This window comes from Pseudomonas botevensis, from assembly GCF_019145475.1.
Taxonomy (GTDB): Bacteria; Pseudomonadota; Gammaproteobacteria; order Pseudomonadales; family Pseudomonadaceae; genus Aquipseudomonas; species Aquipseudomonas botevensis.
Genome location: NZ_JAHTKI010000008.1, coordinates 166,099 through 212,620, shown reverse-complemented (window position 1 = coordinate 212,620; position 46,522 = coordinate 166,099). Strand labels below are relative to the sequence as shown.

Sequence of the window (46,522 nt, the reverse complement as noted above, 5' to 3'; positions counted from 1 at the left end):
TTGCCCGCGAAGGCGGCCTTCGGGCCGACCGGGTTCTGGTGGGTGTACGCATTCTTCACTGCCACCTCGGTCAGTTCCCTCTCCCTCCGGGCGGTCCGACGTTTCGGGAGGGCTAGGCGGGCGGCGTTCCGATGAGGGGCTTTTGATCTTGGTTTTTCAGGTGCTGAGTCTTTTCAAACCGCAATAAAAAAGGCGCGATCCCCACGGATCGCGCCTTTTTCATTGCGGGGGTCTATCAGCTGCCCAATGCCTTGGACGCCAGCCAGAACAGCCCGGCAGACAATGCCACGGTCGCCGGCAGGGTCAGGACCCAGGCCAGCAGGATGGTGCGCACGGTGCCGCCTTGCAGGCCGCTTTTGTTGGCGACCATGGTGCCGGCCACGCCCGAGGAGAGGACGTGGGTTGTGGAGACTGGCAGGCTGAAGATGTTGGCCATGCCGATCAGGCTCGCCGTGGTGATCTGCGCCGACATGCCCTGGGAGTAGGTCATGCCTTGCTTGCCGATTTTCTCGCCGATGGTCAGTACCACGCGTTTCCAGCCGACCATGGTGCCCAGGCCCAGGGCCAGGGCGACCGCCAGAATCACCCAGAACGGGGCGTATTCGGTGGTGGTGGTCAGGTCTTTGCGCAGTTTGTCCAGGTCAGCCTTTTCACGGGCTGCGAGGCCTGGCAGCTTGCTGACTTTCTTCGCGGTGTCGTCCAGGCAGAGCAGGTAGCGACGCACTTCGATACGGCTTTCCGACGACAGCGAATGGTAGTCCGCAACGCCTTTGAGGGTGTCGAGCAGGGCGGTGATGGTCGGTTCGGTCTGTTGCGGGTTGCAACGGAATTTCTCCGGCAGATCACCTTCCACGCTTTTGCCCAGTGCCAGGAACTCGCCCAGGGTATCGGCGTTGCGCTTGTAGAACTGGCTCAGGTGCAGGGTCGCGTCGCGGGTGCGTTCGATCTGGTAAGTCGTGCTGTTCAGGTCGAGTACGAACTGTGCAGGGACGATACCGATCAGCACCAGCATGATCAGGCCGATGCCTTTCTGGCCGTCGTTGGAGCCGTGTACGAAGCTCACGGCCATGGCCGAGATCACCAGGACCAGACGGTTCCAGAAAGGTGGGTGCTTCTTGTCGTCGATCTTGCGGCGCTGCTCCGGCGTCTTGTGCATCTTCGACAGCGGGCGCCACCATTTCAGGCCGATCAGGATCAGCGCGGCGATCAGGAAACCGGCCATGGGCGAGAACACCAGCGAGGCACCGATATCGATCGCTTTCTGCCAGTTGACCCCGTCGGCCAACGGAATGTCGTTGATCAGGGCGTTGGCCAGGCCGACACCGAGGATCGAACCGATCAGCGTGTGGGAACTGGAGGCCGGGATACCGAAGTACCAGGTGCCCAGGTTCCAGGCGATTGCCGCTGCGAGCAACGAGAACACCATCGCCAGACCATGGCCGGTGTTCACATTGATCAGCAGTTCCACCGGCAGCAAGTGAACGATGGCATACGCCACGCCAACGCCGCCCAGCAGTACGCCGAGGAAGTTGAACACACCGGAAAAGAACACCGCCAGGTGAGGCGGCATGGCTTTGGTGTAGATAACAGTGGCTACCGCGTTAGCGGTGTCATGAAATCCATTGATGAACTCGAAAGCGAGGACAAACGTCAGGGCGAGCAAGAGGCTCACAAGCACCCAAGCATCCAGTCCGCTGAATAAATCGATCATGAAGGTTTTCTGGCCCGGTCATAAGGGGGCGCGATTATGCCAGAAAAGAGTGGAAATCGATGCCCTACCTGCTCATCGGTAACACTCTTCAACGAAATAATTTGTGGCAAGCCGTAACCCCCGAGTGTTTTGCTGGGTTTTACAAGCTGTTGATTTGTCTGAAAAAATAGACAAGCGGTCAGGGTTTTTCCAGCCGTGCGGGTTGCTCAAACGGCTGTGTGAAATATCTCTGAAACTTGTCAGACCAGTACCAATTCCACGTAGGAAGGTAGAGCTGGCCGCTGCCCGCGGGTAGCGGGCGCGCAAGGCATCGTCACCGCACCGTGCTTTTAACCGGTGTGGACGTCAACCCTCGAAAAACTCAAGGCTTCAAGCTCATGGCTCTTCGGCTTTGAGTTCCTTTTCCATTTTTTGCAGTTCTTGCTGGAAGACCTGATCCTGAACGGTGGCGCGTTTACGCCATGGCTTGCGTTCCGGTTCGGGTTGGGCGGCGTAGGTGGTGACTTCTCCGCCGTAAACTTCCTTGTAACGTTGTTCCTGGCGCTCAAGTTCCGCGCGCAGTTCGTCTTTCGTCACAGTGATACCTGTTTGAGTTGAGGTAAATGTCTGGTGAAACGCACGGCAACGAATCAACGAGCGCATCTGTCGACCACGGATGCCTGAATTGGCACCGGGTTATCGGCAGAGCGATCAAGACTTCCATGTTGCAGGCGGCTACGGCACCAGATTAAAACTGACGCAGCATCAGTTTCCTGTTTCAGCGAGCGCGCTGGCGGTGCATGGGTAATGAGCATCAGGCGCTTGCCGGGGCCGGCGGCGATGAATATCGCGTCGGCGGGTGGCACCGTCGGCAAGTAAGAAAATGCGGCGCCACTGAGGTGCATTATAGCCATCGAATCGAGAATGACTATCTTTGAAAATTCAAAAGCAGTTCTGAATGTGTGATTGTTTTGTTACTCGCATGTTTTACCCGTAGTTGCAGTCCGAGTGATCCTTTTGTTGAAGAGTGCTGTGTTTCTGACGTCATTTAGTCGATCAACTTAGACAGGCTTTCGAGCGTTCACCAAGTTGGCGGATACAAGCTTGCGGCGCGTTGCGGGCGATTGCGATTATCGGTCGGCGGTTCGATAATCGCCCAATGTTGGCGGTCCGGCGCTTGTGCAAGTGCTCGCGAGCCGCTTGTATAGCTCGCTGATTCGCGCCGGAAAAAAGGACCCGCCATGAACGATCAAATGCGCAACTCTTTCACCTCTGTGGCGCCGCCGATCGTCGCCTCGCCCGCCAAGCGGATCCAGGCGCTGACCGGCGATCCGGATTTCATGACCTCCCTGGCCCGTGGCCTGGCGGTGGTGCAAGCCTTTCAGGAGCGTAAGCGTCACCTGACCATCGCCCAGATCAGCCACCGCACGGAAATCCCTCGCGCGGCGGTGCGCCGTTGCCTGCACACGCTGATCAAACTCGGCTACGCCACCACCGACGGCCGTACTTATTCGCTGTTGCCGAAAGTGCTGACCCTCGGCCACGCCTATCTGTCCTCGACGCCGTTGGCGGTGTCGGCCCAGCCGTATCTCGATCGCATGAGCGAGCAATTGCACGAAGCCTGCAACATGGCCACGCTCGAAGGCGACGACATTCTCTACATCGCCCGTTCGGCCACCACGCAACGGCTGATCTCGGTGGACCTCTCGGTCGGCGGTCGCCTGCCGGCGTATTGCACGTCCATGGGCCGAATTCTCCTGGCGGCGCTGGATGACACATCACTGGGCGAATACCTCGACCACGCGGAACTGGTCGCCAAGACCAGCCGCACGATCCACACCCCCGAGGCCTTGCTTGAATGTCTGCAGCAAGTGCGACAGCAGGGCTGGTGCATCGTCGACCAGGAACTGGAGCAGGGCCTGCGTTCGATTGCGGTGCCGGTGTATGACGCTTCCGGTCAGGTGGTGGCGGCGCTCAACGTCAGCACCCATGCCGGTCGGGTCAGCCGCAGCGAGCTGGAACAACGCTTTTTGCCGGGCATGCTGAGCGCCAGTCGCGACCTCAGCGCGCAGTTGTTTGCGTAAGGAAGCTGTTCGATAAACGCACAGAGTTGCGTTTATCGAATTGACGCTAAAACCCCCGGATCATTAATGTCGCGGCAGCGTCATCCGGCGCTGGCCAAGCAAGGTCAGGCCGGTTCGGCGACTCCCATAATAATGACAAGAGGCAACTTCTCATGCGCATGTCCCCCGACTGTCGCCACTCCCGCCCGTGTTGTCGCTAACGGGCAACGCCTGACTCAAGCCTTCTATTCTTGTGACCGTGCCGCTTCCTGGCCGGCCGCCGTTCGACTGCGTTTTTTTGCGTGGAATAAAAATAATGAACCAGCCTCAGTCCGCCGTAGGTAACTGCCTGGACGTGCAGTCCTTCATCAACGCCCAACCGATCTCGCGCTATCAGTGGCGGGTGGTGATCCTGTGTTTCCTGATTGTGTTCCTCGATGGCCTCGACACGGCGGCCATGGGGTTTATTGCGCCGGCGCTGTCCCAGGACTGGGGCATCGACCGCGCCAGCCTCGGCCCGGTGATGAGCGCCGCGCTGATCGGCATGGTCTTCGGCGCACTGGGTTCCGGGCCATTGGCTGACCGCTTCGGGCGAAAAGTCGTACTGGTCGGCGCTGTGCTGCTGTTCGGTGCCTTCAGCCTGGCATCGGCCTACAGCAGCAATGTCGAGCAATTGCTGGTGCTGCGTTTCCTCACGGGCCTTGGCTTGGGCGCCGGCATGCCGAACGCCACCACGCTGCTGTCGGAATACACCCCGGAGCGCAAGAAATCGCTGCTGGTGACCAGCATGTTCTGTGGTTTCAATCTGGGCATGGCCGGCGGCGGGTTCATCTCGGCCAAACTGATCCCGGCGTTCGGCTGGCACAGCCTGCTGCTGATCGGCGGAATCCTGCCGTTGATCCTCGCCGTGGTGTTGCTGCTCTGGCTGCCGGAGTCGGCGCGTTATCTGGTGGTGCGCAACCGTGGCACCGACAAGGTTCGCCAGACCCTCGCGCCGATCGACCCGGCCATCGTCGCCCAAGCCTCGAGTTTCAGCGTGCCGGAACAGAAAACCGTCAAGGCGCGCAACGTGTTCGCGGTGATTTTCTCCGGCACCTACAGCGCCGGCACCCTGTTGCTGTGGCTGACTTACTTCATGGGCCTGGTGATCGTGTACCTGCTGACCAGTTGGCTGCCGACACTGATGCGTGACAGTGGCGCGAGCATGGAACAGTCGGCGTTTATCGGCGCGCTGTTCCAGTTCGGCGGGGTGTTGAGTGCGGTCGGCGTAGGCTGGGCGATGGACCGGTTCAATCCGCACAAGGTCATCGGCACTTTCTACCTGTTGGCCGGGGTGTTTGCCTACGCGGTGGGGCAGAGCCTGGGCAGCATGACATTACTGGCGACGCTGGTGCTGCTGGCCGGCATGTGCGTCAACGGCGCGCAATCGGCAATGCCTTCGCTGGCGGCGCGGTTCTACCCGACCCAGGGCCGGGCGACCGGTGTTTCGTGGATGCTGGGGATTGGCCGCTTCGGCGCGATTCTCGGGGCGTGGATGGGTGCGACCTTGCTGGGGCTGGGCTGGAACTTCGAGCAAGTGCTGACGGCATTGGTGATTCCGGCGGCACTGGCCACCACTGCCGTGGTGATCAAGGGTCTGGTCAGCCATGCGGATGCGACTTGAGTTCAGTCTTCTGAATCTTCGCTGAAGGTTCTGGCCTTTTCGCGGGCAAGCTCTCTGCCACGGAATCTCCGTCGTTTCTGTGGCAGAGGGCTTGCCCGCGAAGCATTTGAGGCTGATTGTTAGCTGGATAACAATCTGTTCGATAAACGAACACTCAGTCGATTATCGGATTGTTTGGCGATTTTCAGCGGCTTAATCTGCAGTGACTCCGGCGCAGAACCTCGCGCCTTTTTATCACTGGCGATCCACTACAAAATCGGGAGCCGCTCCATGGCTGAGATCCTTTCGCTGCACGACGCGGTGAAGCAATTCGTCAACGACGGTGACACCGTCGCGCTCGAAGGCTTCACTCATCTGATCCCTACGGCGGCGGGTCACGAAATCATTCGTCAGGGCAAGAAAGATCTGACCCTGGTGCGGATGACGCCTGACCTGATCTACGACCAACTGATCGGCGCCGGCTGTGCGCGCAAGCTGATTTTTTCCTGGGGCGGCAATCCGGGCGTGGGTTCGCTGCACCGTCTGCGCGACGCGGTCGAGAAACAATGGCCACATGCTCTGGAAATCGAAGAACACAGCCACGCCGACCTGGCGAATGCCTACGTCGCCGGCGCTTCCGGCCTGCCGTTCGCGGTGCTGCGTGCCTACGCCGGTTCCGATCTGCCGAAGGTCAATCCGTTGATCAAGTCGGTCACGTGCCCGTTTACCGGTGAAGTGCTGGCGGCGGTGCCGTCGGTGCGTCCGGACGTGACGGTGATCCATGCGCAGAAGGCCGACCGCAAGGGCAACGTGCTGTTGTGGGGCATCCTCGGCGTGCAGAAAGAAGCCGCGCTGGCCGCCAAGCGTTGCATCGTCACCGTCGAAGAAATCGTCGATGACCTCAAGGCGCCAATGAACGCCTGCGTCCTGCCGACCTGGGCCTTGAGCGCGGTGTGCCATGTGCCCGGTGGCGCGCATCCGTCCTACGCCCACGGTTACACCGAGCGGGACAATCGTTTCTATCAGGCGTGGGACCCGATCGCCCGCGACCGTGAGACGTTTACCGCGTGGATCAACGAATACATCCATGGCTGCGCTGACTTCAGCGCGTTCCAGGCCAAGTTGGCCGCTGCTTCGGAGGCCAAGTAATGACTTACACCACCAATGAAATGATGACCGTCGCGGCGGCCCGTCGCCTGAAGAACGGCTCGGTGTGCTTCGTCGGCATCGGCCTGCCGTCGAAAGCGGCCAACCTGGCGCGTCTGACCTCGTCGCCGGACGTGGTGCTGATCTACGAATCCGGCCCGATCGGTGCCAAACCGAGCGTGCTGCCGCTGTCCATCGGTGACGGTGAGTTGGCGGAAACCGCCGACACTGTCGTCCCTACCGGTGAGATTTTTCGCTACTGGCTGCAGGGCGGACGCATCGACGTCGGTTTTCTCGGCGCGGCTCAGGTCGACCGCTTCGGCAACATCAACACCACCGTCGTCGGCAGTTATCAGCAGCCGAAAGTGCGTCTGCCGGGTGCCGGTGGTGCGCCGGAAATCGCCGGTTCGGCGAAAAGTGTGCTGATCATCCTTAAACAGTCGGCACGTTCGTTTGTCGACAAACTCGACTTCATCACCTCGGTCGGTCACGGCGAGGGTGGCGATTCGCGCAAACGCCTGGGCCTGCCGGGCGCCGGGCCGGTCGGCATCATCACTGACCTGTGCATCATGGAGCCGGAAGCCGGCACCCATGAGTTCGTGGTCACCGCGCTGCATCCGGGGGTGACCCGCGAGCAGGTGATCGCAGCCACCGGGTGGCCGATCCGGTTTGCCGACAGCGTTGCAATCACCGCTGAACCGACCGAGGTCGAACTGACCGCGCTGCGCGATCTCGAAGCCCGCACCGCAGCCGCCCACGGTCAGGCACCGGGAGAAGCATGATGCGCGACGTTTATATCTGTGATGCGATTCGTACCCCCATCGGCCGTTTTGGCGGTGGTCTGGCGGCGGTGCGCGCCGACGATCTGGCTGCTGTGCCGATCAAGGCGTTGATCGAACGCAACCCGAGCGTGGACTGGAACGCCATCGACGAGGTGTTCCTCGGCTGCGCCAACCAGGCCGGTGAAGACAACCGCAACGTGGCGCGCATGGCGCTGCTGCTGGCGGGCCTGCCGGAAACCGTGCCCGGCGTGACCCTCAACCGTCTCTGCGCTTCGGGCATGGACGCCATCGGCACCGCGTTCCGCGCCATCGCCAGTGGCGAAATGGAGCTGGCGATTGCCGGCGGCGTCGAGTCGATGTCCCGCGCGCCGTTCGTGATGGGCAAGGCCGACGCGGCGTTCTCGCGCAACATGAAACTGGAAGACACCACCATCGGCTGGCGCTTCATCAATCCGTTGATGAAGGCTCAGTACGGCGTTGATGCAATGCCGCAGACCGCCGACAACGTCGCCGACGACTACGAAATTTCCCGCGAGGATCAGGACGCTTTCGCGCTGCGCAGTCAGCAACGGACTGCCGCTGCGCAAGCTTCGGGCTACTTTGCCGAGGAAATCGTCGAAGTACGGATCGCCCACAAGAAGGGTGAAACCGTGGTCAGCCAGGACGAACATCCCCGCGCCGACACCACCCTCGAAGCCCTGACCAAACTGAAACCAGTCAACGGTCCGGACAAAACTGTCACCGCCGGCAACGCTTCCGGTGTGAATGACGGGGCGGCGGCCCTGATTCTGGCCTCAGCTGACGCGGTGAAAAAACACGGCCTGACCGCTCGCGCCAAAGTGCTGGGCATGGCCAGTGCCGGGGTTGCACCACGGGTGATGGGCATCGGCCCGGTGCCGGCGGTGCGCAAACTCACCGAGCGTCTGGGCGTGGCGGTCAGCGATTTCGATGTGATCGAACTCAACGAAGCCTTTGCCAGCCAGGGCCTGGCGGTATTGCGCGAACTGGGGCTGGCGGACGACGCGGCCCAGGTCAACCCGAACGGTGGCGCGATTGCCTTGGGTCACCCGTTGGGCATGAGCGGCGCGCGTCTGGTGTTGACCGCCCTGCATCAACTGGAAAAGACCGGTGGCAAGAAAGGTCTGGCGACCATGTGCGTCGGCGTCGGCCAGGGTCTGGCCCTGGCAATCGAACGCGTCTGACGCCTTGGCGTGACGAATAAGAACAGAGGAAAGCGAAATGACTGACAAGCCTGGTTACCGTCGCCCACAGGAAGGCACCCAGCCGCCGTACCTGCATCCGACGTATCAATCCACCAATCTGCGCTCGCCGTCCAAGCCGTTGGTGTTTCTGCCCCATTCGCTGTCGGAAATCACTGGCCCGACTATCGGTGCCGAGCGGGTTGCCGACACCGATAACGACCTGACCGCCCAGCATGCTGGCGAGCCGTTGGGCGAGCGGATCATCATCCATGGCCGTGTGCTTGATGAGGACGGTCTGCCGGTGCCGGGGATTCTGGTAGAGATCTGGCAGGCCAACGCCGCCGGTCGCTACAACCATGCCCGCGACCTGCACGACGCGCCGCTGGACCCGAACTTCACCGGCACCGGCCGCACCGTGACCGACGCCGACGGCTGGTATCAGTTCCAGACCATCAAGCCCGGCGCTTACCCGTGGGGCAACCACCACAACGCCTGGCGTCCGGCGCATGTGCACTTTTCGCTGTTCGGGCCAAGCATCCTGACGCGCCTGGTCACCCAGATGTACTTCCCGGGCGATCCGCTGCTGGCGTATGACCCGATCTACAACTGCGTGCCGGACACCCGCGCCAAGGAGCGCCTGATCGCCGCTTTCGATCTGGAAAAAACCATTCCGTCCTACGCCCTCGCTTATCGCTGGGACATCGTGCTGCGCGGCCGCGAAGCCACGCCGATGGAGAAATGAGATGACCCTGACCGCGACCACTTCCCACACTGTCGGGCCGTATTACCACATCGGCCTGACCTGGCTGAACCGCGAGAACCTCGCCACTGAACTGACCCTCGGCGAACGCGTGGCGATCACCGGGCAAGTCATCGACGGCAATGGCGATGTCGTCAACGACGCCATGCTGGAAGTCTGGCAGGCCAACGCTGCCGGCAAGTACGACCACCCGGAAGACGAGCAGGACAAACCGCTGGACCCGAACTTCGAAGGCTTCGGCCGCGTGCCGGTGGATGCCGAGGGGCGTTTCCGTTTCACCACGATCAAACCGGGCACGGTCGAGGGACTGAAAGGCTCGACCCAGGCGCCACATCTGGTGGTGCTGGTGTTTGCCCGGGGTCTGGTCAAGCACCTGCTGACCCGGATCTATTTCGAAGGCGACCCGGCCAACGTCGATGATCCGTTGCTCGAATGTGTGCCGGCCGAGCGCCGCGCGACGCTGCTGGCCAAGCCGAATGCCGCTGGGGTTTATCAGTGGAATGTGATTCTGCAGGGCACTGAGGCGGAGACGGTGTTCTTCGATTATTGAGTTCGCCGCGATCCCCGTGGGAGCGGGCAAGCCCGCTCCCACGGGGATCGCAACGCCTGATGTATCTGTGGAACGGGACTGTTGCAAAGTGTGTCTAGACTCTCAAGTGTCCCCAAAGAGTAAATAACAATGACAACCCTGACCTCCCACTACACCGGCGAAGAGCGCAGCAAGCGCATCTTCGCCATTGTCGGCGCCTCGTCCGGCAACCTGGTCGAATGGTTCGACTTCTACGTCTACGCCTTTTGCGCGATCTATTTCGCCCCGGCGTTTTTCCCCTCCGACAACCCCACGGTGCAACTGGTCAACACGGCCGGGGTGTTCGCCGCCGGGTTCCTGATGCGGCCGATCGGCGGCTGGATTTTCGGCCGGGTGGCGGACAAGCACGGGCGCAAGAATTCGATGATGATTTCGGTGCTGATGATGTGCTTCGGCTCGTTGCTCATCGCCTGTCTGCCGACCTACGCCAGCATCGGGGTCTGGGCGCCGGTGCTGCTGTTGTTCGCGCGGCTGCTGCAAGGTCTGTCGGTGGGCGGCGAGTACGGCACCACCGCCACTTACATGAGTGAAGTGGCGCTCAAGGGCCAGCGCGGTTTCTTCGCCTCGTTCCAGTACGTGACCCTGATTGGCGGGCAACTGCTGGCGGTGCTGCTGGTGGTGATCCTGCAACAGTTCCTCAGCGAAGATGAACTGCGTGCCTACGGCTGGCGGATTCCATTTGTGGTCGGGGCGGTGGCGGCGCTGATTTCGCTGTTCCTGCGCCGCACCCTGAAAGAAACCACCAGCAAGGAAATGCGCGAGAACAAGGACGCCGGCAGCATTCGTGCGTTGTTCCGCGACCACAAGGCTGCGTTCATCACCGTCCTCGGTTACACCGCCGGTGGTTCGCTGATTTTCTACACCTTCACCACGTACATGCAGAAATACCTGGTGAACACCGCCGGCATGCACGCCAAGACCGCCAGTTACATCATGACCGGCGCGCTGTTCCTTTATATGTGCATGCAGCCGCTGTTCGGCATGCTCGCCGACAAGATCGGCCGCCGTAACTCGATGCTTTGGTTCGGCGCGCTCGGCACACTGTTCACCGTGCCGATCCTGTTAAGCCTGAAAAGCGTCAGCAGTCCGTTCCTGGCCTTCGTGCTGATTACCGTGGCGCTGGCGATCGTCAGTTTCTACACCTCGATCAGCGGTCTGGTGAAAGCCGAAATGTTTCCGCCGGAAGTCCGCGCCCTTGGTGTCGGCCTGGCTTACGCGGTGGCGAATGCGATCTTCGGTGGCTCGGCGGAATACGTAGCCCTGAGCCTTAAATCGGCGGGCATGGAAAACTCCTTCTACTGGTACGTCACGGTGATGATGGCGGTGGCGTTCCTGTTCAGCTTGCGTCTGCCCAGACAGGCGGCGTATTTACATCACGACCTCTAAACCGATGTGCGCGGGCCGTCATGCACGGCCCGCGCCGGCAAGGATTCTTATGACTCAGCGACCGGGCAATCAATTGTTCGATGCCTATTTCACTGCCCGCGATATGCGTGAGGTGTTCTGCGATCACGGCCGGGTGCAGGCGATGCTCGATGTCGAAGCGGCGCTGGCCCGGGCCGAAGCGCGGGTCGGGTTGATTCCGGCGACGGCCGTCGGGCCGATCGAAAACGCCTGCGATGCCAGTCTGTACGACTTCGCGGCACTGGGCGAGGCCATTGCCACGGCGGGCAACTCGGCGATTCCGCTGGTCAAGGCGTTGGGCAGGCAAATCGCGGCGGCAGATGCCGAAGCCGAACGCTACGTGCATCTGGGCGCGACCAGTCAGGACGTGATGGATTCCGGGCTGGTGCTGCAATTGCGTCAGGCGCTGACGCTGATTGAAAACGATCTGGCGCAGCTGGCCGATTCGTTGGCGACGCAAGCGCAGCGTCATGCGGCAACCCCGTTGGCCGGGCGTACCTGGCTGCAACACGCCACCCCGGTCACCCTCGGCATGAAGATCGCCGGTTGGCTCGGCGCCGTGACCCGCAGCCGCCAGCGTCTGCGCGAACTCAAGCCGCGTCTGTTGGTGCTGCAATTCGGCGGCGCGTCCGGCACCCTCGCGGCGCTGGGCGAGCAGGCTTTGCCGATTGCCCGGGCACTGGCCGAAGAGCTGCAACTGAGCCTGCCGGAGCAACCGTGGCACACCCAGCGTGATCGCATCGTCGAGTTCGGTGCCGTGCTCGGCCTGATTGCGGGCAGCCTCGGCAAGCTCGGGCGCGACATCAGTCTGTTGATGCAAACCGAAGCGGCCGAGGTGTTCGAACCTTCGGCGCCGGGCAAGGGCGGTTCCTCGACCATGCCGCACAAACGCAACCCGGTGGGCGCGGCGGTGCTGATCGGTGCGGCCACGCGGGTGCCGGGACTGGTGTCGACGCTGTTCAGCGCCATGCCCCAGGAACACGAGCGCAGCCTCGGGCTATGGCATGCCGAATGGGAAACCCTGCCGGAGATTTGCGGTTTGGTTTCGGGGGCATTGCAACAGGCGCGGCTGCTGGCCGACGGTCTTGAAGTCGACGCCGCACGCATGGCGCGCAACCTGGAGCTGACCCAGGGCCTGGTGCTGGCCGAAGCGGTGAGCATCGTCCTGGCGCAAAGGGTCGGGCGCGACAAGGCCCATCATCTGCTCGAACAATGTTGCAAACGCGCGGTGGCCGAGCAGCGTCATTTGCGCGCGGTGCTGGGCGATGAACCGCAGGTGACCGCCGAACTGAGCGCCGCTGAACTGGATCACCTGCTCAATCCCGCCCATTACCTCGGCCAGGCACAAGTATGGGTCGAGCGCGCGGTGGCCGAACACAACGCTTTGACTGTCTGAAAGGAGAGGGCCGTGGCTTTCGTTCAACTCGCCGATGGCGAACTGCACTACCAAATTGAAGGGCCGCAGGGCGCGCCGGTACTGGTGCTGTCCAACTCGCTGGGCACCAATCTGCACATGTGGGACGCGCAGATGCCGGCGTTCACCGAGCACTTTCGCGTGTTGCGTTTCGACACCCGTGGTCACGGCCAGTCGCTGGTCACGCCGGGGCCGTACAGCATCGAGCAACTGGGCCACGACGTGCTGGCGCTGCTGGCTGCGTTGCACATCGAGCGGGCGCATTTCTGCGGACTGTCGATGGGCGGTCTGATCGGTCAATGGCTGGGGATCAATGCCGGTCAGCGCCTGCACAAGCTGATCGTGTGCAACACCGCCGCGAAAATCGGCGATCCGTCGGTGTGGAATCCACGCATCAAAACCGTGCTGCGCGATGGTGCGGCGGCGATGGTCGCGTTGCGCGATGCGTCGATTGCCCGCTGGTTTACCCCGGACTTTTCCACCGCCAACCCGGCGACGGCCAAGCAGATCACTGACATGCTCGCCGCCACTTCGCCAGAAGGCTACGCCGCCAATTGCGCGGCGGTGCGTGATGCGGATTTTCGCGATCAACTGGCGTCGATCAGCGCGCCGCTGCTGGTGATTTCCGGCACCGAAGACGCGGTGACGCCGCCGTCCGGCGGGCATTTCATTCAGGCGCATGTGCGTGGGGCGCAGTACGCCGAATTTTATGCCGCACACCTTTCCAACGTTCAGGCCGGCGCTGCGTTCAGCGAGCGGGTACTGACGTTTTTGCAGGCCGATTGAGGACGTATCCGTGGACGAGAAACAACGTTACGACGAAGGCCTGCAAGTGCGTCGCGCGGTGCTGGGCGATGCCCATGTCGACCGCAGCCTGAACGCCCTGACCGAGTTCAACTCGGAGTTCCAGGAGATGATCACCCGCCACGCCTGGGGCGACATCTGGACCCGTCCAGGCTTGCCGCGCCACACCCGCAGCCTGATCACCATCGCCATGCTGATCGGCATGAACCGCGAGGCCGAACTCAAACTGCACCTGCGCGCAGCGGCCAATAACGGCGTGAGCCGTGGGGAGATCAAGGAAGTGATCATGCAGAGCGCGATTTACTGCGGGATTCCGGCGGCCAATGCGACGTTTCATCTGGCCGAGTCGGTCTGGGATGAACTGGGCGTCGAATCCAGGGAGTGATGGAGCCCCGCGCCGGCGCTTTCGCGGGTAAGCCCGCGAAGGCGCCGGACGCTGCGACGCCTCAATCCGCTCCTTCTACTCAAACTCGGGCTACGATAAAAATCCGCTTGAACGGAAACAGCGTGTGCCCGTCGTTCTCTTGCGGATAGTGCTTATGCACCCGCATCACAAAGTGATAGATGAACCGCGCCTGCTCCTCTTTATCGAGCCCCAGCATCACCTGGCGCAACGCCGACACTCTCACCCAGTCATACACCGGCGATTTACCATCGACCACTTGCAGTTGCCGGCTCTCCCAGATTTCCAGTGACCGGGTGACTGGCGCGAGCAGTCGGTAGTAATCCTTGAGTCGCAACAATGGGCGAGCAGCCATGCGCTGGCGCAACTGCGCCGTGCCCAGCGGTGTACCGTCGGGGCCGCCATCTTCGAGGGTGTCGAGCATCAGCCGATACCACAACGCATCACGCCAGTTCGGCATGTGGGCGGCCAGGCAACCGCCCGGATTGAGGTAGCCGAGCAGGCGCGGCAACAATTGTTCGTGGTCGTCGATGAAATGCAGCACAGCAGCGGCGAACAATAGATCCGCCTGACTTTCGGGCTTCCAGTCGAGCAGGTCGCATTGCTGCCACGACGCCTTGATCGGCAGGCAGCGTGCCTCTCTCAACATCTCTTCGGAGCTGTCGATGCCCTGCAATTGCGCGTGCGGCCAGCGTTCGGCGAGCAGTCGTGTGGCAATCCCGGTGCCGCAGCCCAGGTCATAAATGTGCCGGGGATTTTCCACGCTGACACGATCGAGCAATTCATTGACCGGTTGTTGCCTGAGCCGGGAAAACTGCTGGTACGCCTTGGCGTCCCAGTCGGTGCAGGGCTTGCCCGGCGTTTCGAGGTTTACGCTCATGAGGTGGTCCTCTCTGGCGATTTACAGCTGTCTTCCGATGACGTTGAGCGTTTTCAGGACAACGGCCACACCTTTGCGCGTATCTTCTTCGTTCAGCAGTTTGAGCAGGGCGTAGAGGCTCGGCGGTTTGCCTTGTGTCATGATTTCGGCCCTGGTCATTCGCAGGGTATTGGCCGCTGCCCAACCGGAAGCCGTAACCTCTTCGAACACATTGGCCAGTTTTTCCACCGTGGCGGCATCCAGCAGGTCGATCAGGTCCGACACCAGGGAAAGCAGGTCGACGATGTTGTCCAGTCGCCCGCTATCGATCAAAGGTTGCAATCTGGCCATCAGGGCGCTGTACCCGGGGGTGGCCGACACGTCTTCAGGCATGTTCATCAGCAATCACTCCTCCCTGTGCAGGGTCAAAGCATTCCCCGGGCGACGGCCCAGTACAGGCCGCGATTGAAGCCGTTGCGCAGCAGGCCGCCGATTTTGGTGGGTGGGGTGGGCTGCACGTCTCTGGAGTAGTCGTACCAAAGGGGCATGCCGGCATTGAGGCCCATTTGCGCGACGGCCTGGACCCGCCCGTCATAGACGCTGACCGGTTTGCCGAGACGAATTTCGGCGGCAATGTTGTTGGCGATCACTGGCGCCTGGTTATGGCAGGAACCCCCGGCCTTGCTGACCGGCAAATCCACGGTGTCGCCGATCACATAGACATTCTCCAGACCATAGACCTGCAGTGTTTCGTGGTTGGTCGGCAGCCAGCCTTCATCGTTTTGCGCCTGCGAGACACCACACTCCAGCACCGCATCCACCGCGCGGATCGGCGGTGTTGCCATCAGGATGTCGAAAGGCTGCGCCTCATCCTCTGCGGAGTAGGCGATTTTCGCATCCGGATCAACCCGGCTCAGGGTGAAGCCGCGCTGATAGTGGATGTCCTTCTGCTCGAAAATGGCAGGCAGAATTTCCCCGGTTGGACGTTGCAGGAACAGGCAGTTTCGCAGCAGTTGGGCGGTGGTCGGGTAGGTGTAGATGATTTCCACCTTGTCCCGAACCCCACGCCGACGCAGGTAGTCGTCCAGCATCAGCGTCGTTTCCACCGGAGCGATACCGCACTGATGTGGAACGTTGGGCGTCTGGGGGAACGACACGGAGATGAAGATCCGACCCTTTTCAATCGTGCTCAGGCGCTGGGCCAACTGACGGGCCGGATCGTATTGATAGAAATGGTCGCCGGCCTCTTGCAGACCTTCGATGCGTTCCGGTGCCGGCAAACATCCGGTGGCAATCACCAGGAAGTCGTAGCTAAAGGGCTTGCCGCTGCTGGTTTTCAGGCGTTGGCCGGCGAAATCGAAGCGCGTGACCTTTTCGACCTGAAAGCCAATTTCCGGGCGCAGCAATGAGCGTTCCGGGCGTTTGAGTTCTTCTTTGAAATACAGATTGAACGCTACGTACATGAACGCAGGTTTGTAGTAGTGATCGGGGCAATCGGACAACAACAGGATCGAGACTTCGCCGCGCAGGATTTCCGGATACAGCTTGCGGGCCAGTTGATTGGCCAGCATGGTTCCTCCTACGCCGCCACCGACGATAACTATTCGCTTGCTCATACCTGACCTCCGTGGCCAAGGCAGCTTCGCGTACAGCATCCGGAGATAACGGAAGAAAAAGGGGCTCCTACAGCCGAGATGGAGAATTCAGTAACTTTTTGACTCTATCTGCGTTTGCGCAAACCGCCAGTTCGATACGACCGGCGGTAAATCGCGACACGCCACATTCTGTGGTGCGTCGGGATTGCAGCTCAGAGCAGACTGATCGGGTAGCTGACGATCAGACGGTTCTCGTCGAATTCGTTGTTGCTGAAGTCGCGGCGCATGGTCGAATTGCGCCATCTGACGTTCAGGTCCTTGAGCGTGCCGCTCTGTACCGTGTAGCCCAGTTCCGATTCACGCCCCCATTCCTTGCCGTCGGTGATGCTGCCGGTGTGGACGTTGTCGCCGCTGATGTAGCGGTTCATCAGGGTCAGGCCGGGAATGCCGAGGGCGACGAAGTTGTAGTCGTGGCGCACCTGCCAGGAACGTTCCCGGGCGTTGTCGTAGCTGGCGTTGTAGCTGTCGTTGGCCAGGGTGCCGCCGCTGGTGCCGTTGACCCGCATCCAGGCGCTGTCGCCGGTGAGTTTTTGCAGGCCGACATAGAAGGTGTTGCCGCCGTAGCGCGCGGAAAACATCCCCGACCAGGTCTTGTTGTCCAGCTCGCCGGCCCGTGCGCTGCCATCATCCTTGCCGTAGAAGAAGCCGAGGTTGGCGCCGAGGGTCCAGTCGCCCAGCGGCTGGCTGTGGATCAGGTTGACGTATTGCTGGCTGTAGATGTCCTTGAGTTCGGCGTTCCACAGGCCGATCTGCGTGCGTTTTTCATTGAACACGTACTCGCCGCCCTGGAAGTTGAAACGGTCGGAGGTGAACGCGGCTTTGCCCGTCATCGACATGTCGCTCATGCTGCTGTCGTCGCGCGGGCTGTTGGCGCGGAACTGGCCGCCGTAGAGCGTCAGGCCGTCGATTTCCTTCGAGGTGATCTGCCCGCCACGGAAGGTTTGTGGCAGCGAGCGACCGTCGTCCGAACGCAGGATCGGCAGCACCGGCATCCACTCGCCGACCTTGATTTCGGTCTGCGACAGCCTGGCCTTGAACGCCACGTTGGTGCGGCCGAAGGTGTCCGCCGGGCGGCCGTCATGGTCCAGCGGCAACGCCTGCGTGCCGCCGGTGCCTTTGCCGCCGTCGAGCTTGACCGAGTACAGCCCCAGTACGTCCATGCCGAAACCGACGGTGCCCTGGGTGAAGCCGGATTTGGCGTCGAGGATGAAGTTCTGCGTCCACTCTTCAGCCTTGCCCTGAGCCTTGGTCGGGTTGGTGAAGTTGCGGTTGATGTAGAAGTTGCGCAGGTTCAGGTTGACCTTGGCTCCTTCGACGAATCCGGCTTCCTCGGCCGCCACGGGCAGGGCGGCGCCGGCCAGTGTCAGGGCGATCAGACCGGGAAATGCATAGGTGGAAGGCGTCATGAGGTGAGTCTCTCTAATTATTTTTAGGTGAAGCGGGGCGCACTGCCGCGGCGAGCGGGGCAGACATGGCGTCGTGAGTCAGGGGGGAAACGGCGGCGATCAGCCGGATGGGGCAGGGCGCGGGAGCATGGTGTCGAACCTGTTGTTATTGGTTTTGTGGGACGAATGGTGCGGGGCGCGAGTGGGGCGATTCAATCGTCGAAAGCGGGTTTTGGGCGATTATCGAACGCTAGATGCGGGGAATTGTCCGGTGGGTGTGAGGGCTGTTCACGTCTTTCTGCTACAAACAAAACGCCCGCCAAAATGGCGGGCGTTTTGTGTTCAGCTGCTGATGATCAGAACAGCTTCATCTTCGGCGCTTCTTCCTTCAGCGGTTCGTTCTGCGCGGTCTGCGCATTCCAGCCACCGCCCAGGGCCTTGTACAGGTTGACCGCACTGGTCAACTGCGCGAGGCGGTCGGTGATCAGCGATTGTTGCGCGCTGAACAGCTGACGCTGGGCATCGAGGAAGGTCAGGTTGCTGTCGACACCGATGCGGTAGCGACGCTCGGCCAGGCGGTAGTAATCCTGGTTGGCGGTGACGAAGTCACGCTGCGCCTGCAACTGTTCGGTGTAGGTCTGGCGTGCGGCCAGGCCGTCGGCGACTTCCTGGAAGGCCGTTTGAATGGACTTCTCGTAGTTCGCCACGCCGATGTCCTTCTGGATCTTGGCGTAGTCGAGGCTGGCGCGCAGGCTGCCGGCGTTGAAGATCGGCAGGTTGATCTGCGGCTGGAACAGCCACGTACCGGAGCCCCCCTTGAACAGACCGGACAGGTCCGGGCTCAGGCTGCCCGCGTTGGCGGTCAGGCTGATGCTCGGGAAGAACGCCGCACGGGCCGCGCCGATATTGGCGTTGGCCGCCTTCAGGTTGTATTCGGCCTGGAGGATGTCCGGACGACGCTGCAGCAGATCCGATGGCAGACCGGCCGGTACGTCGGCGAGCAGGTCATCCGACAGCGGCTTGGCCGCTTGCAGGTTGGCCGGCACGCCGGTGCCAAGCAGCAGGGTCAGACTGTTTTCGTCCTGGGCGACTTGGCGGGTGTAGCGCGCCAGTTGCGCCCGGGCGTTTTCCACGGAAGTGCGCGACTGCGCCAGATCCAGCGCCGAGGCCACCCCGACTTCGTTGCTGCGGCTGGTCAGCTTGTAGCTTTCCTCGAAGGCACCGAGGGTGTCCTGAGTCAGCTTGAGCAGTTCCTTGTCGGCCTGCCAGGTCAGGTAGGCGTTGGCCACGCTAGCGACCAGGCTGATCTGGGTGCTGCGGCGCGCCTCTTCGGTGGCGAAGTATTGTTGCAGCGCTTGTTCGCTCAGGCTGCGAACCCGACCGAACAGGTCGAGCTCGTAGGCGCTGATGCCGACGGTGGCGGAGTAGGAACTGCTGATGCTCGCTTCACCGGTCTGCGACGCGCGGGCCGGAACCCGCTGGCGGCTGCCGCTGCCGGTGGCCGAAACGGCCGGGAACAGGTCGGCACGCTGGATGCGGTATTGAGCCGCGTAGGCGTCGATGTTCAGCGCCGCGACGCGCAGGTCGCGGTTGTTTTCCAAGGCCACCTGGATCAGCTGTTGCAGGGCCGGGTCATGGAAAAACTGCTTCCAGCCCTGCTCGGCGGCGGCCTGCGCCGGCGCCTGGGCCGACGAGTACGCCGGGCCTTGCGGGTATTGCGCCGCGACCGGTGCTTCAGGCTGCTGATAGTCAGGGATCAGCGAGCAACCGCTCAGCACGAAGGCGGCGACTGCGATGGAGAGTAGCGACTTGCTCATTGGCCAGCCTCTTTAGGAGTTTCTATGGCGTCATCCTTGCCGGCGTTTTTGCGCTGGCCCATGGACGACACAGTGACGAAGAACAGTGGAACCCAGAAAATCGCCAGGATCGTTGCCGTGAGCATACCGCCAATCACGCCCGTACCGATCGCGTGTTGACTGCCGGAACCCGCGCCGGTGGAAATCGCCAGCGGCACCACGCCGAGGACGAAGGCCAGCGACGTCATGATGATCGGTCGCAGACGCATGCGGCACGCTTCGATGGCGGCATCGCGCAGACTGCGGCCCTGCTCGTGCAGCTCCTTGGCGAACTCGACGATCAGAATGGCGTTTTTAGCCGCCAGACCGATGGTCGTCAACAGCCCCACCTGGAAGTACACGTCGTTGGACAGGCCGCGCAGGCTGGTGGCCATCAGCGCACCGATGATCCCCAGCGGCACCACCAGCATGACCGCGATCGGAATCGACCAGCTCTCATACAGCGCCGCCAGACACAGGAACACCATCAGCAGCGAGAGGGCGTACAGCGCCGGTGCTTGCGAGCCCGACAGACGTTCCTCGTAGGACAGACCGGTCCAGGAAATACCGACACCGGCCGGCAGCTTCTTGGCGATCGCTTCGACTTCGGCCATCGCTTCACCGGTCGAGTAACCCGGCGCCGGGGCACCCAGGATCTCCAGTGCTTCCACGCCGTTGTAACGCGCCAGTTTCGGCGAGCCGTAGATCCACTCGCCCTTGGCGAAGGCCGAGAACGGAACCATGGTGCCGGCGGCGTTGCGCACGTACCACTTCTTCAGGTCTTCGGGGCTCATGCGCGAGTCCGGCTGGCCCTGTACGTAGACTTTCTTCACCCGACCACGGTCGATGAAGTCGTTGACGTAGCTACTGCCCAACGCGATCGACAGCGTGTTGTTGATGTCGGCGATGGTAATGCCCAGGGCACTGGCCTTCTCGTCATCGATTTCCAGCTGGAACTGCGGCTCGTCGTTCAGGCCGTTCGGGCGCACCTGGGTGAGCACCTTGCTCTGCGCGGCCATGCCCAGGAACTGGTTGCGGGCAGCCATCAGCTTGTCGTGACCGATACCGGCGCGGTCTTGCAGGAACACGTCGAAACCGGTGGCGTTGCCCAGTTCCAGTACCGCAGGCGGGGCGAAGGCGAACACCATCGCGTCGCGGAAACCGAAGAAATGCTGCTGGGCGCGGGCGGCGAGGCTGAACACACTGTTGTCGGCATTACGCTCGTGCCATGGCTTGAGCATGATGAACGCCATCCCCGAGCTCTGGCCACGGCCGGCGAAGTTGAAGCCGGTCACGGTGAACACCGAGGCTACCGCGTCGCCTTCGCCGCCGTCCTTGGTCGGACGCAGCAGATACTCACGCATTTCATCCACGACCACTTGAGTGCGCTGGGCAGTCGAACCGGCCGGGGTCTGCACCTGGGCGAACAGTACGCCTTGGTCTTCTTCCGGAAGGAATGCAGTCGGAATGCGGGTGAACAGCCAGACCATGCCGACCACGATCAGCAGATAAGCCAGCAGATACGGCGCCTTGCGCTGCAGGATATTGCCCACGCCACGCTCGTAGCCACGAACACCACGGTCGAAGTTGCGGTTGAACCAGCCGAAGAAGCCTTTTTTCGGCGCGCCGTGCTCACCGTGCGGAATCGCCTTGAGCATGGTGGCGCAGAGTGCCGGGGTGAAGATCAGGGCAACCATCACCGACAGTGCCATGGCCGAAACGATGGTGATCGAGAACTGCTTGTAGATCACACCGGTCGAGCCGCTGAAGAACGCCATCGGCAGCAGTACCGCCGACAGCACCAGCGCGATACCGACCAGTGCGCCCTGGATCTGGCCCATGGACTTCTTGGTTGCTTCCTTCGGTGACAAGCCTTCTTCGCTCATCACCCGTTCGACGTTTTCCACCACGACGATGGCGTCGTCCACCAGCAAGCCGATGGCCAGCACCATGCCGAACATGGTCAGGGTGTTGATGCTGAAACCGGCGGCGGCGAGGATGCCGAACGTACCGAGCAATACCACCGGCACGGTCATCGTGGTGATGACGGTGGCGCGGAAGTTCTGCAGGAACAGGAACATCACCAGGAACACCAGCACGATCGCTTCGACCAAGGTTTCAACCACACCCTTGATCGATTCGGTCACCACCGGGGTGGTGTCGTACGGGAACACCACTTCCATGCCTTGCGGGAAGAACGGCTTGAGGTCGTCAATTGTCTTGCGCAGGGCTTTGGCGGTGTCGAGGGCGTTGGCGCCGTTGGCCAGTTTCACCGCCAGACCGGATGCCGGGCTGCCGTTGAACTGGGCGCTGACCGCGTAGTTCTCGCCACCGAGGCCGACATCGGCGACGTCTTTGAGGCGAACCTGCGAGCCGTCCTTGTTGACCTTGAGCAGGATTTCCTTGAACTGCTCGGCGGTCTGCAGACGGGTCTTGCCGATGATCGTGGCGTTCAGTTGCTGGCCCTGCACGGCAGGCAAGCCGCCGAGCTGACCGGACGACACCTGGACGTTCTGCGCCGCGATGGCGGTTTTCACGTCGACCGGGGTCAGGTTGAAGTTGTTCAACTTGGCCGGGTCGAGCCAGATGCGCATCGCGTACTGGGCACCGAAGACCTGGAAGTCACCGACACCGGCGGTCCGCGAAATCGGGTCCTGCATGTTCGACACGATGTAGTTGGACAGGTCGTCCTTGGTCATGCTGCCGTCACGCGACACCACGCCGATCACCAGGAGGAAGTTCTTCACTGCCTTGGTCACACGGATACCCTGTTGCTGCACTTCCTGCGGCAGCAGCGGGGTGGCCAGGTTCAGCTTGTTCTGGACCTGGACCTGCGCGGTGTCGGAGTTGGTGCCTTGCTCGAAGGTCGCGGTGATGGTCATGCTGCCGTCGGAGTTACTTTCCGACGACACATAACGCAGGTTGTCGATACCGTTGAGCTGCTGTTCGATCACTTGAACCACGGTGTCCTGCACGGTCTGTGCGGACGCACCCGGGTAGGTCACCTGGATCGCAATGGCCGGTGGCGCGATGCTCGGGTACTGGTTGATCGGCAATTTCAGGATCGAGAGTGCCCCGACCAACATGATCACCAGGGCAATTACCCAGGCGAAAATCGGACGGTCGATGAAAAATTTTGACATGGGTTACTCCCCTTTGCCGCCGGCGGCTTTGTCAGCTGCCTGAGCGGGGGCCGGGTTCTTTGCGCCAACGTTGGTCGCTTCGCTCGGCTTGACTTCGATGCCTGGCTTGACGAATTGCAGCCCTTCGGTGATCAGGCGATCGCCGGCCTTCAGGCCGTCTTCGATCAGCCACTGGCTGCCGACGGTGCGGCTGGCCTTGAGCTGACGCAGTTCGACCTTGTTGTCCGGGCCGACCACCAGAGCGGTTGGCGTGCCTTTGAGGTCGCGGGTCACGCCTTGCTGTGGGGCGAGAATCGCTGCGCTGTTCACACCGGCCTGCAACTGGGCGTGCACGAACATGCCTGGCAGCAGGGTGTGATCCGGGTTCGGGAACACGGCGCGCAGGGTCACCGAACCGGTGGTCTGGTCGACCGACACTTCGGAGAATTCCAGCTTACCGTCGAGTTTGTACTGGCTGCCGTCTTCCAGGGTCAGCTTGACCGCAGCGGCGTTGTCGCCGGCCTTTTGCAGACGACCGCTTTCCAGTTCGCGGCGCAGTTCCAGCAGTTCCACCGAGGACTGGGTGACGTCGACGTAGATCGGGTCGAGCTGCTGGATCACGGCCATGGCGTCGGTCTGGCCGCTGCTGACGAGCGCGCCTTCGGTCACCGAAGAGCGGCCGATACGCCCGGAAATCGGCGCGTAGACCTTGGTGTAGCGCACGTTGATCTGTGCGGTCTGCAAGGACGCTTCCGATTGCAGGCGGTTGGCCACGGCGGTGTCGTATTCCTGACGGCTGACCGCTTGCTCATCGACCAGTTGCTTGTAGCGGTCTGAGATCGACTTGGTCGAACGCAGGTTGGCTTCGGCGCTTTTCAGGGTCGCTTCATAGACCGACGGATCGATCTGATACAGCTGCTGGCCGGCTTTGACATCGCCGCCTTCCTTGAACAGACGCTTGAGAATGATGCCGTTGACCTGCGGTCGAACTTCAGCGATGCGGAACGCACTGGTGCGCCCCGGCAGTTCGGACGTGAGGGTGAACGCTTGTGGTTGCAGGGTGACGACGCCGACCTGAGGAGGTGGTGCGGCGGGAGCCGCCTCTTCCTTTTTACATCCGCTGAGCAGCGATGCCAGGGCGACGGCAGTGACCAGAGCGGTAACAGCTGGCTTGAATTGCATGAAGATCCTCGGGTCAGGCGCGCGAAAAGCGCACAAGAAGTGTGGAAGGGTAAAAATCAGGTGCCGGGTGGATAAGTAGCTTGCTAAGGAATATACTTACGTTCATGGTTGTTTGTAAACACCTTGGCCGCGTACCCACCCTGATACAAAAGTCGTCGCAAGGTCTGAAATTGTAGGCCGGGGCGTCGATCCACGAGAGATCACCCCCTTTTTATTCAGCGGATATTCAGCCATCCCTGAAACATCCTGTTTGAGGTTTTACTGTCATGGTCCGTCGTACCAAAGAGGAAGCTCAAGAAACCAGAAGCCAGATTCTCGAAGCCGCCCAGAAAGCCTTCTATGAACGGGGCGTGGCGCGTACCACGCTGGCGGATATCGCCAGCCTGGCCGGCGTGACTCGCGGCGCCATCTACTGGCATTTCAGCAATAAGGCCGATCTGTTGCAGGCGATGCTCGATACCCTCAAAGAGCCGCTGGATGAACTGGCCAGAGCCAGTGAGAGCGAGGACGAACTCGATCCACTGGGCTGCATGCGCAAGCTGCTGATTCATTTGTTTCATCAAGTTGCGCTGGATCCGAAGACCCGGCGTATCAACGAAATTCTGTTTCATAAGTGCGAGTTCACCGATGAAATGTGCGATCTGCGCCAACAGCGTCGGGAAGCCAGTCTCGAATGCAATCTGCGTATCGGCTTGACCTTGCGCAACGCCGTGAATCGCGGCCAGTTGCCGGCGGATCTCGACACTGCCCGCGCGGCCATCAGCATTCACGCGTACATCGATGGCCTGTTGTACGGCTGGCTGTTGGTGCCTGACAGCTTTGAACTGCACGCCGAAGCCGAGCGCTGGGTCGAAACCGGGCTGGATATGCTGCGCTTGAGCCCCAGCCTGCGCAAATGAAACAAAATACGTAATTGGATCAGTTTGTGTCGATGATGGAGGCGAATGAAGATCCCTGTTCGCTCGCCCCGCTGCAATGGGATGCTTTTATATACCGCTGCGGTTCGAGTTGAAACATAGCGAGCTACGTATTTTGTAGGGATTTTGTATATCTTCCCTTGGTTGATCCGGCAGTCAATTTCTCCATGCACAGCAAGCGCCTTGTCAGGGCGCTTGCTGGTGAAAAAAACGTGCGCTTCAGTTTGCTTCGCGGATTACGATCTTCATGGCGTAACTATAAGGCGAAGTATTTTGGCGTTGTGTCAACTCGGTGCTGCACAAAAGCTCGGTCTTTCCGGTCGACCGCGTGTTGTATTGTCGTGACACCGTTGTAGTATTACCAAAAGCCAACGGTTCGTAACGCAGATAGAGTTGTGCTTCTGTTGAGAATGTGAAGGCTCTTTCAGCGCTTTTATAAGTAAATTCATGTTTTATTTTCGAACTGCGAAATATAGACTTTGCGTTGCTGATACGTCTGAGTCGATCATCGCGAAGTATGAATGACGTATAGTCGCCCGCGCCGAGATCAAACTCCTTCAGCGGCAGCTGACTGCTGTCCCAACTGGCTTTGGTCAGGGAGAAGTTTTCTCGGGTGGTGTTGTAGATATAGATCAGAACGCCGGTTTCATTGGTCATCTTACTGACGGGGTTCCATTGGATCGGCTGCTCTTTTGCAGCTTTTTCGGCATTTGCATTGAATCTTTCCACATGCCTGTGCTTTTCCAGGAACTCTTTGAGCTCATCTTTGTTTAATCCGGACAAGTATTCTCTTGCGCGGTCTATGTAACTTTTATCTTCTGTGCTCGAAATGCCGGAAATGAAGCTTTCTATATCATCCATGAAAAAATCTCTGTGCTGGGTTGGTAAGTTTTAAAAGTAACAGTGCTCAAGTTTGTTTGCATGCGAGGTGTGTAATGGTTTATGTCGTTGAGTGTTTTTTATAACTAATAAAAAAGGCCCCGGCTCTTGCGAGTCGGGGCCTTTTGTTACAACTAACTAAAGGTTACAGCGTCGGGTAGTCGAGGTAGCCGACCGGGCCTTTGCCGTAGAACGTTTCCGGGTGCGGCTGGTTCAACGGCGCATCGGCCTTCAGGCGCGCCGGCAGGTCCGGGTTGGCAATGAACGGTACGCCGAATGCCACGGCGTCGGCCTTGCCGCTGGCCAGCCATTCATTGGCGCTGTCCTTGGTGAAACGCTCGTTGGCGATGTACACGCCACCGAACGCTTCTTTCAATTGTGGGCCGAGGCTGTCGGCGCCTTCTTTTTCGCGGGAGCAAATGAACGCGATGCCGCGCTTGCCCAGTTCGCGAGCGACGTAGGTGAAGGTCTCGGCCAGGTTGTCGTCGCCCATGTCATGGGAGTCGGCGCGTGGCGCCAGGTGTACGCCGACACGGCCGGCGCCCCAGACGTCGATGGCCGCGTCGGTCACTTCCAGCAACAAGCGGGCACGGTTTTCCAGGGAGCCGCCGTAGTTGTCGGTGCGCTGGTTGGTGCTGCTTTGCAGGAACTGGTCGAGCAGGTAACCGTTGGCGCTGTGGATTTCCACGCCGTCGAAACCGGCGGCCTTGGCGTTCTCGGCACCGGTGCGGTAGGCGTCGACGATGTCGGCGATTTCAGCGGTTTCCAGAGCGCGTGGCGTCGGGTAGTCGGCCAGTGGACGCACCAGGCTGACGTGGCCTTTGGGTTGCAGGGCGCTTGGGGCGACCGGCGCTTCACCGTTCAGGTACGACGGGTGGGAAATACGTCCGACGTGCCACAGTTGCAGGAAGATCTTGCCACCGGCGGCGTGGATGGCTTTGGTCACGTTGGTCCAGCCACGTACCTGATCGTTGGACCAGATGCCGGGGGTGTCCGGGTAGCCGACGCCCATCGGGGTCACGGAAGTGGCTTCGCTGAGGATCAGGCCGGCGGAGGCGCGTTGCACGTAGTACTCGGCCATCAGCGCATTGGGTACGCGGCCTTCGTCGGCGCGGCAGCGGGTCAGCGGCGCCATGATGATGCGGTTGGACAGCTCGAGGTCGCCCAGTTTGATCGGATCGAAAATAGTTGCCATGAAATACAACCCTCGTGAGTTATTGAATGAATCAGTGAGTAGCAGAAGCCAGCGCGGCATTGCCGTTCTGACGGAAAGTGATCAGGGTCACCAGCAGGGCCAGCACCGCCAGAACGGCGGCGGCGAGCGGCACGCTGGTCAGGCCATAGCCGTGGGCGATGACGCTGCCGCCGACCCAGGCGCCCAGGGCGTTACCGACGTTGAATGCGCCGATGTTCAGGGTCGAAACCAGGTTCGGTGCGTCCTTGCCGTAGGTCACGACGTTGACCTGCAGGGCCGGCACCGCGGCGAAACACGCGGTGGCCCAGAGGAACAGGGTGATTTCGGTGGGAATCAGCGCAACGCTGGTCCAGCTCAGTACGGTGGAGGTCACGGCCATGGCGATGAACACGCCGATCAGCGTTGCGGCCAGGCCTTTGTCAGCCATTTTGCCGCCGATGATATTGCCGACGGTCAAGCCCAGGCCGATGAGCATCAGGGTCCAGGTCACGCCACGGGGCGAGACGCCAGTCACTTCCCCGAGCAGCGGCGCGACGTAGGTGAACAGGGTGAAGACCGACGCGGCGAACAGCACCGTCATGCTCAGCGACAGCCAGATCCCGGCGCCCTTGAGGGCCGCCAGCTCGCTGCGCATGTCGAGTTTTTCCTCATCATGTTTCGCTGGCAGGAAACGGATCAGGCCGATCAACGCAACCACACCGATCACGGTCACTGCCCAGAAAGTCGAACGCCAGCCTTCCTGCTGCCCCAACGCAGTGCCCAACGGCACGCCGAGAACGTTGGCCAGGGTCAGGCCGGTGAACATCAGCGCCACGGCCGACGCGCGTTTGTTGGCCGGCACCAGACTTGCCGCCACCACCGAACCGATGCCGAAGAAGGCGCCGTGGCAGAGGGCGGTGACGATCCGGGCCAGCATCAGCACGTTGTAGTCACTGGCGATGGCGCAGAGCAGGTTGCCGATAATGAAGATGCCCATCAGCGCGACCAGGGCGGCCTTGCGCGGCAGCTTCGAGGTCGCCATGGCCATGAACGGTGCACCGATGGCCACGCCCAGGGCGTAACCGGTCACCAGCCAGCCGGCACCGGGAATCGACACCCCGAGATCGGCCGCCACATCGGGCAGCAGGCCCATGATGACGAACTCGGTGGTGCCGATGGCGAAGGCGCTCAAGGCGAGTATGAGAAGCGAGAGGGGCATCGTTTAATCCTTTTGGCTGGCTGACGTTAAGGGTCAGAGCTCTTCACTGAGGGTGCTGAGGAACGCCTGGATCACGTCCTCGTTACGTTTGAAAAAGTGCCATTGGCCGACTTTGCGGCTGCTGACCAGGCCAGCGCGTTGCAGGGTTGCCAGGTGGGCCGAGACCGTGGATTGCGACAGGCCGCAACGCTGGTCGATCTGCCCGGCACAGACGCCGTGCTCATTGCTGTGGGACTGGTCGGGAAATTCGACGGTGGGGTCTTTCAGCCAGTGCAGGATGTCTCGCCGTACCGGGTGCGCCAGGGCTTTTATTATTTCGTCGAGGTTGAGGTTCATGGTTGAGTGCTCGTGATGTGTGCAACGCTATATCGCGATGGGGCGAACTTTAAATCGGTATTTCGCGATATACCAATATGATTTCGATCTGATGACCGAGTAAATCGGTATATCGGGTTATAACGATATGTGAGGTGTATCGATACTCCGGCGCGGTGCTAAGCTGCGCCCATGAACTATCTCGCACATTTACACCTCGGTGGCCAGCGCCCCGGTCAACTGCTCGGCAGCCTGTATGGCGATTTCGTCAAAGGGCAGCTGCAGGGGCAGTTTGCCCCGGAGGTCGAGGCGGCTATCAGACTGCATCGCCAGATCGACGTGTTTACTGACCGCCATCCGTTGGTCGACACGGCGTTGGGGCGTTTCTCCCATACCCGGCGGCGTTACGCCGGCATCGTCCTCGACGTGTTTTTCGATCACTGTCTGGCCCGTGACTGGACGCTCTACGCCGACCGGCCACTGGCGCAGTTCACGTCCGACGTGTACCGCGCGCTGTCCAGTGAACGACAGTTGCCCGAACGCCTGGCGAAGATCGCGCCGCACATGATGGCCAATGACTGGTTGGGTTCGTATCAGCAGTTCGAAGTGCTGGAGCAGGTATTGCGCGGGATCTCCCGACGCCTGAGCCGACCTGAGGAACTGGCGGGAGCGATGCAGGAATTGCGGCGGTTGTATGAACCGTTGAGTGAGGACTTCGCGCTGTTCTATCCGCAGCTTCAGGATTTTGCGCAAAACACCGAATCACAAAGCGCCTGACGGCGGGAGCGGGCGAGTCGCACGCCGCTCCCACAAGTCGATACCTGTTTCAGGCCGCGATAGCCGGGCGCATCGGTGCCTGTTGGGTTTCCGGAATCGAACCGAACAATGCTTTCTGCACCGCCTGCTGTGCCTCGAAGGCCAGCGCAGCGCGCTCGCGGCCCTGGCAGGCAATCGGCTTGAGCAAATGAATCTCCACGTCGCCGCAATCATTGCTGAACAAACGCATCAGGTGCGACAGCAGATCGTCATCGCCAATGAACGGCGCCAGGGTATCGATTTCACCTTCGCGCAGATAACGGATCGCCACCGGTTGCAGTTTCACCTCGGAGTCGATCGCCGCCGACAGCAGGCGACCGTGAAAGGTACGCAGCGAGCGGCCGTCGGTGGTGGTGCCTTCAGGGAACATCAGCAGTGCATGTTCGGTTTGCAGATGGCGTGTCATCTGTTTGCGGATCAACTGGCTGTCGCCCGAGCCGCGACGGATGAACAGGCTGCCGGCCTTCGCCGCCAGCCAGCCGGCCACCGGCCAGGTGCGCACTTCGGCCTTGGACAGAAACGACAGCGGCGTGAGCATGCCCAGCAGCGGAATGTCGGTCCACGAAACATGGTTGCTGACCCACAGCATCGGCTGTTTCGGCAGCTCGCCCTGCACGGTCACGCGAAAGGGCAGGGCGTTGGTCAGGCGGGCCATGAAGAACCGCGACCAGCGCTGGCGCCGCTCCATCGAATGGGCCAGGCCCAGGCGTTCGAACACGCCGAAGACACTGGCCATGCTCAAGCCTAGCGTCACCACCAGCAGCACTCGCGCGATCCGCGCGTACACCCGCAGGCGGCTCATTACACCGCCGCCTTGAAGTGCTTGGCGTAACGCGGGCAGAGTTCGTCGCGCTTGAGCAGGATGAACACGTCGGCGACCTGGAAGTCTTCGTCCCAGCACGGCTCGCCGCAGATTTTCGCGCCCAGACGCATGTAGGCCTTGAGCAGCGGCGGCATTTCGGCGATCACGTTGGACGGGATATCCAGGCTCGGCAGCGGCTTTTTCGGTTCGGCGCGCAGGTGTTCGGTACACAGGTAACGTTCGCGCAGGCGCTGCATGATCGCGTGGGCCTGAATCCCGCCGTCCTGCATCGGGATGCTCGCGCAACCCATCAGGTAGCTGTAGCCACCCTGGTTCAACACTTCGGCCAGTTCGCCCCAGAGCACGGCGATGGTGCCGCCGTTGCGGTACGCCGGGTCGACGCAGGTGCGGCCGATTTCGAGGATCGGGCCTTGCAGATGAGCCAGGCCGTGCAGGCTGAATTCTTCTTCGCTGTAGAACTTGCCGAGGCTGCTGGCGGCGGCGTGATCGAGCAAGCGGGTGGTCGCCACCAGGCGTCCGGTGTTCAAATCACGCACACCAATATGGGTGCAGTGAACATCATAGTCATCCATGTCCAGACCCAGCTCGGCGCCTTTCAGCTTGGCGTTGAACTCGCCACTGAACACGTTGAAGCGCAAGGCCTGGGCTTGCTGCAAGGCTTCGGCGCCGATCAGGCGTTCGGCTTGCAGGCGGCGTTCATTGCCGGTGTCGCTGATGCGGGCGATCTGAGTCATTTGAATCTCCGTACGGGCCTTTAACCCGTCGTGGGTTGCAGCCGATCGACTTTCTTTATGCAGCCGTGTTGTGCAAAGTCAGGCTATGTAGCCCCGGTGTCATCGCCATGAATGTTTGGTGATGCTTATATGACAGCCCCCAAGGAGCCTCTTATGCCCTGGCCAGACTTGCTTCAAAGCCGTGAACGTTTGCCCGCCGTCGCTGATCTGGCGGAGGGTTTTGCGACGTTGTTGCATCAGTTGGGCAACGTCTCGCCGTTCGAACTGGCGGTGGCGGGCGGACGGCGGATGGCGACACCGGGGCTGGCATTTCTGGTGGGCTATCAGGCGGCATTGCGCATGTTGTGGCCGAGTGCGCCGTTGAGCCTCGGCGCGCTGTGTGCGACTGAACAGCGCAGTCTGCGGCCGGCGGACATGCAGACCCGGCTGACGGATCTGCGCCTGAGTGGCCGCAAGGATTTCGTCACTGCCGGCGATGCGGCGGACTGGCTGCTGATCGCCGCACGCAGCGAGGAGCCTGGCGCAACACCGCGTCTGAGCCTGGCGGTGGTGTATCCAGGCGAGCCGGGCGTGCAGGTGGAAAAACTCCCGGCGCTGCCGTTGATGCCTGACGTCAGCCACGGTCGCCTGCATCTCGATGGCGCGATGTGCGAGTTGCTCGCCGGGGATGGCTGGGATGCGTATGTGAAGCCGTTTCGTACCCTGGAAGATGTGTATGTGCTGAGCGCGATGACGGCCTGGTTGTACGGCGTCGGTCAGGACAGCGACTGGCCCCAGTCGCTGCAATTGCGTCTGCTGGCGCTGTTGGCCGGGTGTGCGGAGATGAGCCGCCAGGCTCCGAACAATCCGGCGGGGCATGTGCTTCTGGGTGGGTTGTTTGCCCAGTTCGACTCGTTCAAGGCTGAGATCGATCAGGCCTTGGCCGAGGGCAGTCCGGAGTGGGCGGTGATGTGGCAGCGCGATCAGTCGGTGATGCAACTGGCTTCGGGCGCGCGGGCGAAGCGGTTGGCCAAGGCGTTGGCGGTGGACTGACGGGCGTCTTCGCGGGCAAGCCCGCTCCCGCATTGGAATGTGTTGCTTTGGTGGGCGTGCGCTTGTCCGTGAGGGCGGCCTCACAGACACCCCCGGCGATCCCCAATCTGTCATCAATCCCGGCTAGTCTCAGCAGCTTTTCTCCAAGAGCCCTCGTCATGTTCAAAGGCTTGTTCCTGTTTCTGCTGTTGATCAGTTGCACGGTTCAGGCCGAATCATGGCCCGGAGAGCAGTGGCCGGTCGGCCCGAAACCCTCAGGCACTGCGCTCGACGCGCTGGAGGCCTACGCGTTCCCTCCACGTGACGACAACACCCGTCAGGGCATCCGCACCGATGCCTTGCTGGTGATCCGCGACGGTCAGATCCTTTACGAACGCTACGCCGGCCCGACCCGCGTCGACACCCCGCACCTGACCTGGTCGATCAGCAAAAGCCTGATGGCCACGGTGCTGGGTGTGGCGTATGGCGAAGGCCTGTTCAAACTGGATGATCCGGCGGTGAAATTTTACCCGGCGCTGGAAAAGCACCCGACGATCACCATGGCCGACCTGCTGCACTGGGCGTCAGGGCTGGACTGGCAGGAAGACTACGAATACGCCCCGCTGAAATCCTCGGTGGTGGCGATGCTCTACACGCGCGGCCATCGCGACATGGCGGCGTTCACCGCCGATCACGACCGCTACGCCGCGCCGGGGCAGGCGTTCCGTTATTCGAGCGGCGACAGCAATCTGTTGGCGGCGACGCTGAAAACCATCGTCGGCCCGTCGCGTTATCCGGACTATCCCTGGACAGCACTGTTCGAGCCGCTGGGCATCCACAGCGCGGTTTGGGAAACCGATGCCAAGGGCACGTTTGTCGCCTCGTCCTACGCCTACTTGCGGCCAAGGGATCTGGCGCGAATCGGCCTGCTGATGGCACGGGACGGACGCTGGGGCGAGCGGCAATTGCTGCCCAGGGACTGGGTGGCGTTCAACCTCCAGCCGTTTGCCGGCTACAAGGCCCATCAGGACGAAGCGGTGCCGGGCGGCCAGTGGTGGCTCAATCGCCCGGCGGATGGCGCACCGTCGCCCTGGCCCGATGCACCGCCCGATACCTTTGCTGCCCTCGGCCACTGGGGCCAGGCGTTGTACGTGATCCCCAGCGAAAAACTGGTGATCGTGCGCTACGGCGATGATCGTGACGGCGGCTACCGGCACAACGAATTGCTCAAACGCGTGCTGGGGGCGGTGCGGCCATGAAACTGTTCAAACGCATTCTGCTGGTGCTGTTGCTCGTGCTGCTCGGCTGGATCTGGCACGAGCGGGAGGCGTTGTGGGCGTTCCCGGACATCATCAGCGCCTACACCGCCAAGGAATATTGTTCGTGTCGCTATGTCATGAACAACGATGCCGACTATTGTCGCGGGTATGTGAAGCAATGGCTGCCGACCAGCGGATTCACCGATGATGCGGTGAGCAAAACCGTCACCGTCAGCGGCATGGGGCGCAGCAACAGCGCGGGATGGACCGGCGAGCATCAAGGCTGCCGCCTGCAACCCTGACAGCACAAATCTCCCACGGTTTTGTGTTGCGCTTGCGGTGTACAGAAGCCATCGCTGGCAGTTAATGTTCGGCTCAGGTTTATTCGCCCCACGAGTCTTGAATGTTCAACCGCTCCCTTTGCACCGCCATCGCCGGCCTGCTGTTGAGTGCCGCTGCGCTGCCGGCCCAGGCCAACTGGTATCTGGACGGCGAGTCGTCGCGGCTGTCGTTCGTCAGTACGAAAAACGCCAATATTTCCGAAGTGCAACGCTTTCTGGTGCTGCACGGCAAGGTCGATCCGAACGGTCAGGCCGAAGTCGAAGTCGAGCTGGACTCGATCAACAGCGGCATCCCGCTGCGCGACGAGCGCATGCGCAAGGAGCTGTTCCAGATCGAGCAATTCCCCGAAGCGACCATCACCACCCAGATCGATCTGCGCCCGATCAACGATCTTGCACCCGGCGCGCAACTGGAGCTGCGCCTGCCGCTGACCGTCAACCTGCACGGCAAACAACATGAATACCCCGCCGAACTGCTCGCCACCCGTCTCGATGACCGGCGCTTCCAGGTGGTCACCCTCGAGCCGCTGGTCATCAACGCCGAGGATTTCGAGCTGGCGCCGGGGCTGGAAAGCCTGCGCAAAATGGCCGGCCTGTCGGCCATCAGTCTGTCGGTGCCGGTGGGTGCGGTGCTGATCTTCACGGCGCGCTGACATGCGCGGCGCGGTGTTTCCATGGCGTGACGGCAACCGTTTCGAGCTGCTGATCGACGGCCCGCAATTCTTCCCGCGCATGCTCGATGAAATCCTCAACGCCCGCGAGCAGATCGAACTGGAGCTGTATCTGGTGGAGGCCGGCGCCTGTGCCGAAACCATCGTTCAGGCGCTGGTGCTGGCGGCCGAGCGCGGCGTGCGGGTGCGTTGTCTGTTCGATGATTACGGCAGCCTCGCGTTTACCCTGAACCTGCGTCAGCGCCTGACCGGTGCCGGGGTCGAACTGCGTTTCTACAACCGGCTGAACTGGCGCCGCTGGGTCGGCAATTTTTATCGCGATCACCGCAAGCTGTTGCTGGTCGACCAGCGCCTGGCGGTGGTTGGAGGGACCGGGGTTACCGACGAATTCTGGACGCCGGGTCACGACACCAGCGAGTGGCACGAAGTCATGGTGCATATCACCGGCCCGCTGGTGCTCGACTGGCAGTTGCTGTTCGACCGCCAATGGATCGCCAACCGCCATCGCCGGGCGTGGAAACCTTCGGCGAACTTCGGCCTGCCACGGCTACCCCGGGTGCCGGACACGGGTGAGGGCATGGGCCGCGTGGCCTACGCCGACGCCCGTCAGCACCGCGACATTCTGCAATCGCTGTTCCGCGCGCTGAACAGCGGCCAGCAGCGGATCTGGCTGGCGACGCCGTACTTCCTGCCGACCTGGAAAATCCGCCGCTCCCTGCGCAAGGCCGCCGCCCGAGGCATCGATGTGCGCCTGCTGCTGACCGGGCCGCGCACCGATCACCCGTCGGTGCGCTACGCCGGGCATCGCTACTACCCGCGATTGCTCAAGTCCGGTGTGAAGATCTTTGAATACCAGCCGTGTTTCCTGCACCTGAAAATGGTCCTGGTGGATGACTGGGTGAGCATCGGCTCATGCAATTTCGATCACTGGAATCTGCGCTTCAATCTGGAGGCGAACCTGGAGGCGCTGGATCGGCAACTGACGGCGGACGTGGTGGCGAGTTTCGAGCGGGACTTTGCCCAGAGTCAGCAGGTGAGCCTGGAAGAGTGGCGGCGCCGGCCGTTGTGGCGGCGGATCAAGCAGCGGGTGTGGGGCTGGGTGGACCGGTTGGTGGTCAATCTTCTGGATCGGCGGGGCTAGCAGCCCCATTCAAAATCCGACTGTGGGAGCGGGCTCGCTCCCACAGTTTTATGGATCAGAGCAACTCGAAGCTCTGCTGCTTCACGTCCTGGGAGTCCAGGCCGATCTGCACATTGAACTTGCCAGGCTCGGCCGCGTACTTGAGCTGGGCGTTGTAGAACTTCAGGTCATCCTCGGTGATGGTGAAGTGCACGACTTTCTGCTCGCCCGCCTTGAGCATGATCTTCTGGAAGTTCTTCAACTCCTTGACCGGACGGATGATCGAGCCGGTGACGTCCTGAATGTACAACTGCACCACGGTTTCGCCGTCACGCTTGCCGGTGTTCTTGACCGTGACGCTGGCGTCGAGCTTGCCGCTGGCGTTCAGGGTGGTCGAGGACAGCGCCATGTCGTTCAGGCTGAAATCGGTGTAGCTCAGGCCGTAGCCGAACGGGAACAGCGGCCCGGTGGTGTCATCGAAATACTGCGAGGTGTAGTTGCCCGGTTTGCCCGGCGTGAACGGCCGGCCGATGCTCAGGTGGTTGTAGTAGGTCGGAATCTGGCCCACGGAGCGCGGGAAGGTCACCGGCAGTTTGCCCGACGGGTTGTAGTCGCCGAACAGCACGTCGGCGATGGCGTTGCCGCCCTCGGTGCCGCTGAACCAGGTTTCCAGAATCGCATCGACCGAAGCGTTTTCTTCCAGAAGCGTCAGCGGACGGCCGTTCATCAGCACCAGCACCACCGGTTTGCCGGTGGCTTTCAGCGCACGGATCAGCTCGCGCTGGTTTTCCGGGATGTTCAGGTCGGTGCGGCTCGACGATTCGTGGGACATGCCACGGGACTCGCCCACGGCGGCGACCACCACGTCAGCCTGCTTGGCTGCTTTCACCGCTTCGTCGATCAACACGTTGGCCGGGCGCGGGTCATCGACCACTTCCGGGGCGTCGAAGTTGAGGAAGTTCAGGTAGTCGAGCACTTTCTTGTCGCTGGTGATGTTGGCACCACGGGCGTAGATCAGGTTCGCCTTGTCGCCGATCACCGAGCTCATGCCGTCGAACAGGGTGACCGATTGCGCCGGTTTGCCGGCGGCCGCCCAGCTGCCCATCATGTCGATCGGCGCCTTGGCCAGCGGGCCGACCAGGGCGACTTTCGCGGTTTTCTTCAGCGGCAGGGTTTCGTTCTGGTTTTTCAGCAACACCAGGCTGCGACGGGCGACGTCACGGGCGTCGGCGCGGTGCAGGCGGCTGTCGGCGTAAGTGTCGGCCGGATCGTCCTCGGCCTTGCCGATACGCAGGTACGGGTCCTTGAACAGGCCCATGTCGTATTTGGCCGCGAGGACTTCGCGCACGGCGTTGTCGATGTCTTTCTGCTCGATCTCGCCGGACTTGAGCAGCCCCGGCAGCTCTTTGCCGTACAGAGTGTCGTTCATGCTCATGTCGATGCCGGCCTTGATCGCCAGCTTCGCCGCTTCCCGACCGTCGCGGGCGACGCCGTGCTTGATCAGCTCGAAGATCGCGCCGTGGTCGCTGACCGCCAGGCCCTTGAAGCCCCAGTCCTTGCGCAGCAGATCGTTCATCAGCCAGGTGTTGGCGGTGGCCGGGATGCCGTTGATCGAGTTCAGCGCCACCATCACGCCACCGGCGCCGGCATCGATCGCGGCGCGGTAGGGCGGCAGGTAATCCTGGTACATCTTCACCGGGCTCATGTCCACGGTGTTGTAGTCGCGACCGCCCTCGACCGCGCCATACAGGGCGAAGTGCTTGACGCTGGCCATGATGCTGTCAGCGTTGCTCGGAGTGTCGCCCTGGTAGGCCTTGACCATGACCTTGGCGATACGCGAGGTCAGGTAGGTGTCTTCACCGAAACCTTCGGAGCTGCGGCCCCAGCGCGGGTCGCGGGAAACGTCGACCATCGGCGCGAAGGTGATGTCGAGGCTGTCGGCGGCGGCTTCCTTGGCGGCGATGCGCCCGGAATGGCCGATGGCGTCCATGTCCCAGCTCGAAGCCAGGGCCAGTGGAATCGGGAAAATCGTACGGTGGCCGTGGATCACGTCGTACGCGAAAAACATCGGAATCTTCAACCGGCTGCGCATCGCCGCGTCCTGCATCGGACGGTTTTCCGGGCGGGTGATCGAGTTGAACGTGCCACCGATGTTGCCGGCGGCGATTTCCTTGCGGATCAGCTCGCGGGGCATTTCCGGGCCGATGCTGATCAGGCGCAACTGGCCGATCTTCTCTTCGAGGGTCATTTGCTTCATCAGGTTACTGATGAAGGCGTCCTTGTTTTCCAGGGGCACCGGGGATGTGGCGGCCAATACTTGATGACTGGCCAGGCTGACGAACAGACCCAGCAAACACAGCTTCTTCATGAATATTTTTCTCGAGGGCGCAAACGGCAGTGCAACGCCGGCCAGCCAAAATTTAGGGAGCGACTATTGTTGTTCGGGTGCTGATGCAAAACGCAAAGCCGAATTAACCCCGCCAGATTCGGCGACGTGATCGCGCAGGGCCTCTTTTTAGCCCATTGGCCCGCTGCAATCCAGTGGTGCGGGCGATTATGCCCCAACAGCCGGCTGAGAATGTTTCGCGATTCATTTTTCATGAAATGTGCAAGGGAGCACCCGTCCGATGAATGTCAGTCCAACCTATCGCTCGCGCCTGCAGGTCGCCACTTTGCTGGTACTGGCCACTTTGCTGACCGCGTGTGGCATCAACAACATTCCGACCCTCGACGAACAGGCCAAGGCTGCCTGGGGCCAGGTGCAGAACCAGTACCAGCGGCGTGCCGACCTGATCCCGAATCTGGTGGAAACGGTCAAGGGCTACGCCAAGCATGAAGAGGCGACCCTGACCGCCGTGATCGAGGCGCGGGCCAAGGCGACGTCGATCCAGGTCGACGCCAGCACCCTGGACAACCCGGAAAAGCTCAAGCAGTTCCAACAGGCCCAGGATCAGTTGACCGGTGCCTTGAGCCGGTTGATGGTGGTGTCCGAGCAATATCCGGATCTGAAGGCCAACCAGAACTTCCTCGCCCTGCAATCGCAACTTGAAGGCACCGAGAACCGCATCGCCGTGGCCCGGCGCGACTTCATCCTCGCGGTGCAGAAGTACAACACCGAGATTCGTACCTTTCCCGGCCTGCTCTGGCACAAGGTGATGTACAGCGATCTGCCGGTTCGCGAGACCTTCGAAGCCACCAGCCCCGGCGCGGACAAGGCTCCGGAAGTGAAGTTCTGATCCGAGGTTGCCCATGCGTGTGTTGAAGATGGGCCTGGTGCTGATGCTGTGGCTGTTCGCCGTCAGCGCCCGGGCCGAGTTGACGTTTCCGGCGCTGACCGGGCGGGTGGTGGATCAGGCGCAGATGATCGATCCGTCGGTGCGCGCGCAACTGAGCCAGCAGTTGCAGGCCCACGAGCAGGCGACCGGCGAGCAACTGGTGGTGGTCACGTTGCCGGACCTGCAAGGCACCAGCATCGAGGATTACGGCGTCCAGCTCGGTCGGCACTGGGGCATCGGGCAGAAGGACAAGAACAACGGCGCGCTGCTGATCGTCGCCCGGGACGAGCGCAAGCTGCGCATCGAAGTCGGTTACGGGCTGGAGGATCGGCTCACCGATGCGCAGAGTTCGGTGATCATCCATCAGGTCATCACGCCGGCCTTCAAGAGCGGCAATTTCAGCAAGGGCATCAGCGACGGCGTGGCGGCGATGCTGGTGGTGCTGGGCGGCAATCCGCTGGACGAGCCCTCGACGGTGTATGAATCGGCCGGCGATCCGACGGACGATTTCGTCTCGCGTCATCCGGCGTTGTTCGTGTTTTTGGTGATGTTGTTCATCCTGACTGTTTTTATCTGCCAGATGCTCGGTATCCTTCCCGCCGGCCGTGGCGGCTCCGGTGGGTCGGGAGGCGGATTCGGCGGTGGAGGTTTCGGTGGCGGCGGTGGAGGCGGGGGCTTCAGCGGCGGCGGAGGCAGTTTCGGCGGTGGCGGTTCGTCCGGCGGCTGGTGAGATAACAATAATAGCGAGCAGGCATTTCACGACATGGCATTACTGACTGAACACGAACAGCGCAAGGTCGCCGAGGCCATCGCCCGGGTCGAGCGCGATACCGACGCGGAACTGGTGACGGTGCTGGCGGCCCGCGCCGATGACTACGCCTACATCCCGCTGCTATGGGCCAGCCTGCTGGCGCTGGTGGTGCCGGGCGTCGTCCACTACCTGACCGGGTGGCTGACCCTGCGCAGCCTGTTGCTGGTGCAGTGGGGGCTGTTCATCGTGCTGTGCCTGGTGTTTCGCCTGCCGAAGATCACCACCCATCTGGTGCCGCGCCGGGTCCGGCACTGGCGCGCCTCGAACCTGGCGCGCCGGCAGTTTCTCGAACAGAACCTGCACCACACGGTCGGCAGCACCGGGATGCTGATTTTTGTCTGCGAGGCCGAGCGTTATGTGGAAATCCTCGTGGACGAAGGGATTTCCGGACGGCTGGACAACAAATGCTGGGATTCGATTGTCGCGGCGTTTACCGAACAGGTGCGCCAGGGGCGCACGCTCGAGGGGTTCGTGACCTGTATCGAGGCGTGCGGTGAATTGCTCAGGGTGCATGTGCCGGTGACGCAGGTGAGGAACGAGTTGCCGAATCGGTTGGTGGTTCTGGGGTAGTTTCTGAATGCCCTCACCCGGAGGGTGAGGGGGCGCTTTTCAGGACCACTGAGTAAATAACTGCGTGTCCCAAACCTCCATCCCCCCTAAAATACCCGCCATTCCCGTTTCGCCCCGCCCGAGGCTGTTTTTTTCATGTCTGTCACCGCCCCCACCGCTAAACCCGCGCCAGATCACCACGCCCAGTTCATCGAATTGCTGCAGACCAGCCTCGAACAGAACGGCTTTATCAAACTGGTGCTGGCCAAGTACGTCGGCGAAGAAGCCGATCTGCAGCGGATCATCATCAAGCCGGTGACGGTCAAGGCGCAGCCTTGCCTGTCCTTCGTTTATCGCTACAAGACCCGTGACATCACCAAGAACCTGCCGCTGGCCGAAGGCGTCGAAAGCATCGCCGCGCTGCTGCCGGCCGCGTTCAAGAATGCCCATTTGCTGGCGCTGAGCGACGAAGCCCAGCTCGAATACAGCAAAAAGGGCAAGAGTTCGCTGTTCAAGAGCAAACCCCAGCAATTGCGCGAAGCGCCATCCGCCGAGCATAACCGCGAGAAAAACCGCTTCCTCGAACTGAGCCGGCCGTTTCTCAAGGACCTCGGCGTGACCAACGCCCAGCAGGAATTGATTCCGGCGATGTCGCGCAAGTGGAAACAGATCAACAAGTTCATCGAAGTGTTCAGCCACGCCCTGACTTCGTCACCGTTGGCCCTGGACAAACCGGTGCGGGTGGCGGATTTCGGTTCGGGCAAGGGTTACCTGACGTTCGCCATCCACGATTACCTGCGCAATACCCTGAAGGCCGAAGGCGAAGTCACCGGCGTCGAGTTGCGCGAAGAAATGGTCAACCTGTGCAACGTCGCCGCGCAGAAGCTGGAACACCCGGGGCTGGTGTTCAAGTGTGGTGATGTGCGCAGCGTGGCGCCGAGCGAACTGGAAGTGATGATCGCCCTGCATGCCTGCGACATCGCCACCGACTACGCGATCCACACCGGCATCCGCTCCGGTGCGTCGATCATCATGTGCTCGCCGTGCTGCCACAAGCAGATCCGCCTGCAGATCCAGAGCCCGGCGCTGCTCAAGCCGATGCTGCAATACGGTCTGCATCTGGGCCAACAGGCGGAAATGGTCACCGACAGCCTGCGCGCGTTGTTCCTCGAGGCCTGTGGTTACGAGACGAAGGTGTTCGAGTTCATCTCCCTGGAACACACCAACAAGAACAAGATGATCCTCGCCGTCAAACGCGCCGAGCCGGTGGATCCGGCCCGGTTGCTGGTGAAAATCCAGGAGCTGAAGGAGTTCTACCACATCAGCGAGCACTGCCTGGAAAGCCTGCTGCGGGCGGACGGTTATCTGGCCTGATCAGGCCGTGGCGGTGCGCGCGGGGCGCACAGCGGTCTTGCGACCGAGCATGACGGTCGCAATCACGCCGCAGGCAAACACCCAGGTGATCGGCTCGACATGTTCACCGAAGAACAGCGCCGAAAACGCGATGGTGAAGAAGATCTGCAACAACTGGATCTGACTGACCCGGGCGATGCCACCCATGGCCAGCCCGGCGTACCAGGCGAAAAATCCGATGAACTGCGAGAACAGCGCCACGTAGCCAAAGGCCCACCAGGTCTTGGCCGACACCGCGCCATGATGCTGCACGGCCAGATACCACACCGGGCCGATCAGCAGCGGCGTCGACAGCACCAGCGCCCAGCAGATCACCTGCCAGCCGCCCATCTCTTTGGCCAGTCGGCCACCTTCGGCGTAACCCAGGCCACCCACCGCGATCGCGCCGAGCATCAGCAAGTCGCCGGCCTGAATGCTGCCGGCGCCGGTGTACAGCGCATAACCGAGCACCAGCGCACTGCCCAGCGCCGCGCAGGCCCAGAAGGCTTTCGACGGACGTTCATGGGACAGCCATGCGGCGTACAGCGCCACGCACAGCGGCTGCAAACCGTTGACCAGCGCCCCGTGAGACGCCGGCAGCGTCTGCATGGCCCACGCTGACAGCACCGGAAACCCGAGGATCACCCCGGCGATCACCAGGCTCAGGCCTTTGATTTGCGCCCAGGTCGGCCATTTCTCGCGGCGCCACAGCAACAGCAACGCCGCCGGAATCGCCGCGAACAACGCGCGGCCCAGGCCGTTGAGCAGCGGGTGCAGTTCCTGCACCACGATGCGGGTGAAGGGCAGGGTGAGGCTGAAAATCACAACCCCGAGCAGGCCGAGGGCCATGCCGGTGTTCTCGCGTGAAGACATGATGGCAACCAGAAATCGAAGGTGGCAGGGAGGTGTCTTCATCTAGCCACAAACCGCAGCCGGGCCGCTGCTACAGCTAGGCACGGACTGATCGGTACAGTTTGCGCAGGCCTTCGCGGGCAAGCCCGTTCCCACAGGAGTTCCGTCGTTTTCAAAGCCGCCGTGCCAGATAACGACTACTTTGAATACTCCAACGCATTTCCCAGAGGAGTCCGCCCCATGGCCGCGAAGAAGATCCTGATGCTGGTCGGCGATTACGTCGAAGACTACGAAGTGATGGTGCCGTTCCAGGCCTTGCAGATGGTCGGGCACATCGTCCACGCCGTGTGTCCGGACAAGGCCGCCGGCAAGACAGTGCGCACGGCGATCCACGACTTTGAAGGCGACCAGACCTACAGCGAAAAACCCGGTCACCTGTTCGCCCTGAATTTCGATTTCGCCAAGGTCAACGCGGCGGATTACGACGCGCTGCTGGTGCCGGGCGGTCGTGCGCCGGAATACTTGCGGCTGAACGAAAAAGTCCTGGAACTGGTGCGCGCCTTCGACCAGGCCGGCAAACCGATTGCCGCCGTTTGTCACGGTGCGCAACTGCTGGCGGCGGCGGGGATTCTCGAAGGTCGTGAGTGCAGCGCCTATCCGGCCTGTGCCCCGGAAGTACGCCTGGCCGGCGGGACGTACATCGACATCCCGGTGACCGACGGCCATGTCCAGGGCAACCTGGCCACCGCTCCGGCCTGGCCGGCGCACCCGAACTGGCTGGCGGGGTTCCTTGGCCTGCTGGGCACTAAAATTACCCTTTGACCCGTCGATAAGGAGAAGCAGCATGTCCGGATGGTATGAATTGAGCAAAAGCAGCAACGGCCAGTTCAGGTTCGTGCTGAAAGCGGCGAATGCCGAAACCATTCTGACCAGCGAGTTGTACACCACCCGCAGCGCCGCCGAAAACGGCATTGCCTCGGTGCAGGCCAACAGTCCGCTGGATGAGCGCTACGAGAAAAAACTGACGAAGGACGGCCATCCGTACTTCAACCTCAAGGCCGCCAACCACCAGATCATCGGCGGCAGCGAGTCCTATTCTTCCGACTCGGCCTGTGACAAAGGCATCGCCAGCGTCAAGGCCAACGGGCCGACGAAGACCATCAAGGACAAGACTTTGCCTGTGCTCTGATCCTGTGTGGGAACAACAGTCTCGGGCATGCAACACAGTCCAATGTGGGAGTGGGCTTGCTCGCGAAAACGGTGTGTCAGGCAACGTCGCCGTCGCCGGACACTTCCTCTTCGCGAGCACGCCCGCTCCCACAGGTTTCAGCGCAGGGCGGTGAGCAATTCTTGCAGTTGACTGCGCCCGGCCTCGCTCAGCGGGAACACCGGCAGGCGCGGGTCGCCCGCTTCCAGGCCGGTTGCCCGCAAACCGGCCTTGATCGTCGCCGGCAATCCACCCTTGAGGATGAAGTCCAGCAGCGGCAACTGGCGGTAGAACAGCTCCCGCGCCTTGCCCAGGTCACCGGCCAATGTGGCTTCGTACAGATCCAGATTGAGTTGCGGGATCAGGTTCGGCGCCGCCGTACACCAGCCTTTGGCCCCGGCAGCGAAGGCTTCCAGCGCCAGCGGATTGCAGCCGTTGTAGAACGGAATCTGCCCATCACCGAGCAATTGCAGCTTGTGCATGCGCTGGATGTCGCCGGTGCTTTCCTTGACCATGGTCACGTTTTCCACGCTGTTGACGATGCGCAGAATCAGTTCGACCGACATGTCGGTGCCACTGGTGGCCGGGTTGTTGTAGAGCATGATCGGCACGCCGATGCTGTCGCCGATGGCGCGGTAATGGGCGAGGATTTCCGCTTCGCTGAGTTTCCAGTAGGACGCCGGCAGCACCATCACCACGTCGGCGCCGTGGGCTTCGGCGAAGCGCGCGCGACGCACGGCTTTGGCGGTGGTCAGGTCGGATACGCTGACCACGGTCGGTACGCGTCGGGCGACATGCCTGATGCTGAATTCGGCGACCTGATCCCACTCGGCGTCGCTCAGGTACGCGCCTTCGCCGGTGCTGCCCAGCGGGGCGATGGCGTGGACGCCGCTTTCGATCAGGCGGTCGATGGAGCGGCCGAGGGCGGGCAGGTCGAGGCCTTCGCCGTTGGCGCCGAACGGGGTGATGGTGTAGCCGATGATGCCGTGAATGTTGGACATGGACGTGTCTCCGTGAAAAAGGGTTTCAGTTCAGGCAATCGGCGTGTTGGCGCAGGTTCTGCCGAGCGTAGTAGTTGAACGCGGCGGCGTGGCGCTTGGGTTTGGACACCCAGTCATGGGCTTCGCGTCCCAGTTCGGGAATGATCGGCTTGATCGTCCCGGCGGCCATCGCCAGCAATTGCAATTTGGCTGCGCGCTCGATCAGTTGCGCGATGACACAGGCTTCCTCGATGCTCGCCCCGGTCGACAACTGGCCGTGGTGCGAGAGCAGGATCGCCCGTTTGTCGCCCAGCGCCCCGGCAATCAGTTCACCTTCTTCGTTGCCCACCGGCACCCCCGGCCAGCCTTCGAGAAACGCGCAGTCTTCGTACAGCGGACACAGGTCCATGTGGGAAATCTGCAACGGCACTTCCAGCATCGACAGGGCGGCGACATGGGTCGGGTGGGTGTGGATGATGCAGTTCACGTCCGGCCGGGCGCGGTATACCCAACTGTGGAAACGATTCGCCGGATTGGCCATGCCATGGCCTTCGAGCACGTCGAGGTCTTCGTTGACCAGCAGCAGATTGCTCGCGGTGATTTCATCGAAACCCAGGCCCAGTTGCTGGGTGTAGTAGGTGCCCGGCTGCGGGCCGCGTGCGGTGATTTGCCCGGCCAGGCCCGAGTCGTGACCGTTCTCGAACAGGATCCGGCAGGTCAGGGCCAGCTTTTGCCGGTCTGTCCACGTATTATCCGCCAGGGTGTTTTGCATCTGGGTCAGCGCCTGCTTGACCAGTTGCTCTTTGGGTAGTGCTAATGTCTTGGCCATATCGGTTGTCCTTTGGATCGTTCAATGGACGTCGGATTTGCCGTTGCACCGTTGCTCGCAAGGTTCTCGGTGTACGCAAATGACACTAAAGAGGCTATATGACACAAAGTGTCATTGGCAAGCACGAATCGTCGCTTCCTTGATGGAATAACCGCTGCGCATGTCTATCCGTTTGAAATTATTGAGAAAAAAACTTGGCGTTACCCTTGAGGCACTGGCGGAAAAATCCGGCATGACCAAGAGTTATCTGTCGAAAGTCGAGCGCGGTCTGAACACCCCGTCGATTGCCGCCGCGCTGAAACTGGCGAAAGCGCTGAACGTGAAAGTCGAGGAACTGTTCTCCGAAGACAACGTCAGCCTCGACAGCTACAGCCTGGTGCGCAGCCACGAGCGCCAGTCACTGGCGGCCAACGATCAGAGCCCCGGTTATGCGGTGCTGGCGCATCAGGTCAGCGAGCGCAGCCTGTTGCCGTTCATCATCTACCCGCCGAGCGAGTTCACCGACAAGACCTTCAAGGAGCATCTGGGCGAGGAATTCCTGTTCGTCCACGAAGGCCGGGTCGAAGTGGATTTCATGAACGAGCGGGTGCTGCTGGAGCGGGGCGATGCGTTGCATTTCAATGCGCAGAAGCCGCATCGGCTCCGCTCGGTGGGGGAGGTTCAGGCGCAGTTGCTGGTGGTGGTGCATAGCGCCGAGGAATGATCTTGAGTCGAGTAGACAGGGTAGTGGCGCATTAGTATCTTCCTTGACCATGTGATCACCAAGCAAGTGATTGCCCAACATTTTCCCAAGTCCCCGTTGTGGACCGGTATGTTGATAACGGAAAGGAACCTGGTGAGGCGGGTTGCTTATAAAACTGGACGACCAAGCAGCGTGATATGAGCAAGCAACCCATTGGCTTCATGAGTTATGTGCGTTTTGACAATGAGCATGATGAAGGGCAACTGACAGACTTCTGTAAGCGTCTGGCTGGTGAAGTCCGCATCCAGACAGGCGAAAAGTTCGAGATTTTTCAGGATCTGAAAGATATCAGTTGGGGCCAGCAGTGGGCCGAGCGTTTGGATGAGTCGATTGATGGATCTACATTTCTGATTCCGATCATTACACCAGGGTTCTTCAAGAGCACCGCTTGCCGCAAAGAGTTGGATCGGTTTCTCAAGCGGGAAGAGTCAAGGGGGCGCGCTGATCTGATTCTTCCGGTTTACTACGTCGATTGTCCTGCAATGAGTCGACCGAATAAAAAAGATCCTGATTCACTGGCGCAGGTTATCGCCAGCCGAAATTACTATGATTGGCGAGAGTTGCGGTTTGAGCCATTTACCAAGCCGGAGATGCGCCGTGCGTTGGCCGACATGGCCAAGCAAATTGTTCAGGCAATGGAGCGAGAGCCAGAAAAAGTGAAGGAGGAGG

The 46,522-nt window shown here is 61.4% G+C and carries 45 protein-coding genes (1 of these 45 cut by a window edge); 26 read left to right on the top strand and 19 right to left on the bottom strand.

Annotation, left to right across the window (positions count from 1 at the left end; genetic code table 11):
- Window positions 1-235: 235 nt before the first annotated feature.
- Window positions 236-1,711: an inorganic phosphate transporter gene (locus tag KVQ74_RS13120; protein ID WP_217831512.1), complete on the bottom strand. Its 1,476-nt coding sequence runs from the start codon at window positions 1,709-1,711 to the stop codon at window positions 236-238.
- A 375-nt stretch (window positions 1,712-2,086) separates the two neighbouring features.
- The gene (locus tag KVQ74_RS13115) at window positions 2,087-2,287 is read right to left on the bottom strand and encodes a hypothetical protein (protein WP_007986337.1); all 201 of its coding nucleotides are present in this window, start codon (window positions 2,285-2,287) and stop codon (window positions 2,087-2,089) included.
- Between the two features lie 644 nt (window positions 2,288-2,931).
- Here KVQ74_RS13115 and pcaR point away from each other — a divergent pair.
- The 11 genes from pcaR (at window position 2,932) to pcaC (ending at window position 13,881) form a co-directional block, all read left to right on the top strand.
- Window positions 2,932-3,774, top strand: a complete 843-nt coding sequence (gene pcaR / locus KVQ74_RS13110) for a pca regulon transcriptional regulator PcaR (RefSeq protein WP_217831511.1) — start codon at window positions 2,932-2,934, stop codon at window positions 3,772-3,774.
- Window positions 3,775-4,069: 295 nt separating this feature from the next.
- The gene (locus KVQ74_RS13105) at window positions 4,070-5,416 is read left to right on the top strand and encodes an MFS transporter (protein ID WP_217831509.1); all 1,347 of its coding nucleotides are present in this window, start codon (window positions 4,070-4,072) and stop codon (window positions 5,414-5,416) included.
- Between the two features lie 270 nt (window positions 5,417-5,686).
- Complete coding sequence (locus KVQ74_RS13100; RefSeq protein ID WP_217831507.1) at window positions 5,687-6,544, top strand: CoA transferase subunit A; 858 nt, start codon at window positions 5,687-5,689, stop codon at window positions 6,542-6,544.
- Window positions 6,544-7,323, top strand: a complete 780-nt coding sequence (locus KVQ74_RS13095; RefSeq protein ID WP_217831506.1) for a CoA-transferase subunit beta — start codon at window positions 6,544-6,546, stop codon at window positions 7,321-7,323. Before KVQ74_RS13100 ends, KVQ74_RS13095 begins: the two co-directional genes overlap by 1 nt.
- Window positions 7,320-8,525 (top strand): 3-oxoadipyl-CoA thiolase, encoded by a 1,206-nt coding sequence (gene pcaF, locus KVQ74_RS13090; RefSeq protein WP_217831505.1) that lies wholly within the window; start codon window positions 7,320-7,322, stop codon window positions 8,523-8,525. Before KVQ74_RS13095 ends, pcaF begins: the two co-directional genes overlap by 4 nt.
- Window positions 8,526-8,562: 37 nt before the next feature.
- Window positions 8,563-9,267: a protocatechuate 3,4-dioxygenase subunit beta gene (pcaH, locus tag KVQ74_RS13085; protein WP_217831504.1), complete on the top strand. Its 705-nt coding sequence runs from the start codon at window positions 8,563-8,565 to the stop codon at window positions 9,265-9,267.
- 1 nt (window position 9,268) lies between these two features.
- Window positions 9,269-9,835, top strand: a complete 567-nt coding sequence (pcaG, locus tag KVQ74_RS13080; protein WP_217831502.1) for a protocatechuate 3,4-dioxygenase subunit alpha — start codon at window positions 9,269-9,271, stop codon at window positions 9,833-9,835.
- Between the two features lie 129 nt (window positions 9,836-9,964).
- Window positions 9,965-11,260, top strand: a complete 1,296-nt coding sequence (locus KVQ74_RS13075) for an MFS family transporter (protein WP_217831501.1) — start codon at window positions 9,965-9,967, stop codon at window positions 11,258-11,260.
- Window positions 11,261-11,309: 49 nt separating this feature from the next.
- The gene (locus KVQ74_RS13070) at window positions 11,310-12,674 is read left to right on the top strand and encodes a 3-carboxy-cis,cis-muconate cycloisomerase (RefSeq protein WP_217831499.1); all 1,365 of its coding nucleotides are present in this window, start codon (window positions 11,310-11,312) and stop codon (window positions 12,672-12,674) included.
- A 12-nt stretch (window positions 12,675-12,686) separates the two neighbouring features.
- Window positions 12,687-13,478 (top strand): 3-oxoadipate enol-lactonase, encoded by a 792-nt coding sequence (gene pcaD / locus KVQ74_RS13065; RefSeq protein WP_217831497.1) that lies wholly within the window; start codon window positions 12,687-12,689, stop codon window positions 13,476-13,478.
- A gap of 10 nt (window positions 13,479-13,488) precedes the next feature.
- A complete protein-coding gene (gene pcaC / locus KVQ74_RS13060) occupies window positions 13,489-13,881 on the top strand; it encodes a 4-carboxymuconolactone decarboxylase (RefSeq protein ID WP_003222417.1) in 393 nt (130 codons plus the stop codon).
- Window positions 13,882-13,960: 79 nt separating this feature from the next.
- On the opposite strand, the gene KVQ74_RS13055 is transcribed toward pcaC, so the two are convergent.
- The 7 genes from KVQ74_RS13055 to emhA all read right to left on the bottom strand — a co-directional run bounded on the left by KVQ74_RS13055 (window position 13,961) and on the right by emhA (window position 23,937).
- On the bottom strand, window positions 13,961-14,779 hold the full coding sequence (locus KVQ74_RS13055; protein ID WP_217831495.1) for a methyltransferase domain-containing protein: 819 nt from the start codon (window positions 14,777-14,779) through the stop codon (window positions 13,961-13,963).
- Window positions 14,780-14,800: 21 nt separating this feature from the next.
- Window positions 14,801-15,157 carry a DUF1641 domain-containing protein gene (locus tag KVQ74_RS13050; RefSeq protein ID WP_225929981.1) on the bottom strand — a complete coding sequence of 119 codons (357 nt, stop codon included), beginning with the start codon at window positions 15,155-15,157 and terminating at the stop codon, window positions 14,801-14,803.
- Between the two features lie 26 nt (window positions 15,158-15,183).
- A complete protein-coding gene (locus KVQ74_RS13045) occupies window positions 15,184-16,374 on the bottom strand; it encodes an NAD(P)/FAD-dependent oxidoreductase (RefSeq protein WP_217831493.1) in 1,191 nt (396 codons plus the stop codon).
- A gap of 191 nt (window positions 16,375-16,565) precedes the next feature.
- A complete protein-coding gene (locus tag KVQ74_RS13040; protein ID WP_217831491.1) occupies window positions 16,566-17,819 on the bottom strand; it encodes an OprD family porin in 1,254 nt (417 codons plus the stop codon).
- Window positions 17,820-18,154: 335 nt separating this feature from the next.
- Window positions 18,155-19,615 (bottom strand): efflux RND transporter outer membrane subunit EmhC, encoded by a 1,461-nt coding sequence (emhC, locus tag KVQ74_RS13035; RefSeq protein ID WP_217831490.1) that lies wholly within the window; start codon window positions 19,613-19,615, stop codon window positions 18,155-18,157.
- Window positions 19,612-22,776, bottom strand: coding sequence for an efflux RND transporter permease subunit EmhB (gene emhB, locus KVQ74_RS13030; RefSeq protein WP_217831489.1), 3,165 nt, complete (start codon window positions 22,774-22,776; stop codon window positions 19,612-19,614). Before emhB ends, emhC begins: the two co-directional genes overlap by 4 nt.
- A gap of 3 nt (window positions 22,777-22,779) precedes the next feature.
- Window positions 22,780-23,937 (bottom strand): efflux RND transporter periplasmic adaptor subunit EmhA, encoded by a 1,158-nt coding sequence (emhA, locus tag KVQ74_RS13025; RefSeq protein WP_217831487.1) that lies wholly within the window; start codon window positions 23,935-23,937, stop codon window positions 22,780-22,782.
- A gap of 266 nt (window positions 23,938-24,203) precedes the next feature.
- Here emhA and KVQ74_RS13020 point away from each other — a divergent pair, with 266 nt between their 5' ends.
- Complete coding sequence (locus tag KVQ74_RS13020; protein WP_217831486.1) at window positions 24,204-24,836, top strand: TetR family transcriptional regulator; 633 nt, start codon at window positions 24,204-24,206, stop codon at window positions 24,834-24,836.
- 237 nt (window positions 24,837-25,073) lie between these two features.
- On the opposite strand, the gene KVQ74_RS13015 is transcribed toward KVQ74_RS13020, so the two are convergent.
- From KVQ74_RS13015 to KVQ74_RS13000, 4 genes are all read right to left on the bottom strand, one after another.
- Window positions 25,074-25,715: a hypothetical protein gene (locus KVQ74_RS13015; protein WP_217831485.1), complete on the bottom strand. Its 642-nt coding sequence runs from the start codon at window positions 25,713-25,715 to the stop codon at window positions 25,074-25,076.
- Window positions 25,716-25,878: 163 nt separating this feature from the next.
- A complete protein-coding gene (locus tag KVQ74_RS13010; protein WP_217831484.1) occupies window positions 25,879-26,928 on the bottom strand; it encodes an alkene reductase in 1,050 nt (349 codons plus the stop codon).
- Window positions 26,929-26,959: 31 nt separating this feature from the next.
- Window positions 26,960-28,126 carry an MFS transporter gene (locus KVQ74_RS13005; protein WP_217831483.1) on the bottom strand — a complete coding sequence of 389 codons (1,167 nt, stop codon included), beginning with the start codon at window positions 28,124-28,126 and terminating at the stop codon, window positions 26,960-26,962.
- A gap of 33 nt (window positions 28,127-28,159) precedes the next feature.
- Entirely contained in the window at window positions 28,160-28,462 is a 303-nt protein-coding gene (locus KVQ74_RS13000) for an ArsR/SmtB family transcription factor (protein WP_217831482.1), read from the bottom strand.
- Window positions 28,463-28,633: 171 nt separating this feature from the next.
- Here KVQ74_RS13000 and KVQ74_RS12995 point away from each other — a divergent pair, with 171 nt between their 5' ends.
- Complete coding sequence (locus tag KVQ74_RS12995; RefSeq protein WP_217831481.1) at window positions 28,634-29,218, top strand: acyl carrier protein phosphodiesterase; 585 nt, start codon at window positions 28,634-28,636, stop codon at window positions 29,216-29,218.
- Window positions 29,219-29,267: 49 nt separating this feature from the next.
- On the opposite strand, the gene KVQ74_RS12990 is transcribed toward KVQ74_RS12995, so the two are convergent.
- Complete coding sequence (locus tag KVQ74_RS12990; RefSeq protein WP_217831479.1) at window positions 29,268-30,059, bottom strand: lysophospholipid acyltransferase family protein; 792 nt, start codon at window positions 30,057-30,059, stop codon at window positions 29,268-29,270.
- Window positions 30,059-30,814 carry an L-ornithine N(alpha)-acyltransferase gene (olsB, locus tag KVQ74_RS12985; protein ID WP_217831478.1) on the bottom strand — a complete coding sequence of 252 codons (756 nt, stop codon included), beginning with the start codon at window positions 30,812-30,814 and terminating at the stop codon, window positions 30,059-30,061. Before olsB ends, KVQ74_RS12990 begins: the two co-directional genes overlap by 1 nt.
- 153 nt (window positions 30,815-30,967) lie before the next feature.
- On the opposite strand from olsB, the gene KVQ74_RS12980 reads away from it, so the two are divergent.
- From KVQ74_RS12980 to KVQ74_RS12960, 5 genes are all read left to right on the top strand, one after another.
- On the top strand, window positions 30,968-31,846 hold the full coding sequence (locus tag KVQ74_RS12980; protein ID WP_217831476.1) for an acyl-CoA dehydrogenase family protein: 879 nt from the start codon (window positions 30,968-30,970) through the stop codon (window positions 31,844-31,846).
- Window positions 31,847-32,004: 158 nt separating this feature from the next.
- Window positions 32,005-33,084 carry a serine hydrolase domain-containing protein gene (locus KVQ74_RS12975; protein ID WP_217831475.1) on the top strand — a complete coding sequence of 360 codons (1,080 nt, stop codon included), beginning with the start codon at window positions 32,005-32,007 and terminating at the stop codon, window positions 33,082-33,084.
- Entirely contained in the window at window positions 33,081-33,386 is a 306-nt protein-coding gene (locus KVQ74_RS12970) for an amidase (protein ID WP_217831474.1), read from the top strand. Before KVQ74_RS12975 ends, KVQ74_RS12970 begins: the two co-directional genes overlap by 4 nt.
- A 101-nt stretch (window positions 33,387-33,487) precedes the next feature.
- Window positions 33,488-34,078 carry a YceI family protein gene (locus tag KVQ74_RS12965; protein WP_217831473.1) on the top strand — a complete coding sequence of 197 codons (591 nt, stop codon included), beginning with the start codon at window positions 33,488-33,490 and terminating at the stop codon, window positions 34,076-34,078.
- Window position 34,079: 1 nt separating this feature from the next.
- Window positions 34,080-35,237 (top strand): phospholipase D-like domain-containing protein, encoded by a 1,158-nt coding sequence (locus KVQ74_RS12960; RefSeq protein WP_217831472.1) that lies wholly within the window; start codon window positions 34,080-34,082, stop codon window positions 35,235-35,237.
- A 55-nt stretch (window positions 35,238-35,292) separates the two neighbouring features.
- Here the strand turns inward: KVQ74_RS12960 and bglX are convergent, their stop codons facing one another.
- Entirely contained in the window at window positions 35,293-37,584 is a 2,292-nt protein-coding gene (gene bglX, locus KVQ74_RS12955; protein ID WP_217831471.1) for a beta-glucosidase BglX, read from the bottom strand.
- 259 nt (window positions 37,585-37,843) lie between these two features.
- Between bglX and KVQ74_RS12950 the strand changes: the two genes are divergently transcribed.
- From KVQ74_RS12950 to KVQ74_RS12935, 4 genes are all read left to right on the top strand, one after another.
- Window positions 37,844-38,452, top strand: a complete 609-nt coding sequence (locus tag KVQ74_RS12950) for a LemA family protein (RefSeq protein ID WP_217831470.1) — start codon at window positions 37,844-37,846, stop codon at window positions 38,450-38,452.
- Between the two features lie 13 nt (window positions 38,453-38,465).
- Window positions 38,466-39,221 (top strand): TPM domain-containing protein, encoded by a 756-nt coding sequence (locus KVQ74_RS12945; protein WP_217831469.1) that lies wholly within the window; start codon window positions 38,466-38,468, stop codon window positions 39,219-39,221.
- 33 nt (window positions 39,222-39,254) lie between these two features.
- On the top strand, window positions 39,255-39,872 hold the full coding sequence (locus KVQ74_RS12940; RefSeq protein ID WP_217831468.1) for a TPM domain-containing protein: 618 nt from the start codon (window positions 39,255-39,257) through the stop codon (window positions 39,870-39,872).
- A gap of 135 nt (window positions 39,873-40,007) precedes the next feature.
- Window positions 40,008-41,225 (top strand): class I SAM-dependent methyltransferase, encoded by a 1,218-nt coding sequence (locus KVQ74_RS12935; protein WP_217831467.1) that lies wholly within the window; start codon window positions 40,008-40,010, stop codon window positions 41,223-41,225.
- On the opposite strand, the gene KVQ74_RS12930 is transcribed toward KVQ74_RS12935, so the two are convergent.
- The gene (locus tag KVQ74_RS12930) at window positions 41,226-42,116 is read right to left on the bottom strand and encodes a DMT family transporter (RefSeq protein WP_217831466.1); all 891 of its coding nucleotides are present in this window, start codon (window positions 42,114-42,116) and stop codon (window positions 41,226-41,228) included.
- A gap of 219 nt (window positions 42,117-42,335) precedes the next feature.
- On the opposite strand from KVQ74_RS12930, the gene KVQ74_RS12925 reads away from it, so the two are divergent.
- Both KVQ74_RS12925 and KVQ74_RS12920 read left to right on the top strand, forming a co-directional pair.
- Window positions 42,336-42,917 carry a DJ-1/PfpI family protein gene (locus KVQ74_RS12925; protein ID WP_217831465.1) on the top strand — a complete coding sequence of 194 codons (582 nt, stop codon included), beginning with the start codon at window positions 42,336-42,338 and terminating at the stop codon, window positions 42,915-42,917.
- 22 nt (window positions 42,918-42,939) lie between these two features.
- Window positions 42,940-43,284: a YegP family protein gene (locus tag KVQ74_RS12920; protein WP_217831464.1), complete on the top strand. Its 345-nt coding sequence runs from the start codon at window positions 42,940-42,942 to the stop codon at window positions 43,282-43,284.
- A 137-nt stretch (window positions 43,285-43,421) separates the two neighbouring features.
- On the opposite strand, the gene KVQ74_RS12915 is transcribed toward KVQ74_RS12920, so the two are convergent.
- A complete protein-coding gene (locus KVQ74_RS12915) occupies window positions 43,422-44,303 on the bottom strand; it encodes a dihydrodipicolinate synthase family protein (protein WP_217831463.1) in 882 nt (293 codons plus the stop codon).
- 25 nt (window positions 44,304-44,328) lie between these two features.
- Window positions 44,329-45,111, bottom strand: a complete 783-nt coding sequence (locus KVQ74_RS12910) for an aldolase (protein WP_217831462.1) — start codon at window positions 45,109-45,111, stop codon at window positions 44,329-44,331.
- Between the two features lie 160 nt (window positions 45,112-45,271).
- On the opposite strand from KVQ74_RS12910, the gene KVQ74_RS12905 reads away from it, so the two are divergent.
- Entirely contained in the window at window positions 45,272-45,814 is a 543-nt protein-coding gene (locus tag KVQ74_RS12905) for a helix-turn-helix domain-containing protein (protein WP_217831461.1), read from the top strand.
- Window positions 45,815-45,990: 176 nt separating this feature from the next.
- Window positions 45,991-46,522, top strand: partial view of a right-handed parallel beta-helix repeat-containing protein gene (locus tag KVQ74_RS12900; protein WP_217831460.1) — the 5' portion only. The gene runs 1,328 nt beyond the window's last position; only the first 532 of its 1,860 coding nucleotides appear in the window; its start codon is at window positions 45,991-45,993; the stop codon falls past the right edge of the window.

Bases quoted from the DNA above. Each gene is read 5' to 3' on its own strand.
- pcaH (WP_217831504.1), top strand. From the start codon at position 8,563: ATGACTGACAAGCCTGGTTACCGTCGCCCACAGGAAGGCACCCAGCCG.
- emhC (WP_217831490.1), bottom strand. From the start codon at position 19,615: ATGAGCAAGTCGCTACTCTCCATCGCAGTCGCCGCCTTCGTGCTGAGC.
- KVQ74_RS13050 (WP_225929981.1), bottom strand. From the start codon at position 15,157: ATGAACATGCCTGAAGACGTGTCGGCCACCCCCGGGTACAGCGCCCTG.
- KVQ74_RS12915 (WP_217831463.1), bottom strand. From the start codon at position 44,303: ATGTCCAACATTCACGGCATCATCGGCTACACCATCACCCCGTTCGGC.
- KVQ74_RS12975 (WP_217831475.1), top strand. From the start codon at position 32,005: ATGTTCAAAGGCTTGTTCCTGTTTCTGCTGTTGATCAGTTGCACGGTT.
- KVQ74_RS12945 (WP_217831469.1), top strand. From the start codon at position 38,466: ATGCGTGTGTTGAAGATGGGCCTGGTGCTGATGCTGTGGCTGTTCGCC.
- KVQ74_RS12935 (WP_217831467.1), top strand. From the start codon at position 40,008: ATGTCTGTCACCGCCCCCACCGCTAAACCCGCGCCAGATCACCACGCC.
- KVQ74_RS12980 (WP_217831476.1), top strand. From the start codon at position 30,968: ATGCCCTGGCCAGACTTGCTTCAAAGCCGTGAACGTTTGCCCGCCGTC.
- KVQ74_RS12930 (WP_217831466.1), bottom strand. From the start codon at position 42,116: ATGTCTTCACGCGAGAACACCGGCATGGCCCTCGGCCTGCTCGGGGTT.
- KVQ74_RS13020 (WP_217831486.1), top strand. From the start codon at position 24,204: ATGGTCCGTCGTACCAAAGAGGAAGCTCAAGAAACCAGAAGCCAGATT.
- KVQ74_RS13010 (WP_217831484.1), bottom strand. From the start codon at position 26,928: ATGGCAACTATTTTCGATCCGATCAAACTGGGCGACCTCGAGCTGTCC.
- olsB (WP_217831478.1), bottom strand. From the start codon at position 30,814: ATGACTCAGATCGCCCGCATCAGCGACACCGGCAATGAACGCCGCCTG.
- KVQ74_RS13120 (WP_217831512.1), bottom strand. From the start codon at position 1,711: ATGATCGATTTATTCAGCGGACTGGATGCTTGGGTGCTTGTGAGCCTC.
- KVQ74_RS13070 (WP_217831499.1), top strand. From the start codon at position 11,310: ATGACTCAGCGACCGGGCAATCAATTGTTCGATGCCTATTTCACTGCC.
- pcaR (WP_217831511.1), top strand. From the start codon at position 2,932: ATGAACGATCAAATGCGCAACTCTTTCACCTCTGTGGCGCCGCCGATC.
- KVQ74_RS12950 (WP_217831470.1), top strand. From the start codon at position 37,844: ATGAATGTCAGTCCAACCTATCGCTCGCGCCTGCAGGTCGCCACTTTG.
- KVQ74_RS13095 (WP_217831506.1), top strand. From the start codon at position 6,544: ATGACTTACACCACCAATGAAATGATGACCGTCGCGGCGGCCCGTCGC.
- KVQ74_RS12990 (WP_217831479.1), bottom strand. From the start codon at position 30,059: ATGAGCCGCCTGCGGGTGTACGCGCGGATCGCGCGAGTGCTGCTGGTG.
- KVQ74_RS12910 (WP_217831462.1), bottom strand. From the start codon at position 45,111: ATGGCCAAGACATTAGCACTACCCAAAGAGCAACTGGTCAAGCAGGCG.
- KVQ74_RS13015 (WP_217831485.1), bottom strand. From the start codon at position 25,715: ATGGATGATATAGAAAGCTTCATTTCCGGCATTTCGAGCACAGAAGAT.
- pcaG (WP_217831502.1), top strand. From the start codon at position 9,269: ATGACCCTGACCGCGACCACTTCCCACACTGTCGGGCCGTATTACCAC.
- KVQ74_RS12995 (WP_217831481.1), top strand. From the start codon at position 28,634: ATGAACTATCTCGCACATTTACACCTCGGTGGCCAGCGCCCCGGTCAA.
- KVQ74_RS13005 (WP_217831483.1), bottom strand. From the start codon at position 28,126: ATGCCCCTCTCGCTTCTCATACTCGCCTTGAGCGCCTTCGCCATCGGC.
- KVQ74_RS13000 (WP_217831482.1), bottom strand. From the start codon at position 28,462: ATGAACCTCAACCTCGACGAAATAATAAAAGCCCTGGCGCACCCGGTA.
- KVQ74_RS13075 (WP_217831501.1), top strand. From the start codon at position 9,965: ATGACAACCCTGACCTCCCACTACACCGGCGAAGAGCGCAGCAAGCGC.
- pcaF (WP_217831505.1), top strand. From the start codon at position 7,320: ATGATGCGCGACGTTTATATCTGTGATGCGATTCGTACCCCCATCGGC.
- KVQ74_RS13100 (WP_217831507.1), top strand. From the start codon at position 5,687: ATGGCTGAGATCCTTTCGCTGCACGACGCGGTGAAGCAATTCGTCAAC.
- bglX (WP_217831471.1), bottom strand. From the start codon at position 37,584: ATGAAGAAGCTGTGTTTGCTGGGTCTGTTCGTCAGCCTGGCCAGTCAT.
- KVQ74_RS12925 (WP_217831465.1), top strand. From the start codon at position 42,336: ATGGCCGCGAAGAAGATCCTGATGCTGGTCGGCGATTACGTCGAAGAC.
- KVQ74_RS13055 (WP_217831495.1), bottom strand. From the start codon at position 14,779: ATGAGCGTAAACCTCGAAACGCCGGGCAAGCCCTGCACCGACTGGGAC.
- emhA (WP_217831487.1), bottom strand. From the start codon at position 23,937: ATGCAATTCAAGCCAGCTGTTACCGCTCTGGTCACTGCCGTCGCCCTG.
- KVQ74_RS12965 (WP_217831473.1), top strand. From the start codon at position 33,488: ATGTTCAACCGCTCCCTTTGCACCGCCATCGCCGGCCTGCTGTTGAGT.
- KVQ74_RS12970 (WP_217831474.1), top strand. From the start codon at position 33,081: ATGAAACTGTTCAAACGCATTCTGCTGGTGCTGTTGCTCGTGCTGCTC.
- KVQ74_RS12960 (WP_217831472.1), top strand. From the start codon at position 34,080: ATGCGCGGCGCGGTGTTTCCATGGCGTGACGGCAACCGTTTCGAGCTG.
- KVQ74_RS12905 (WP_217831461.1), top strand. From the start codon at position 45,272: ATGTCTATCCGTTTGAAATTATTGAGAAAAAAACTTGGCGTTACCCTT.
- KVQ74_RS13040 (WP_217831491.1), bottom strand. From the start codon at position 17,819: ATGACGCCTTCCACCTATGCATTTCCCGGTCTGATCGCCCTGACACTG.
- KVQ74_RS12920 (WP_217831464.1), top strand. From the start codon at position 42,940: ATGTCCGGATGGTATGAATTGAGCAAAAGCAGCAACGGCCAGTTCAGG.
- KVQ74_RS13105 (WP_217831509.1), top strand. From the start codon at position 4,070: ATGAACCAGCCTCAGTCCGCCGTAGGTAACTGCCTGGACGTGCAGTCC.
- KVQ74_RS12940 (WP_217831468.1), top strand. From the start codon at position 39,255: ATGGCATTACTGACTGAACACGAACAGCGCAAGGTCGCCGAGGCCATC.
- emhB (WP_217831489.1), bottom strand. From the start codon at position 22,776: ATGTCAAAATTTTTCATCGACCGTCCGATTTTCGCCTGGGTAATTGCC.
- KVQ74_RS13045 (WP_217831493.1), bottom strand. From the start codon at position 16,374: ATGAGCAAGCGAATAGTTATCGTCGGTGGCGGCGTAGGAGGAACCATG.